This window comes from Moritella sp. JT01 (assembly GCF_001574435.1).
Lineage (GTDB): Bacteria > Pseudomonadota > Gammaproteobacteria > Enterobacterales > Moritellaceae > Moritella.
This window is the reverse complement of the sequence record NZ_LOCN01000009.1, coordinates 57672-108710: the sequence shown is the minus strand read 5'-3', so window position 1 is coordinate 108710 and position 51039 is coordinate 57672. Positions and strand designations below refer to the sequence as shown.

Sequence of the window (51039 nt, the reverse complement as noted above, 5' to 3'; positions counted from 1 at the left end):
TACCTAAGCAATTAAGTCGGCTCAATGAATTCTGTACTTCAACAATAAAACCGAAGTTCTATTGTTTATAAAACCAAATCTTTCGATTTAATTTAATGTTCACAATTACATTGATATAATATTTGGTCATTATATCTCTGCAAGTGCTCACACAGATTGCTTGAATAAATTGTTAAAGAGCATACTGAACGGCTGTTGCCGTGTCAGTGGGATGCATTATAGATAATAGGGTTCCATTGGCAAGTGATTTTATAAATTTCATTCCATTTTAAAGATAAACCTTAAAAACCGAACACAATTCAAACAAAACAAATTAAAAACAAGCAACAGTTCTCCTAGCCATGCTCTTTTCGACAAATTATTCACATCATGATCATGATTTAGCGTGTTACTTATTCAATTTTTATATTTTATTTGCCTATATTTATATTTTATTTGCCTATATAGGTAGGATTTACTTACTGGGTCAATTTAAACTATTATTTAATTTGTCTTTAATACGTGACCTAACTCTCTGGTTTAGGTAACATGCGCCCTTTTTACGGTTTTGGAGTTTGAATATACATGCCCTTCCAACTTGGTCAGCGCTGGATCAGCGATACGGAATCAGAATTAGGATTAGGAACAATAGTTGCCATAGAAGGCAGAATGTTAACGCTATTATTTCCTGCAAGTGGTGAGAACCGTTTATATGCTCGTAACGAAGCGCCGATCACTCGAGTCATGTTTAATGTCGGTGATCAGGTACTCTCTCATGAAGACTGGAGCTTAACCGTTACTGAAGTAACAGAAAGCTCAGGTATTATTACTTATATAGGTATTCATCAAGACACCGGTGAAGAAGTTTCCTTACGTGAAACATTCCTGAACAATTTTATCAAATTTAATAAGCCACAAGATCGCCTATTTGCAGGCCAAATTGATCGAATGGATCGATTTGTATTACGCCATCAAACATTACAGCATCAGTTTTCTCAACAACAATCTGCATTAAATGGCATTCAAGGTCCACGTGTCAGTCTGATCCCACATCAATTACATATTGCAACCGAAGTGGGTCAACGTCATGCTCCTCGAGTTTTACTTGCCGATGAAGTGGGTTTAGGTAAAACCATTGAAGCGGGTTTGATCATCCACCAACAACTGACAGCTGGCCTTGCCAATCGTGTGTTGATTCTAGTACCAGAAACATTACAACACCAATGGTTAGTGGAAATGATGCGTCGTTTCAATCTACACTTTAGTATCTTTGATGAAGAGCGTTGCATCGAATCGCTCGCTGAAGCAGATAACCCATTCGAAACTGAACAGTTGATCTTGTGTAGTCTGGACTTCTTACGCAAAAAACGTCGTCGTTTTGAACAAGCCGTGGGTGCCGATTGGGATTTATTGGTTGTTGATGAAGCCCATCACCTTAAATGGAGCGAAACAGAACCAAGTCGTGAATACCAAGTTGTCGAATCATTGGCACAAAAGTCGCCAGGCGTATTACTACTCACTGCAACGCCGGACCAACTTGGTCATGAAAGTCACTTTGCACGTTTACGTTTATTAGATCCAAACCGTTTCTATGATTATGCCGCATTCGTTGCTGAAGAAAATAGTTATTCTGTTATTGCACAAGCAGCACAAGAACTATTAGATTCACCAATCGTTTCCCCCGAAACAGCAGCATCATTAACTAAACTATTAAGTGAAGCTGATATATCAGACAAGCTGACTTTAATTCAAGCGTCACCAGATTCAGATGAAGCACAGCAGGCTAAACAATCAATCATCAGTCAATTATTGGATCGCCATGGCACAGGTCGTTTATTATTCCGTAATACACGCTCTGCAATCAAAGGTTTCCCGACTCGTCACTATCACCCAATTCCTTTAGCACTACCAGACCAATATAAAACGTCATTAAAAGTTGCACAAATGATGAATGGCTCAGCAAGTTATGCGGAAGCTGCGCGTCGTGGTCTATACCCAGAAGAAATCTTCTTAGAATTCGAAGGCAAAGACGCATCTTGGTGTAGTTTTGACCCACGTGTTGAATGGTTACAAAACTTCTTACTTGCCAATAAAAATGAAAAAGTATTAGTCATTGCAGCTAATGCCGACACAGCGATGTCAATCGAAGAGTCGCTGCGAGTAAGTGAAGGTATTCGTGGAACCGTATTCCATGAAGGTATGTCTATTATCGAGCGCGATAAAGCAGGCGCTTACTTCGCTCAAGAAGATGCTGGGGCACAAGTTCTACTTTGTTCTGAAATTGGTTCTGAAGGTCGTAACTTCCAATTTGCACAACACCTCGTATTATTTGATTTACCATTAAACCCAGATTTACTTGAGCAACGTATTGGTCGTTTAGATCGTATCGGTCAGAAAAATAATATCAGTATTCACGTTCCTTTCTTTACCAATACCGCACAGGATGTATTACAAAACTGGTATCAAAATGGCCTAAATGCGTTTGAGCATACTTGTCCTATCGGTGGCGATATTTTTGCAGAAGTAAAAGATGAATTACTGACTCAGCTAGCCGCAAAAGAAATTGATGTGGCTGCAACGGATGCATTGATCACTGATACACGCAGTCAATACGATGTATTAAAAGCAAAAATGGAAAGTGGTCGTGATCGTTTACTGGAACTAAATTCTAACGGTTTGGGTAAATCAGACGACATTATCGCGCAATTAAAAGCCAATGATGATAGCCCTACGCTACCTATTTTTGCGATACGCTTATTCGATGTTATTGGTATAAACCAAGAAGATCGTGGCGAAAATATGCTGGTATTAAAACCGACAGATCAAATGTTAGTACCAAGTTTGCCACATCTATCTGAAGACGGCATTACAGTTACCTTCGATCGTGAAACCGCATTATCGCGTGATGATGTACATTTCCTTACTTGGGAACACCCATTAATACGCGCATGCATTGAATTAATCATGACGTCTGACACGGGTTCAACGGCTGTTTCACTATTAAAAAATCCAGCCCTACCTGCTGGCACTATTTTACTAGAACTACTTTATGTAGTAGAAACCTCGGCACCGCCTTATTGTCAAATTAATCGTTTCTTACCGGCAACACCCATTCGTTTATTACTGGATAAAAACAGTAATAACTTAGCCCTAAAAGTAGACTTTGATAGTTTCAATCGTCAGCTTAATGCGATTAACCGCCATGTAGCAACAAAGCTAGTTTCGGCATCTCAAACGATTATTCACGACCTTATTGGTAAATCAACAGCTGTCGCTGAAGATCAAAAGCAAGCAATCACCAACGCGGCACTGGCAAAAATGCAGCAAAACATGAGTGTCGAGCTTGAACGTCTACAAGCATTACAAAAGATTAACCCTAATGTACGAGATGAAGAACTGGCGTTTATTGAAAAACAAACAGCAGAACTCACCACACACATTAATAATGCTCAGCTTAAACTAGATGCGGTACGCTTTATTGTCGTTACACCGAACTAAATAAAAGCACATTATAATGACGAGCAACAAAGGCGCTAATTTCGGTTAGCCCCTTTGTTATTACTTTTTATTATTAACAAACGGTAATTTAAAACTTACCTTTTAAATTCTTCACTATATTGTATATACCCTATGCCCGATTTTATTTATGCTCCGCCGCAACACCCTCGATTAGATATTATTTATCAAGACGATGCCATTATTGTATTAAATAAACCGAGTGGATTACTAAGCGTACCAGGGCGATTACCCGAACATACCGACAGCATTGCGAGTCGGGTGCAAGAATTATTTCCCGCTGCGACAATTGTGCACCGTTTAGACATGTGCACTTCCGGTGTGATCTTAATGGCATTGACTAAATCCGCTCAGAGCCACATCAGCAGACAATTTCAACAACGCTCAACCGCAAAGTATTACTATGCTCGTTTAGAGGGTATCCCAACTGCTGAGTCTGGCAGCATTGATTTACCATTGCGTTGTGATTGGCCAAATAGACCAAGGCAGCTTGTTGATTTCGAGGAGGGTAAACCAGCGCTGACGCATTGGCAGGTGATTGCAAAACAACAAGCACATGATGATAACAATCAACAAGCCAGCGCCACTGTATTACTCAAACCTGTGACCGGCCGCTCCCACCAACTACGTGTGCATATGTTAGCATTAGGCACTCCCATCTTGGGTGATGAGTTATATGCATCAACACAAGGTATTGCCAGTGCAGCGCATTTACAACTGCATGCCGCTATGTTAGAAATTGAACATCCCCTAACATCAGAAAAAATTACATTTAAGGTCAAACCACCTTTTCCAATTGATTAAGCACAACGAACTATGTAGGAATGATGAATGTTGAAGGCCCTGGTATTATTACTTTTATCCACTTTGTCGCTACAAATATATGCTGAAGAGAATAAAGACAAAAATGAGACGAATAAGCCGACAATCGCCTTCCCTATTTCTCAGCAACATATGTTTGATCAAGACTTAATTAAATACAGTAATGCAAGCGAAGTGGCTTGGTTAGGTGATAAAGAAAATAGATTTCTTACTTTATGGCTTGAACAAACGACAGCAGAAGTCACAGGTACAAGTTGGATTTTTGCCGATACCTATACTTCAGCCAATAACCCCAACATTATCCAAACTCTGCGCTATCAGCTCAGTGATAAAGGATTACATACCTATTCTATATCGCCATTAAGTCAAACCTTAACATCAGAGCAAGCCGAGCAACGTTTACAAGCACAATTACGCATCTTACAAGACAAGATAGTGAGTAAAAGTGGTAAGCGCCTACTTATCCTTCAGGGCGCTAATTGCCAGGCAATGATAAACGTACTAATAGAAAATAAAGATGTTTACGTCGATGCGATTGTATTACTCAGTGCACATAGCCCTACCCCAGCGTTAGCATCTCAATTAATTAACCAAATACACCAACTAAAAGCACCCATTTTAGATTTGTATGCGCAAACGGATAGCTTAGCGATAATTAATGAAGCAAAATTAAGACTGATAGCAGCAAAGCGTATTAACACAGGTAAGTACAGACAAACTGAAGTGATAGGTTTACAGGGTCAAGTAGAGACTCAGATCGCAACCAGCCAAATAATTTATGGCTGGTTGATTAAGCTCGGCTGGTATTAACGCATTTTTCTCGATTCTTTTACTACGTCATAAGCACCTTGGATATCTTGGGCTTTCTCTTTAGCAATAATCATCATTTCTTCTGGTAAACCTTTCGATACCAATTTATCCGGATGATGTTCATTCATTAATTTACGATAAGCACGCTTAATCACTTTGTCGTCATCCTCAGCACTCACACCTAATTGCTGATAGGCGTTAGTTAATGCTTCTTCACGGCTTACTTTACTGCCATGACGGTGGGAACGTAACTCCGCTTCCATCATGCGTAATAAATTATCCATGTCCTGAGTCGTCACACCCAAGATCGCACCAATACGATGAAGGATATCACGCTCTGCTTTTGATAATTCAAGATCGGCAAAAGCAGCCTGAATTTGTATCTCCAGGAACATTTTAACCAGATCTCGACGTAACACACTCACACGGCGAAAATCTCGAACCGTTTGCTCTAACGGAAAATCAGCTTCCTTACCTTGATTGAATGACACTTGAGCGGCACGACGCGTTTCACCCGTCAGTTTCATCCGGTCCATTAACTGCGTCGCGACATGAATTTCAGCTTCGGTAACGTGGCCGTCCGCTTTGGCCATGTGCCCCATCACCGAAAATGAGGTATGTAAGAAAATATCCTGACGCTTATGTGCCGCAGGTCTTGTATCAATACCAAGCCGAGGTCCAAATTGGCGTTTTAATATCGAACCAACCCAGATCATAAAAATCGCACCAAAGAATCCACCAAACTTAATACCAATCGCGGATAATAAAATGTAAAACAACATATTCATAAAAGTAGCTACCAAGCAAAAATGACATATATTTATATAAGAATTGTATTATGGCTGTTTAAAATGTAACAAATCAATCAATCTCATCATTTTTTTGAAAGTTTACGGGATAAAACCAGCCATTAAATGGTCTATCGCTGTAATATGGATTATTATATCCAACTATTTATTAATTTTAATGAAATTATCGATGACAAAATGGATTGTTAAAATGCGCCTTTTCACCTTATTTTCAACACTCAGCGGTGTCGTATTCTCAGCTAGCGCAGCTACAATTATCACCAATGAGGATGGTATTTCAACTATCGTTGATGACGTTACAGCTGCGTCAGAATTAGCTGAGTTAAACTGGTTTAAACAATGCTATCCTTATGTACCCGCGATAAAGCCACCGATTGAAGATACTAAAGCCGCGAACGAGATCCTGCTATTATCAGATAATGCTAAAGTGATCCAAGGTAACAAGGCTATTTTTACTGGTGATGTAAACTTTACTCAAGGTAATCGAGAATTATCCGCTGATGAAATTATTTTGTATCAGTTAACCAATATCTTAACCGCCGAAGGTAATGTTGTATTAGAAGACAGGGCGTCGACAATTAATGGTCGCTCATTGAAAGCAAACTTAGACACCAAAGATGCCGAGCTAACACAGGTAGATTATTTACTGCATGGTCAAGCCGCTAATGGTAAAGCTAAAAAGGTTTATGTTACTAATAGTGGTGACAATATTTTAATGCAGCGCTCGACTTATACCCAATGTCCCTATGGAGATAATAGCTGGGTGTTACGTGCATCCTCTATTGACATCGATAATATAGATGAGTCTGCTGAAGCTTATAACGCAACACTGTACTTTAAAGAAGTTCCCGTTTTCTATATGCCATATTTTACTTATCCAACGACAAATAAGCGTAGAACAGGTTTATTATCCCCATCATATAGTAATCCAATAGGTCCATTAGGAAATGGTCTTACCCTCTCTCAGCCATTCTATTGGAATATAGCGCCAAACTATGACATGACAATAACACCGACTTATATGGAGAAGCGTGGTGTCCAATTAACCACTGAATTTCGTTATTTAGTCTCTAAGCAAAGTGGTAATATTAATATTGAATATCTTGGTAATGATAAAAAAATCCAGGACGAAAATGAAAAAAGGACTGATGATAACAAAGAAAATACTAATCGCGTCCTCTACCATTGGGAGCAGAACGGTAATTTAGATGAACATTTAAACTTCAAAGCTAACTATACACAGGTCAGTGATAACGCCTATTTTTCTGACCTTGATACGTTAGTAGGTTCTCGAAGCAGCAATACACTACTTCGAACAGCAGCCTTTACTTACAATACCGATATGACGTCATCACAATTTGAAGTCCGTGATTTTCAAATTTTAAGTAAGGCGCTAACTCCACATAAAGTATTGCCGAAGATCTCTTTTACCGGTTACCAACAATTCGATAATAATCCGATTGAACTATCCGTTTATAGTGAAATAACGAATTTCACTCATCCTGATAATAAGATGTATAGCGGCATAAGAACCCACATAGAACCTGGAATTAGCTTCCCTTATAAACGTCCTGCGGGTTTCGCGGTTGCCGAGTTTAAACTACCAATGACTTACTACAATCAAACATTTAACAAGTCCGATAATGGCAAGTTTAAGGATGGCTACAAGGGTGAGTTAGAAGAAGAAGTACTTCGAATAATACCGACCACAAGGTTACACGCAGGTTTAAATTTTGAACGTTCTACATCTTGGTTTGATAATTCATTCACTCAAACTTTAGAGCCGCAAGTTCAATATGTCTATATCCCGTATAAAAACCAAGATAACATTGGTATTTACGATTCATCAATGATGCAACAAGATTTCCTCGGGTTATACCGCGATCGTATTTATAATGGTTTCGATCGTATTGCCGATACTAATCAATTTACAGTTGGTTTAACAAGTCGAGTATTCGATGAAATAGGCAGTGAACGATTCCGTTTTTCACTTGGCCAAATCGTTTACTTTGGTGATACTCGAGTTGGTTTATCTCCAAAGGAGAAGACGGATAAAAATAACACTGACGTGACGACATCAAGTATCGTAATGGAGACAGATGTTAAGATTAACGATAATTTATTCTTTAATAATAGTATTGAATATGCACTCGAAGATGATCTAGTACGTCGTGCGGATGCCGCGATTGAATACCACTTTGATCGTGGACAGCGCGTGCAATTCAATTACCGTTATATTGAAAATACCGCATCTATAATGACAAATCCAAATGGCGATGTGAAAATCAACCAAGTAGGTTCAAAATATATTTTACCAATCAATAATCAGTGGGACATGGGCGCAAGTTATTACTACGATGTTGAAAATAAAATAACCCAAGACGCTTTTATTGGTATTAAATATGAATCTTGCTGTTGGACAATTCGTCTTGATTATGGCTATCGCATGAAACGCAATAGTACTACCGGCGAAACAGAGTTTGATCGGGGCCCAACACTGATGTTCGAGCTAAAAGGTTTAGGCGGTCTTGCGAATGATATTAATAATATAGGTGGTGCAAGTTTATTTACATACGGTCAACCGTTTCAACTACGTAAATAAACGTGGTTTATAAACAAATTGATAAATACAACTTAGGCATGATAACGGCGGTAATGAACCCGCCGTTATCAGTCAAAAAGGGATTTACAGATTATGACGATTGCATTGAAAGCCTGACAAGGTATACTTCCGCTTACTTTTTCACCTCGGTCTTCAGCGAATTACACGATCCTCATACTTTCCCGTGGTAAAAATTGATAGTTTTCAGCCTACTGCTGTCTCAGTTATAGTCGATATTGAATAGGAATTCATAAAGTGATTAAAAAAGTAATTAAGACTCTATTATCTGGAGTCATAGTTGTAGCGAGCTGGCAAGCTCAGGCCGAGCTAACTAAGCTCGATGAAGTGATTGCGATTGTTAATGAAGAAGTTATTTTAGCGAGTGATGTCAACGCATTAACAAGCTCGGTAACAAAACGAGCAACAAAAGCTGGCCAAACCTTACCATCGGAAAAGGTACTGACCCAACAAGCGTTAGATAAACTCATCATTGATAGCCTGCAATTACAAATAGCAAAAAAAATGGGCATGCGTATTAGTAATGCTCAGCTCGATGATACGTTAAACAATATTGCGAAAGGTAATAACCAAACCGTTGAACAGCTGCGTGAAAGTATCCTTGCTGATGGTGGTAATTTTAACGACTATAAAGAAGAACTACGCATTCAGTTATTAACCAACGAAGTACAGCGTATGCAAATGCGTCGTCGGATCACCATTTCGGATCAAGACGTTGATAACCTACTTGCGATCATCAACGAACAGGGACAGAAAAATCTACAATATCGTGTAAGTCATATCATGCTACGTGTACCTAATGAAGCAGATAGCACGACGATGGAAGCATTACAAACTAAAATTACCGATATACAAACACAGCTAAATGCAGGCGAAGTATTCTCAAGTCTCGCTTTAGCCGTCTCTGCAGGTCCAAAAGCACTTGATGGTGGTGATTGGGGCTGGATGAATATCAATGAAATGCCGACACTATTCGCAGAAGCAGTGACCAATGCCAAAAAAGGGGACATCATCGGTCCTATCCGCAGTGGTGCGGGTTTACATATCATCAAAATTACCGATATGCGTGGCGTAGAAACTGTAATGACAAAAGAAGTCAATGCACGTCATATTCTGGTTAAACCATCCGTAATCTTAAGCGACGACAAAGCGAAATCATTATTAAATGATTATTTAGCCCGTATTAAATCAGGTGACGCGGACTTTGCTGAACTCGCTAAAGCCTATTCAGATGATACAGGCTCTGCTGTCAAAGGCGGTGAATTAGGCTGGGCAGATCCAAACATCTATGTACCCGCATTTAAATTAGCGCTAAAAAACTTGAAAAAAGGTGAAATAAGCCCTGCATTTCGTTCTAGCCATGGCTGGCATATAGTGCAACTACTTGATAGGCGTACACAAGATACGACAGATAAAGCAAATCGCCAAAAAGCATGGCAATTGTTGTATAATCGTCGTGCAGCCGAAGAAAGCCAAGCTTGGTTAAATGAATTAAAACAAGAAGCTTATATTCGTATTTTAGATAATGAATCGTAACAGGTGAAAATGTGACTCATCGTATAGCAATCACTCCAGGTGAGCCAGCTGGCATTGGCCCAGATCTAATACTGGAATTAGCGAAGCAAGACTGGCCAGTTGAACTGGTACTTTGCGCAGATCCAGAACTCATTTTATCTCGAGCAAAAATACTGGGTAAAACGATTGAATTAATCGACTATGATCCAAGTGTACCAGCACAACCACAACGTGCCGGTACGTTAACTATCGCACCAATGAAAATGGCGGTATCCGCGGAGCCCGGTAAGCTTGATGTAGCGAATGGCCGCTATGTATTGGATACTCTGCAATTTGCATGTGAAGGGAATATGTCTGCAGAATTTAGCGCTGTAGTCACAGGACCAGTTAATAAAGGCATTATTAATAAAGCAGGTGTGTCTTTTAGCGGCCACACTGAATTTTTTGCGCAGCAATCAGAAACCGCCGACGTGGTGATGCTGCTGGCAACAACGGGGCTACGTGTTGCGTTAGTAACCACACATATTCCACTAGCCTACGTTGCAAAAGCGATAACAGAAGAACGATTAAGTAATATTATTCGCATCCTGCACGCTGAAATGAAAAATAAGTTTGGTATTGAACGACCAAAAATTTATGTATGTGGACTCAATCCACATGCAGGTGAAGATGGACATCTAGGTCGCGAAGAGATTGAGATCATCTCTCCGACGTTAATGAAACTTCGCGATGAGGGTATGGATTTGACAGGTCCCCTCCCTGCAGATACCTTGTTCCAACCTAAGTATCTTGATGATGCTGACGTTGTATTAGCAATGTATCACGACCAAGGATTACCGGTATTAAAATCGGTTGGTTTTGGCAGCTCAGTAAATATTACCCTGGGCTTACCTTTTATCCGTACATCAGTTGATCACGGTACTGCAATTGAACTTGCAGGTACTGGAACAGCCGATGCCGGCAGTATGTTTACAGCAGTAAACCAAGCAATAGAAATGGTAGAGAAACACGCATGAACGACAAGGTCCATTTAGGTCACACCGCGAAAAAACGTTTTGGTCAAAACTTCTTACATGATGCCTATGTAATTGGTCAGATCGTTGCATCGATTAACCCGCAAAAAGGTGAAAACCTAATTGAAATTGGTCCCGGCTTAGGTGCCTTAACCGAGCCTGTAGCAGATTGTCTCGATAAGATGACAGTCGTAGAGCTGGATAGAGATCTTGCTGAACGCCTAGAGCAACACCCGGTATTATCTAAAAAGTTAGAAATTCACCAAGCAGATGCAATGCGTTTTGATTTTAAACAGTTAATCAAACCGAACATGAAAATGCGTATCTTTGGTAACTTACCTTACAATATTTCAACGCCACTCATGTTCCACTTATTTGAGTTCCATGAAGATATCCAAGATATGCACTTCATGTTACAGAAAGAAGTGGTACAACGTTTAGCCGCTAGCCATAACACTAAAAGTTACGGTCGCTTAACAGTAATGACGCAATACTACTGCAGAGTAACACCGGTACTTGAAGTCGGACCTGAAGCATTTAGACCAGCACCCAAAGTAGATTCAGCCGTTGTTCGTTTAGAACCACATACTGTATTACCGCACCCGGCGAAAAGCTTAAAAGTACTTAACCATGTCGTGAGAAATGCCTTTAACCAACGCCGTAAAACAATTCGTAATAGCCTGAAAAAGGTGATTTCGGTTGATGACATTGCAGCGCTAGGTATTAACGTTTCTCTACGTCCTGAAAACTTAACGCTTGAAAACTATGTTACGATCGCCAATTTCGTCACCGATAATCCAATGCAAACAGCGGATTAAGACGGTCGATATCAATGGTAAGTATCGCTGATTCATTCACTCTTACCATTGACACCGAATATGTCGAAGAAGTATCTGTACCAGCACAACACAGGTACTTCTTTACTTATACTATTACTTTAACCAATCCATTAAGCCAGTCTGTTAACTTATCAAATATCCAGCTATTACTCACTGACGGCGACGGCACAGTTTCCGAATTAAACAACCCATTTCAAGATAATGATTATCTTATCTCTTCACAACAAGATTTTTGCTATAGCAATGATATAATTACCCATTCTCCATTGAGTATCGTTCAGGGAAAGATAGAATTACAACTCAATGCCAGTGAATTAGTGGTGATTACTATCGAACCATTTCGTCTTGTCACACCAAATCTTTTACACTGATCAATTAAACGCGTTAACTCACATACTTCATCACGCTCAGCTAGAAAGGTAATTTATACATGGCAACTTATTTTGTTGGTGATATTCAAGGTTGTTTCGACGATCTGCAACATTTGTTACAGCAAGCTAATTTCGATCCACGCCAAGATAAACTTTGGTTAACAGGAGACCTTGTTGCCCGAGGCCCAAAATCATTAGAAACACTACGTTTTGTTAAACAGCTCGGCTCTGCTGCTGTCACCGTACTTGGTAATCATGATTTACATTTACTCGCCATTGACGCTGGGTTAGCGAAGCTAAACCCTAAGGATAAAACGCAGGCGATCTTTGCAGCAGAAGACAAAGATGAATTGCTATTATGGTTACGTCAGCAACCACTACTTGCATATCATGATGTCTTCAATATTATCATGGTGCATGCCGGTATCAGTCCACAATGGACCCAGCTACAAGCAAAACACTATGCAGAAGAGGTTAATGTACAATTGCGTGGCGATGACTACCTAGCATTACTCGCAAACATGTATGGTGCTCAACCTGATTATTGGCGAGAAGAGTTGCAAGGTTTCGATCGCTACCGCTTTATTATTAATGCCTTTACCCGGATGCGTTTTTGCGCACCAAATGGACAGTTAGAGTTTCACAACAAGCATTCACCTACGACAAATAATAATATACAGCATATTCCTTGGTATGAAGTCACGGGTTCACACCTTGAGGGCGCCCATGTTATTTTTGGTCATTGGGCTGCATTAGAAGGAAATTGCAGTCATAAAAATGCGACAACACTTGATACTGGCTGCGTATGGGGAAACAGCTTAACCATGTTACGCTGGGAAGATAAGGCAGTTTTTTCCGTTCCATGCCTCACACATGCAACATAATTGACTAGAATAAGATTAAATAATAAGCGGGTTATCACAGTGTTGCCCTAATGTTAAGTAATGACATAATTGTTCGTATATACTGCACCCTAATTTTAGCCAACCCACATCAATATTACCGCAAACCAGTATATTGACGTGGTTTGGTTGAGTTTAGCTATAAAAATAAAAAATAACGACTTTACAACTAAGGCTTATATACATGATTGAAAATAATTTCATTATTACAGCTACATTCCTTGTTTACCTTGCTGTTATGCTTGGTATCGGTGTGTATGCTTATCGACAAACCAAGAGTTCAACGGATTATTTTTTAGGTGGCCGTAATTTAGGTCCTTGGCCTGCGGCCCTATCTGCAGGTGCTTCAGACATGAGTGGCTGGTTGCTACTTGGCTTACCGGGTTATGCATATGCTGCTGGTATGGAAGCGATCTGGTTAGCAGGTGGTTTATTAATTGGTACTTGGCTTAACTGGCTGATCTGTGCGAAACGTTTACGTACCTACAGTATCGTAACTAAGTCAATTACCTTACCAGAATTCCTATCTCGTCGTTTTAAAGACAACTCAAAGGCAATTCAAATTTGTTCAGCATTCTTTATCCTAATGTTCTTCTTGTTCTATACAAGTGCAGGCTTAGTGGCAGGCGGTAAATTATTTGAAACAGTATTTGGTCTAGATTATCAACTCGCGGTCATTCTCGGCACACTGTGTGTGGTTTCTTATACGCTATTCGGTGGTTTCCTTGCTGTATCTTGGACTGATTTAGTTCAAGGTCTATTGATGGCAGCTGCACTATTAATCGTGCCTCTCAGCGCGATGGACGGTAGCTTTAGCGATCTAGCATCTGCCATGAACGACATTAATCCGGAACTACTAACAATATGGCAAAACAGCAAAGGTGAAGACCTGAGCGCAATTGCAATCATTTCATTAGTTGCTTGGGGCCTAGGTTATTTCGGTCAACCACATATTCTTGCGCGTTTCAAAGCAACACGTAGTAATAAAGACCTTGTTAAAGCACGTCATATTGCGGTTGTTTGGACTTCATTGTCTATGTTTGGTGCAATGTTAGTCGGTCTAGTGGGTCTGGTGTACACGAATACGAACAACATCACTATCGCTGACGCTGAAACGATCTTCATGTTATTAGTGAACAGCATCTTCCACCCTGTTGTTGCTGGTATTCTACTTGCTGCGATCTTAGCTGCAATCATGAGTACTGCGGATTCACAACTACTTGTATCATCATCAGCACTGGCTGAAGATTTCTACAAACAGTTAATTCGTCCACAAGCAACAAGTGAAGAGCTTGTTACTGTTGGTCGTTTTGGTGTGGTTGGTCTGTCTATCATTGCATTGTTACTTGCCCTTAACCCTGACAGTTCGGTACTTGGCTTAGTATCTTACGCATGGGCTGGTTTTGGTGCTGCATTTGGTCCAACACTGATTATCTCACTATACTGGCGTGGTATGACGCGTAACGGTGCGCTTGCGGGTATTATTATTGGTGCGGTTACAGTAGTCGTATGGAAACAATTAAGTGGCGGTATTTTTGACCTGTATGAGATCGTACCGGGTATCATCTTTGCTTCTCTCGCGATTGTTATCATTTCACTGATTGGTAAACAAGAAGACGAAAGTATCCACGCTCAATTCGACGAATTCGAGTCTAGCTTAGATACAATGGCGTAATAGCCACCAGCAATAGCTATAAAAAATGCCGCGCTATCACTAGCGCGGCATTTTATTTTCTGGTCTAGAGTAACTCGACTCACTAACGAATAACTATTTCACTCGTTCAAGTAAACTAAAGCGGTAATCATGCGGGTTTTTATCATCTGCCGCATAAGACTCATGTTCAATTTCTTGCCAATTATACTGCTCATAATCAGGGAACCAAGTATCCCCTTCTGTTGTTAGTTCAATATGCGTCAAATACAAACGATCAGCAGCGGCTAAGCATTGGTTGTAAATCGTTGCACCACCAATAATCATTAACTCTTCCACATCACCAGCTGCCACGACTGCATCATCTAGCGTAGCAACAACAGTAACGCCTTTCGGCTTATAATCTGTTTGTCGACTTAATACGATATTTAAACGACCCGGTAATGGACGACCAATTGATTCAAAGGTATTACGCCCCATCACGATAGGTTTACCTAACGTCGCGCGTTTAAATAGTTGTAGCTCAGCAGGTAAATGCCACGGCATCTTATTATCTAAACCAATCACGCGGTTATTTGCCAGTGCGGCAATCATAGAAACAATCACAACAACTCCTTAATCAAACAATAGGTTTGTTACGGTACACCAGCACAGGCGCGATCGCCAGACCAAAGCTTAAGCCAATTAAAATAAAAAGAGTCAGTAAACCATTTTCAACAACTTGTTGCTGTAATGTCATGCTATAACCTTGATGGTGTAACGTCATCAATCCTGTCATGGTTTTATAAGCATAAACCCCAGGGATCATTGGGATCACCGCAGCAACCGTCACCACAGGTCGGGGAATAACCACTTTTCGAGACCAAGGTACAGTCGCTAATCCCAGCAAGGTCGCTGCAATAAATGATGCCCATTCAATAGGTACATTTACATGTAATAATAGTGTGCGTACCGCATGAGCACTGGCAGCGAATAACACACACGCCAATAATGCTTGCTTGGGCACATTGAATAACAACGCAAAGCCAAAGGCAGCGATACCTGCAAAAACAGCATCATCTACCAGCATTAGCAATAATTCACTCATAACCAGCCTCCCAGTTGCGCGAGCTGCACAGCCAAGACAATACCGAGTGTAGAAGCAAGTGTTAACAAGGTCGCCGTCATCCATCTTGCCATCCCGATAGTCACGTGCCCTTTCACCATATCTGATACTGCATTAATTAATGGAAAGCCAGGGACAAGTTGTAACACACTGGTGATCATGACCAGTTCAGGTTTATTACCCCAACCAAAACCGCTGGCGAAGCTGCCAATAAAAGTAGCTGTGAATGCGGTAATAAAAAATACCGTGAGTAAATTATGATGTAACTGAGTTAACCATTGGCGAATGCACATCGCAATAAAGCTCGTTAACCACGTCGCAATAAATACAATGCAATCGCCACCAAATAAGTGACTGAAACAAGCACAAGATAATGCCACAAAACACGCGACTATGACTGAATTGTATTTCGGCACCGCTAAGTTATCTAAGCGTTGCTTTACCTGCTCGACGTCATAAATCTGCTTTTCTGCAAGAATACAAATACGTTGTACTCCACAGACAATCCCCATATCAATACCATGGGATTTCATGGTACGCGTTGTAGTAACACAGTGGTCGTTAGATCGAGAGGTAAGAATGATGGCTTTGGAGGTAAGTGCTATCTCAACACTGTCTAAACCGAACGCCATGCCAAGGCGCTCAGTGGTTTGTTCGATAAGCCGGCTTTCAGCGTTATACGCCTGTAATAATTGCCCCGCGTGGACGATCACACGGGTAATCGAAGCTTGCTCTTCATGGCTAATTTTTTTATTACTCGAACAGTCTTTATTCGTACTATGTTGACTCGTACTATGTTTATTCGTACAACGCTCACTATTGATCATGTCTTCATTACACTTTGGGTTCATGACAACATTTTAACACCTATCACTTATTAGATAGTTATCTATCATCCCAAAAGTAGAAACAAACAAAATCACATCACAATAGGATGCGAAAACGCAGCATGATTAATCACCGTACTTTCATAGCCATAAACATCACGGATATTATCAGTGGTCACCACCTGCTCGGCACTGCCATTGGCGCAGATATTTCCTTCTTTCAATAAGATGATCCGGTCAGCATACTTGGCCGCCAAATTAAGATCATGTAATACCGCAATAACCGCTACCCCTGTCTGCGCTAAATGCTTGGCACTCTTTAATAATTGATGTTGATAATTTATATCTAACGCGGCGGTTGGCTCATCCAATAATAATAGCTGCGGTTTGTTTTTATTACCGACCGCTAACTGCAACAGCACTCGTGCAAAATGCACACGCTGCTTCTCACCACCCGATAATGTCGGGTAAGCTCGGGTTCTTAAATGATCGATTTCTTGTTCAACTAAAATCGTATCCGTGAGGTTTTGTACTTTGGCTTGGCCACAATCAGCCTGTAAGCCGCCCATCAGCACCACATCTATCACTTGAAATGAGAAACTTAAGCTGGCGCTTTGTGGTAATACCGCTAGCGTCTTGGCTATCTCACTCCGATTAATATTGTTCCGCATTTCACCGTTTAAAAATATCGTCCCCGATGTGGGTTTCAATTCCCCGGTGATAGCTTTAAACAACGAACTTTTACCTGCTCCATTAGGACCTAAGACAGCCAAAAACTCCCCTTCATCTAACGTCAAATTAAGATCATTAAAAATGCATTTACCCGCAATACTATAATTCAACTGCTGGCAATGCAATACCGATTTGGTCACGTTTAACATCAGACTATATCCCTAATTTAGAACGTTGTTGGAGTAATAACATAATAAAGAAAGGACTACCTAATAACGCAGTAATAATACCAACAGGTACTTCACTTGGAGCCATGACAGTACGTGCTAAAATATCGGCAAGTAATAATAACAATGCCCCTAACATCGCCGATAATGGTAATAAACGCTGATGGTTTGGCCCCACTAACAAGCGAACTAGATGTGGAATAATCAGCCCAATAAACCCAATCATACCTGCGATTGATACTGCAACCCCGACTCCTATTGCACAGCAAAATATTAACCGACGTTTTATACGTACAATATCGATACCAAGGTGTACCGCTTCCGCATCTCCCAATAATAAAATATTCAATGCTTTCGCTGATGACATAAACACCACCAGCAAAAATACCAAAGTGATACTACTGATAGTAATATTGATCCAATTACTGCCCGCCATTGAGCCCATTTGCCACAAACTCAAATCACGCAGACTTTGATCATCGGCAATATACGTGAGCATGCCCATCCCCGCGCCAGCAATCGCACTGATTGCCACGCCCGCAAGTAACATCACCACCACAGAACTACCTTGGCTACTAGTCCCTAATTTGTAGACCAATAAACAAACCGCTAAAGCAAAAGTAAATGCAAAAAAAGACACCGTACTCAATTGTAACCAGTCAGGTAGATCAACCATCAAATCAGCAAAAATAACAATACCTAAACCCGCACCCAGCGCCGCACCACTGCTTACTCCAATAATACCAGGATCAGCTAACGGATTACGAAACACACCTTGCATCACCGCGCCAGTTAATCCCAATATACCGCCAATAGATAAACAGAGTAGTGTGCGAGGCAAGCGAATATGACTTACCACAATGGCGTTTTGAGTGCTTACTGGCGATTGCCAATTAACCCAATTAACCAATAATGCTTTGATACTATCAGCAAACGAGATCGCCATTGGTCCCACAGAAACAGATAACACCACCATAGAAGAAAGACAAAATAAAACAACACTCGGTAACAACAATGGCCAACGGCTATTAACAAACATATACGCCCCCTAATACTCTAATTCAAGCTCTAAATTAGCAGATAACTGAGGATATAACTTAACCTGTAACTGTTTTGCTTGTTCGATACTATTCAGTCCCAGACCACCGATTAGCGCACTGCCATCAATGACATAAATCGCTTTATTACGACCTGCAGGTGTTTGTGCTAATAATGGCATTGCCGCAATTATGGTATCGATATTTTGATACTTTTTCCAATGACGGCCACTGACTAAAATACTTTCTGGGGCCATCGTTAAGAGCGCTTCTGCTGATAATGCTTGGTAAGAATGAAGCGCTGCAGCAGGGTTAACTGCGCCCGCTAATGTCATCACCGAATGTGCAGTCGTATTACTACCCGCAGCAGTATAAGTGCCTTTATCATTCAACAGTAAGAACAACATTGTTTTCGCCGTTTTAATCTGTTGTTGATTTTTTTCTAGCTGGTGAATGTCACGTTTAAGCTTGGTAATTAATTGTTTAGCTTGTGACTTTCTATCTAATTTATCACCAAGTAAGACAATAGTATCAAGTAGGTTTGTCGTTGTTGTTTCTGTCGGTAACACCATCACTTCAACACCACTTTGTGCTAACAGATCGAGCGTTGATTGCGGGCCCATTTCACTACTTCCAATCAGCATATCTGGTGCTAATGATAATAATCCTTCTGCAGACAATTTACGATGATAACCAACTACAGGTAGTTTCGATACGGCCGGAAAACGACTAGTCAAATCGACAGCAACTAAATCATCTTGTTTATCCAAAGCAATTAATATCTCAGTAACACCCGCGCCAGCACTAATGATACGTTCCCCAGCTACACTACCGAATGACAATAATAAACAACAAACGCTAATCCAAACCTTATGCATCTTAATTCCAACCTAGTGTTAATATAATAGTTTTTATAGTTAAATAAAAATCGATATTTCATCTCAACGACAGTATTTAAATTTAACTAATATTTTCTCGACAGTGTAAATAACAAACCCCGATAATGCAAATGCGAATTGGTTGCATTATCATTACAACTATATTAATCTGCAACTATTACGTTAACGATAAGTCGTTTAAAAAGGCTAACCAGTATGCTAGAAAATACTACCCACAATGAAATTCGTCAGTTAATGTCTGACCAACCTCGATTAAGAAGCATTGAAATCGCGCTTGAACTTAATTGCAGTGAATTACAGGTGATCCAAGCATTACCAGAACAAGAAGTAAATATGCTGCCAGCAGAACAAGCACAACGCTTATTAACTGATATTGCAACTTGGGGCAAAGTAACTTGTATTATTGAAGTATCTGGTTTTGTATTTGAAGTAAAAGCGCCTTTCCCGAAAGGAAGAAATGCTTACGGTTATTACAATTTATCGCATGATAGTGACGGCTTACAAGGCCATTTAAAACTTGATAATGTATCTGCAATTGCCTTACTCACACGTAAGGTACGTGGTAAGTTAAGTTATTACGTGCAGTTTTTTGACCATCAGGGTAACAGCGTATTTAAGATTTACCTCGGTCGTAATAAAGACGGCGAAGTGAACCCAGAACAAATAGCACGTTTTCATGCACTATCAACACAAACAGTAAGCGACGAAACTATCGCTATCGTTACTAATTAAACATAAATAACGGACTCGAAGGTCATTATGATGAACAAACAAGAACGCTTAGAAAATCGCTTACAACCAAAAATTGCAGAATTCAGAGAAGAGCGTAAAACGTTAATTTTATCAACATTAAGCGCAGATGGATTTCCACATATCAGCTATGCACCATTCGTCCGTTTAGAGGATGGCTATTACATTTTAATCAGTGAGATTGCAGAGCATACGCAAAACTTATTGGTAAATCCAAACCTGTCATTCATGTTATTGGAAGATGAGCAAAATTCGAAACAAATTTTTGCTCGTCACCGTCTAACATATAAAGCAAATGCCGAAGTTATTGCCCGTGAAAGCGAATCTTGGTCACAAGCAATCCCAGCATTAGAAGCACGTTTTGGTGAAATCATTACGAACCTAAGTGGTTTAAGTGATTTCCGTCTATTCCGTATCGAACCAAAAACAGGTCGTTATGTGAAAGGCTTTGGTCAAGCTTATACCGTTAACGGTAATGACGATATTGACTTCGTACACCTAGAAAAAGGTCACCAGCAGGTTAAAGAAGAAGTTGAAGCTGAATAACCTGTTCAGCTAAGCTACAATAAAAGCAGATGAAATCAATTCATCTGCTTTTATTTGACGCGCTCAAATGCGACGATTCCGATCTCATAATGTACTGTCATTACACGCTATCACTCGCGAGTGACATGCCAATATAAGCCTTCTTGCGCTTCGTAGCCCTTACACACCCAAAGCCCGACCGCACACACCAGTTCTTCGCCATAATAGATTAATGGGATACGATCGCGTAGCCAAGGTGCTACCTGATATTCTTGATATAACTTTTTAATACTACGCGAGCCACTACGTCCAACAGGATGACACTTACCCTCACCGCGGAAACGAATGGTTACCTTTTCATGTGCGAGTGGAGCTTTCAAACAAATCGTGCTGGCATCTTCATCAATTACATTACCGATATCAACGCCACTCTTGTCTTGTATAGTATCTTGTATCGTGTCTTGTAAATGCAAGACGCCGATATTGTCAGGTAACACAATACGTTGAGATTTAGTATGTCCAAGCCCTATCACTACGTCTTTTAGCGCTGCGTATTTCTGCTGATTATAAAGGACTCCTTGATAACGACGAAACTCACCCGCCTGCCAGCTCAATTGTGGATTAGCATCATCAGCGGCATTCACTACTTCTAACCATACTTTATCTAAATGGTGGCGGCTTGGCATCGGTAACTGTTGACCAGCAAGCCAAAATCGAATGACATTGTTACGGCGAATTTTTGATAACTTATCTAATTCAACAATTTTTAACCCAGCTAAAGTATGTTCACAAGTAACCAGATCCATTTGCGCAATTTCATCCGCCAACGCTTGTTGCTCGGCACAGAGTTCAGCGCTGCGGTGGACAGCATGCGCGATACCCGGCCAACGCAGTTTTAAGCTGGGAATAATTTGATGTCGTAAGAAGTTACGATCAAAGCTCTGGTCATTATTGCTTTCATCTTCGATCCAAGATAATTGTGCTTGGCTGGCATAATCTACCAACATTTGTTGCGGATGAGTCAGTAAAGGACGGACTATTTGGCAATTTTCTTGTAATAAAAAAGGCATCTGCGCAGCCATCGCTGACAACCCCTTGACACCTGCACCACGCTTAAGCTGCAACAAAAATGTTTCAAGCTGATCATCAAGATGCTGTCCAAGTAATAATAATGATCCATTATTGAGATGTTTTGCTATCGCTTGATAACGGGCGGTGCGCGCTTGTGCTTCTAAACTTTCTCGACTGCCAACATTAAGCACGACCTTTTCAGCGATAAAGTTAATACCTAACGCCGCAGCAGTTTGCTGACAATGCGTTAACCAAGCATCCGCATTGTCACTTAAACCATGATGAACATGTACTGCAAGGTAATCATGCTGAGGATATAACTGCTGATAACGGGCAAGTAGATGTAATAACACATGAGAATCAAGACCACCGCTATAGGCAAGTACTATTTGCATAGGTACTGTCTGCATAGGTTTTGTCGTTAACGATTGTAACGAGTGCTGAAATGTTGAGAAGAGATCGACGTTAGTAACCACAGTTATCATCACAGTTAGAATAGACCAGCACAGTATATACCGAAAAGTTGTAGATATAAAAAAACCGCTAACAAAGCATCAGCGGTTTAATCAATATTATTTTATATCGTTATAACAATGTATCGTTATAGCCGCTTACATGCCAAATGACATTAGACGCTCATAACGTTGTTCTAACAATGTCTCATGCCCAAGCGGTGTAAGCTCAGCAAGATCCGCTTTAATACACTCTTTCAAGTTAGCAGCCATTAAAGCCATATCTCTATGTGCGCCACCGAGTGGTTCTGAGATAACGGTATTAATCAAATCTAAGCTCTTAAGTCGCTCTGCAGTGATACCCATTGCTTCAGCAGCTAAAGGTGCTTTATCAGCTGACTTCCATAAGATTGACGCACAACCTTCAGGAGAGATCACCGAATAAGTACTGTATTGCAGCATGTTCACACGATCACCAACACCAATCGCTAATGCACCACCCGAACCACCTTCACCAATCACAGTACAAACAACCGGAACTGTAAGCTCAGCCATTTCTTTTAAATTACGTGCAATCGCTTCACTTTGACCACGTTCTTCAGCGCCAACACCAGGGTAAGCACCAGGGGTATCAATAAAGGTAATGATAGGCATCTTGAATTTTTCTGCCATTTTCATTAAACGTAACGCTTTACGGTAACCTTCTGGACGCGGCATACCAAAGTTGCGTTTTAATTTTTCCTTGGTATCACGGCCTTTTTGCTGGCCAATGATCATTACCGGCATACCATCTAAACGGGCCGTACCACCAACAATTGCTTTATCATCAGCAAACGCGCGATCACCAGCAAGTTCATCAAAATCGGTAAATACATGCTCGATATAATCAAGAGTGTAAGGACGCTGTGGATGACGAGCCATCTTAGCGACATCCCAAGGTTTCAAATTACTGAATATTTTTGTTGTTAGTTCTGCATTCTTCTTTTCTAAACGAAAGATTTCATCTTGTAGATCAACATCATCAGTATTGTTAGTCACAAGTTTTAATTCATCGATTTGAGCCTGCAATTCTGCAATCGGCTGTTCAAAATCTAAAAAATTTATGGCCATGAGGCGCTGCTTCCTTATCTAATATTATTACTAATGGCTAATGACGACAATCTTATAACGTCAGCACTAATCAAATTCAAGATCAACATTTCCCGACCCTAACATCAGCTCTAATCCATATAAAAGCTCATCTGTGGGCGATACTCGCCATTCGACACCTAAAGTTAATTTAGCCCTCGCGTCGGCGCGTTGATAAACTATATTTATGGGACAAGTACCCGCACGATAAGGTTCAAGTGTGTCCATAAACTTACGCATAAACGTATCATTCATTTTTTCTGCATTTAACTGCAATGTGAGGCCACGCGCATAACGCTCTCGCGCAGCTTCAATATCCATAACTTCTCTGGCGGTCATCTTATACCCACCATTGAAATCGTCAAAGCTGACCTCTCCAGTAATCACTAAAATGCGATCTTTAGCTATATATTCCTCATAACGTTCAAACGCTTCTGAGAAGAACATCACACTTAGGCGGCCACTTTTATCATCAATCTCTAAGATCCCCATGCGGGTACCTTTTTTCGTCACTTTAACTTGTGCAGAAATAACTAAACCAACCGCGGTAACGACTTTGCCACGTTCGGTCGGTTTTACATCTTTCAATCGATTACTCGAATAACGCTTAACTTCTTTAATGTACTGATTAATTGGATGACCAGTAAGGTAAAGACCTAGCGTTTCTCGCTCTCCTTCTAACCACACTTTATCCGGCCACTCTGGTACATCAGCAAACTTGCTTTCAATTTCTGCTGGTTCAGTGGTTAAAATACCAAACAAGTCGCTTTGACCATGTAATTCAGCCATTGCATGCTGTGCTGCCGCTTTCATTGCTTCAGGTAATGTAGCATGCAAGGCGGCACGATGAGGACCTAATTTATCTAATGCTCCGGCGTAAATCAGCTTTTCCATAATACGTTTATTGATCTTTTTCAAATCAACACGATTACAGAAATCAAATAGATCGGAAAACTCACCACCACTTTCACGGGCCGCAATAATGGCATCAATAGGGCCTTCACCCACGCCTTTAATTGCACCAATACCATAAATAATGGTCTTGTCTTCATCGACATTAAACTTGAATAAACCTTTGTTCACATCAGGCGGTAACAACGTTAGTCCCATGCGTTCGACTTCATCGACTAAGGTCACCACTTTCTCGGTATTATCCATATCAGCTGACATTACAGCCGCCATGAAATAAGAAGGGTAATGGGTCTTCATCCACAGCGTTTGATACGATACTAATGCATAAGCCGCAGAATGCGATTTATTGAAACCGTAACCCGCGAATTTTTCTACCAGATCGAAGATCTTCATCGACAGGTCACCGTCGACACCATTATTTATCGCACCTTCTTTGAAAGTACCACGCTGTTTTTCCATCTCTTCTGGTTTTTTCTTACCCATGGCACGACGTAACATGTCGGCGCCACCGAGGGTATAACCAGATAAGACTTGGGCAATCTGCATGACTTGTTCTTGATACAAGATAATGCCGTAAGTCGGATCAAGAATCTCTTTCAACGATTCATGTTGATACTGGGCATCAGGGTAAGATACTTCTTCTCGACCATGTTTACGGTCAATAAAGTTATCTACCATGCCTGATTGCAATGGACCAGGACGGAACAAGGCCACCAGTGCGATCATATCTTCAAAGCTATCGGGTTTTAGACGACGGATCAGATCCTTCATACCACGTGATTCTAACTGGAATACCGCCGTCGTTTCTGAGCGCTGTAATAAGTCAAAACATCGTTGATCGGTAATATCAATCGACTCAATACGGATTTCTTTTTTACCTTGCTTCACGAGATGCGGATTCGCCATATCCAGTGCCCACTGAATAATGGTTAAGGTTCGTAGGCCCAAGAAATCGAATTTAACCAGCCCGGCTTCTTCCACGTCATTCTTATCAAACTGGGTAACCGGGTTATTACCTGAATCATCACAATACAGTGGTGCAAAATCAGTGATCACGGTAGGTGAGATAACAACACCACCGGCATGTTTACCGGCGTTACGCGTGACACCTTCCAAAATACGCGCCATATCGACCAGTGCACGTACTTCTTCATCACCTTGATACATCTCATCCAAACGCGGTTCAACATCCCACGCTTTGGCTAAGGTCATGCCCGGATCCCCGGGGATCAGCTTAGAAATACGATCAACAAAACCAAACGGATGACCCAGTACACGACCAACGTCACGAATAACCGCCTTTGCCGCCATCGTACCAAAAGTGATGATCTGACTTACTGCATCGCGGCCATACAATTCGGCAACGTGATCAATCACCTCATCACGACGATCCATACAGAAATCGACATCGAAATCGGGCATCGAGACACGTTCGGGATTCAAGAAACGTTCAAACAGTAATTCGTATTCAAGTGGATCAAGATCGGTAATCTTCAGTGCATAAGCCACTAATGAACCAGCACCGGACCCTCGACCAGGTCCAACTGGAATATTGTTATCCTTACTCCACTGGATGAACTCCATTACGATCAGGAAGTAACCTGGGAAACCCATGTCGTTAATTACTTTTAATTCAATCTCGAGGCGATCTTCATACGCCGGACGTTGACGCTCACGCTCTTCTGGATCGGGGAATAAGAAATCAAGACGTTCAACTAGCCCATTTTCAGATACTTTAACTAAGAAATCTGCTGTCGACAGTTCACCGGTTGGAAAGTTAGGCAGAAAGTATTCACCTAAGCGTACTGTCGCATTACAGCGCTTAGCAATTTCAACCGAGTTGGCTAATGCTTCAGGAATATCAGCAAATAACTCACACATTTCATCTTCACTGCGTAAGTATTGTTCTTTACTGTATAGCCTAGGGCGACGTTTATCTTCTAACGTATAACCATCATGAATCGACACCCTAATTTCATGAGCATCAAATTCATCTGTATGTAAGAACACCACATCATTGGTGGCAACAACAGGTAACTGATGCTTGGTGGCAAAATCAACAGCCATGTGCAGATAGGCTTCTTCATCCTGACGTCCGGTACGGATCAATTCAAGATAATAACTATCGGGAAAATGGGTTTGATAAAACTGTAAACACTGCTGTGCAAGTACATCATTCCCTTTTAATAGGGCTTTACCTATATCACCATTACGCGCGCCAGATAATAAGATGACGCCTTCGGCATGCTCAGCTAACCAAGCTTTATCAATAATCGCTCGACCATCAACATGACCACGGCTGTAAGCTTTAGAGATCAACACCGTGATGTTGTTATAACCTTTATTATCTTTGGCTAAGACGGTTAGCTTAAATTGCTCATCTGGGTATTCTTCACTTTGTACCCAAAAGTCAGCACCAAGAATGGGTTTAACCCCTGCCTTTTGCATCGCACCATAGAATTTGACCAATGCACACATATTGGTTTGATCGGTTAATGCGATCGCCGGCATATTGAGTTCTTGTAAACGGGGCGCTAGACGTTTCATACGTACTAAGCTATCCACCATCGAGAATTCAGAGTGTAAATGCAAGTGAATAAAACGAGGTTCTGCCATAATTAAGACTTTCTGCTAATTGAGAGTAGATAAAAATAAAATTAAAAACAATAACGGTAAAGTGGCGCGAAGCCACCAGACTTTATTTTAATAAACCTAACGCACGTTGCACAGGCTTAAAACTTTTACGGTATTCTTCTGTTGGTCCAAGTTCCGCTAACTTTTCCATGTGCGCTTTGGTTGGATAACCCTTATGTTGCGCAAAACCATATTCAGGGTAACGTTCATGCAATTCATCCATTTCAGCATCACGTACTACTTTTGCCAAGATCGACGCTGCACTTATTTCTGCCACGCGCAAATCGCCTTTCACAATGGCTTCTGCAGTCATCGGTAATGCAGGGCAACGGTTACCATCAATAAATACATGTTCTGGTTGCAGAGCAAGTCCAGCAACCGCTCGCTGCATTGCGACCATCGTTGCTTGTAAGATATTGAGTTCATCAATTTCACTTGGGCTGCAACGACCAATACTCCACGCTAATGCTTTTTCTTTAATCTCAGGAAAGAGCAATTGGCGCTTCTTATCACTTAATTTTTTTGAATCGGTTAGCCCCACAATAGGATTGTTAGGATCTAATATCACTGCAGCGGTGACAACATCACCAACTAATGGGCCACGACCTACTTCGTCAACACCAGCAACAAGTTTCCCCTTAGGGTAAATTACTTCATCATACATATTATTCACCTGTCTTTTCTAGCGTTGAACTATTTTTATCATTAATCAATTCAAGCACGGCATCCGCGGCTTGTTTATCCGCACCACAACGGATCTGTTTATGTAGCTCGGTAAAGTGTGCAATCAGTTTAGCATTGTCTGTTTCTAATAGTTTGGCCATTTCGTCAGCCAATATCTCGGGTTGACAGTCATCTTGTAAACGCTCGGCGACAATTTCTTTGTTTGCTAACAAGTTTGGTAATGACACAAACGGTGCTTTCATCAAGCGCACCATGATCTTATACGTTATCGGCTTAACACGATAACCAACCACCATCGCACGCTTCATCAACATGGTTTCGAGCGCAGCAGTGCCTGATGCCAATAATACGGCATCCGCAACAGTCATTGCTTCACGCGCATGGCCATCGAGCACGATAACCTCAAGTTCAGGTGCTATTTCTTGCTTAATCGCTAAAAACTGTTCTTTACGCTGCTCATTCACCATTGGCACAACGAACTCTAGATCACTGAATCGCTGTTTTAATAACACCGCAGTTTCTAAAAAGCTTGCTGACAGCAACCCGACCTCGCCCGCACGACTACCAGGTAAAATAGCCACGTAACGTTGCTTAGGATCGAGTTTTAATTGGGCAATAGCAGCCTGTTTATCTGCACCTTCCAATGGAATGGAATCGGCCATGGTATGCCCAATAAAACGGCAAGGTACATCATATTCATCATAAAATGCTTTTTCAAATGGCAGAAAGGCGAGCACCATATCCACGGCTTTTTTAATTTTGAAAACGCGTTTTTGACGCCATGCCCAAACTGAAGGACTGACATAATGTACGGTTTTTATACCGTTCGCTTTTAATTTTAATTCGATGGGAATATTAAAATCGGGCGCATCAACACCAATAAAGATATCGGGCGGATTTTGTTTAAAATGGGCAAGTATTTCTCGCTTAACTTTAAACAGCCGAGGGAGACGACCAAGTACTTCAACAAGACCAAATACAGATAACTCTTCCATTTCGAATAAGGTGTTAAAACCGAGCGCTTGCATGCGAGGTCCAGCAATACCCTCGAAAATGGCATCAGGATGACGAGATTTAATTTCTTTGATCAGGGCGGCAGCTAAAATATCGCCGGAGACTTCTCCGGCGATAATACCAATACGTAATGGTTTCGTTGTCATTGTAAGCTATCTATAAAGAATACGATTAACGAATAATACCACGTTCATTGGTTTTTAAAAATTCTGTAAATAAAGCAACGCTCGATTGTTCCTTTGCATTTGCTTCTAATGCCGTTAATGCTTCAGCAAGGGTATTGCCTTGACGGTATAATACACGGTAAGCATGCTTAACCGCTTTAATCGCGTCAGCATCAAAACCACGGCGCTTAAGGCCTTCAGAATTGATACCAAAAGGCTTAGCGTGATGACCCGATGCCATTACATACGGTGGAATATCTTTAATGATAACCGAGCCACCGGCAACAAAGGCATGAGAACCCACTTTACCAAATTGGTGGATCGCAGCATGACCACCAAAGATCACAAAGTCACCAATGTGTACGTGACCGGCTAATGTCGCGTTGTTAGCAAAAATACAGTTATCACCGATGATCACATCATGCGCAACATGCACATTCACCATAAACAAGCTATTGCTACCAATTTTGGTTAAACCTTGGTCTTGTACTGTTCCACGGTGAATGGTAACTCCTTCACGGAACACGTTATTATCACCGATCTCAAGACGCGTGTTTTCACCTGCGTATTTAAGATCTTGGCATTGTTCACCAATTGAACCAAATTGGAAAAAGCGATTGCCTTTACCAATTTTACAAGGTCCATTGATAACAACATGAGAAGCGATCACACAATCATCACCAATCTCAACGTTTTCGCCAATGGTAGTCCAAGGACCAATTTTTACATTGTTACCAATTTTTGCGCTTTCATGCACAATAACTGTTTTATGGATCACTATTTCGCCTCTCGTCTTGCGCACATGATCTCTGCGTCACAAACTACTTTGCCATCAACTTTTGCAATTGCAGTAAAGCGACCGATACCACGGCGTTCTTTAATTAATTCAATATGCAGATGTAATACATCACCCGGTATTACAGGCTTACGAAAACGCGCCTTATCAATACCAGCGAAATAATATAGTTCATTATCGCTAGGCCCCCCAGATGACTTATAACCAAGAAGACCAGATGCTTGCGCTAATGCTTCTAAAATTAATACACCAGGGAAAATAGGTTGTTTTGGGAAATGCCCCGTAAATTGTGGTTCATTTACCGATACATTTTTAACTGCATGTAACGATTTACCCGCTTCGAAATCGAGTACTCTATCAACAAGTAAAAATGGGTACCTATGTGGCAGTAATTCCATGATTTCTTGTATTTCAATTCTATTTAGTTGTTCACTCAAAATTTTATTCCTGTCACAACGAAAGCTTTATTCCGTTTTTCTAACTTGATTTTTCTAATTTAGATAAGCGTTTGTGCATATCATCAATTTTCATTACACGGGCAGTTTGACGACGCCATTCACGATTGGCTTGTGCTGGAATGCCTGATGAATAAAGACCCGCTTTATCAATCGGACGCATTACCATCGACATACCTGTGATATTAACATTATCGGTTATTTCCATATGACCATTGATAACACTACCACCACCAATCATGCATTGTTTACCTAGTTTTAAGCTTCCTGCTAACAGAGTACCGCCCGAGATAGCCGTATTTTCACCTATTTCAACATTATGACCGACTTGACATTGATTATCTAAAATCACGCCATCGGCAATAATGGTATTATCTAACGCGCCACGATCAATCGTTGTACACGCACCGATCTCAACACGGTTACCAATAATAACTCGACCCAATTGTGGGATCTTAATCCACTTACCAGCATCATTGGCATAACCGAAACCATCGGCACCAATCACAGCGCCACTTTGGAGCAAGCAATCACTGCCAATTTCGATGTCATGATAAATAGTAACATTTGCCCACAATTTAGTGCTCTGACCAATTCGGGTATTTTTACCAATAAAACAGCCCGCACCAATTATCACGTTATCCGCGAGTGATACGCCTGTTTCAATAACCGCGTTAGCACCAATAGCGACATTGTCACCTAATACCACATCATCAGCAATCACCGCACTCGGGGCAATATCTGTTGCTGGCGCAGGAGTGGTATCAAGTAACTGCGCAGCTAATGCAAAACCAACATACGGATTTTTCATTACTAATGCGTTGGTATTACACGCGGCAAGATCATCCGGTTTAAGAATCACAGCGGACGCCGCAACAGTAGCTAATTGAGCGCTGTATTTGCTATCACTTAAAAACGTGATACTACCTGACTGTGCATTTTGCATCGAATTAATTGCATTAATCTCGATGCTGCCATCGCCGTGTAGTTCAGCTTGAATTGCAGTTGCTATTTGTTGTAACGTCATTGCCATGTGAAACCTTTCTATATCTATAAAATTCTTATACTATTTTACTACATTTTTTGTGCAGTTAAATATAGTTACTTGCTTAATTCTTGAATTATTTTGTCAGAGATATCTAGTTTTGGATCGACAAATAGCGCAGCTTGTTTGGTGACCACAAGATCATAACCATCACGCTTAGACACAGTCTCAATTGCATTTTGTAATAATACTAACAATTTGTTATTTTCTTCTTGGCCACGACGCTGTTGATCTTCTTTAAACGCTCTACCTTTTAATTTCAGTTGCGCATCTAATTCTTCTAACTTACGGACCAGTTTCGTTTGCTCTTGTACGGTCATTAATGCCGCATCACGTTGACGCTTTTCATTTAATGATACTAACTCTTTTTGTAATTTATTCAGTTCGACAGCACGCGTTTGGAACTCTTCGTTTAAACGTTTACCAATCGCTTCACGTTGTGGTAATTGTTGTAGGATCTTACCTGCATCAACAACAGCATAACCTGCTGCACTTGCAGTAAATGATGCACCTAGAGCCAGTGCCAATGCCGTTGCTTTAATAAATTTTTTCATTTTAGTTCCTAGTGAAGTTTCGACTTAAAGCGTACTTTCAGTACTGAAAGTACGCATTTAATCAATATAAGTTAACTTAGAAAGTAGTACCAATATTAAAGGTAAATACTTCAGTTCTATCACCGTCATATTTTTTCAGTGGTGTTGCTAATGAAAATACTAACGGGCCCATTGGTGATAACCACTGCAAGCTGACGCCAGCAGAAGCACGCAATCGCATTGGGTCTGAATAGTCACCATAGTATTTACAACCGCCAAGACAAGTCTGCGATTCATATACTGATGCATCAAATTCAGTATCCCATACCGAACCGGCATCAACAAATACCGTTGTACGTACTAAGTTGGCATATTCTTCACTTAAGAATGGCGTAGGGAAAATCAGTTCCGCACTCGCGGTTGCTAATGCATTACCACCAATAGAAGAGTCTGTTGCTACATAACCTGAATTACCACTACCGGGTGCGCTAGAGTTCTGTAGGCCTTTTGGACTGATTGTATTACTGTTAAAGCCACGTACAGAATAGAAGCCACCTGCATAATAGTTTTGATAAAATGGTAACACATGATCATCGCCATTTGATGTCTGACCATAACCATTACCGTAAGCAACACGACCACGCATTAATACTGACCAGCGGTGGTTTGTTGATAGCGGTACATAATATTTGTTATCAAAACTCATTTTAAAATACTGTACATCCGAACCTGGCACAGTCATTGTAAAGTTAGCTTTTTGCTCCGACCCCGATGTCGCAAATACACCGCGGTTTAAGGTGCGACGACGCCAAGACGCTGACACATCAAAACCTTGGAATACCACAAAGCTACCATCCTGATCAATTTCATCTTTATAAATGTCCCAGAAAATATCAGTTTGTGCATAAGACGTTGTTTGCGAGATCTTATTCCACTCATAACCTAAACTAAAGCTTAAGGTATTATTTTCATTAACCGGGAAACCTAAGGTGCCAGAGATACCATAGGTACGGTTGTTATAATCAACAATATCCGCTTTTTTTGCTTCAAAATCGCTAACGTAAATTTTACCACCAAAACTCACGCCATCAACAGTGAAGTAAGGGTCGGTATAGCTTAAGCTCGCCTTTTTCGAGTAGTCATTAGTACTAACACTAATACCGGCCTTGTTACCCGTACCAAAGAAGTTATCCTGTTGAATACCCAAATTTAAACTTACGCCCGATTCATTACCATACCCAATAGCAGCGGTAAATGAACCGGCAGCCTGTTCTTTCACTTGCACATTAACATCAACCACATCCATTTCACCTGGTACACGTACCGTATTGGTGTTTACGGTTTCGAAGAAACCAAGCTGATTTAGACGGGTTTTAGAGCGGTCAATTAAACGATTAGATAACCAAGTACCTTCCATCTGACGCATTTCACGACGTAGTACTTCATCTTTAGTTACATCGTTACCCGCAAAGTTAATACGACGCACATAGATACGAGGACCCGGTTCAACGGCAATCGTTAGATTAACCGTATGGTCTTCATCATTGATTTCTGGGTAAGTTGATACTTTTGGATAAGCGTAACCAAAACGGCTTAAATAACGACTTAAACTTTCTTCCGTGGCAGTGACACTTGCACCACTGTATAGCTCGCCAGAATCAAGCGCTAATAAACCGCGTAATTCTTCTTCTTTATCGAGTAAATTACCTGTTAAACTGATATTACCGAGTTTATATTGCTCACCTTCATTCACTTTAAGGGTGATATAAATACCTTGCTTGTCCGGTGTCATGGATACTTGCGTTGATTCCGTCTTAAAACGAATATAACCATTATCCACATAGTGACTACGCAGTTTCTCTAAATCACCCGCCAGCAGTTGTTTTTGATACTGCTGGTCAGCCATAACGTTCCACCACGGCGTGTGATCACTCAGCTCAAACAGATTTTTTAGCTCTGCCGTTGAGTAGACTGTATTACCTAAGATATTAAGCTGTTTAATTTCTGCTGACTTGCCTTCAACAAAACTGAATTTAATATCAATACGGTTACGTGGTAACGGGGTAAGAATGGTATTAATTTTCGCACTGTAACGACCAGCACCATAATAAAATTCTTGTAGTCCCTGCTCTACTGAACGAATAATAGTACGATCGATAGGCTCACCGACACGAATACCAGATGAACTAAGACTTTCTTTTAACTGCTCTTCTGGAATGGCTTCATTACCAACAAACTCAATACTACTGATCGTGGGTAATTCAGTGACTTTAAAAACAAGCGTTGAACCGTCGCGGTACAATTCGATATCATCAAAATTACCTGATGCATATAATTTTTTCACCGCGAGAGCCGTATCACTAGGACTAATACTATCCCCTTCACGTAATGGAATATTCAACAATGCAGCACCTAATGTCACGCGCTGTAAGCCTTCGACTTGAATATCTTTAACAATGAAGCTACCAGCAGCGGCTATCGCTGTCGTACTTGTAAATAAGCAAGCACTTGAAAATAGTACGCCAGCTAAATATTTATTAATTATCATTCTGATTAAATAATCCCTAAATGCAATTCAATGATTTATAAACGAGCAAAATCATTAAATAAGGCAAGTCCCGTTAATAGCATAATTATGACTGAACCAACTTTGAAACCGACTTCTTGGATCTTTTCAGACACTGGTCGACCTGTGATAAGTTCAAATGTGTAATACAGCAAATGACCACCATCTAGTACAGGAAGTGGCATTAAATTCATTAAACCCAGATTAACACTAATCAAGGCGAGGAAACCCAAAAAGTAAACCAAACCATAGTCTGCACTCGCGCCAGCACTTTTAGCAATGGAAATCGGTCCACTTAAATTGTTCAGCGAAATATCACCTGTCACTAAACGGCCAATCATCTTAAACGTTAGCGCAGTAAGTTGCCAAGTACGCTCAACAGACTGTTGTACAGAATCTAGAATACCATATTGAATATCAACAAGATAATCTTCAGGATAACTCGCGACAACAGGTGCAACGCCTAAATAACCTTTTAATACCCCATCCGCACCGATTTTACCTTTTGGTATAACATTTAATTCTAGTTTCTGGCCATTTCGCAGTATGGTTACAGCTAACATTTGTTCAGGGCTGTTTTGAATTTTTTCAACCAACATTAACCAGTTATCAATAGGTTGTTGTGCGACTGCAATAATTTTATCACCGGCAAGCAGACCACCACGCTCACCCGCGCTACCTTTAATGACTTGCGCTAATTCTTGGCTCACAGCTGGTTGATAAGGCGTCAGACCAACGCTTTTTATCGGTGACTCACGCTCAGGATCAAATTTCCAATCCCGTAAATCTATTTGACGAGACACGGTGTAGTTAGTGTCCTCAAGATATAATTGAACAGCCATCGATGGTTCACCCATGTGCTCAATTATTTTAAGGCTTACATCATTCCAATCTTTTACTTCTTGACCGTCAATCGCGGTAATAATCGCTTTGTCAGTAACACCTGCTTGTGCCATAACCGAATGGGGAGCAACCTCACCAATCACAGGTTTCACACTCGGCACACCGATCATGAACATAAGCCAAAATGCAACAATGGCTAACGCAAAGTTTGCTAACGGCCCGGCGGCAACAATGGCGATTCTGGCTAATACAGGTTGACGATTAAATGATTGAGATTTTAATGCTTCAGGTACGTCATCAACACGTTCGTCAAGCATTTTAACGAAACCACCGAGCGGGATCATTGCAATAACATATTCAGTGCCGTCTTTACCCGTACGCATCCACAAAGTTTTACCAAAACCAATCGAAAAACGTAATACTTTAACGCCGCATCGACGTGCCACCCAGAAGTGACCAAACTCATGTATTGCAACCAAAATACCGAGGGCAACAATAAATGCACCTAAATTCCATAAAGACGATATCATTTTATTACTCTATTAATTGTTTGTTCTGCTGCAGCTCGAGCCATCTCATCAATATCAATCAAGGCATCAATATTGTTGGGTGCAGAGATAGTCATCGCGTCTAATACTGTCTCGTTTACACGCGCAATATCAGTGAAACTAATCTGCCCAGTTAAGAAGGCGTCTACCGCGATTTCATTCGCAGCATTTAACGTTGTTGTCGCCGCTTGACCTTGATGGCAAGCATCAATCGCTAATTTTAAGCAAGGGTAACGCGCATAATCAGGTTTTAAAAACGTTAACTCACCCATTTCGAAAAAGTCTAATGGTTTAACACCAGAAGGAACACGCTGTGGATAAGCCATTGCATGGGCAATTGGCGTACACATATCCGGTTCACCCATCTGTGCTAATACCGAACCATCGGTATATTGCACCATTGAATGGATCACCGACTGCGGATGAATAACCACTTGAATTTGTGCTTCATCGGCATTAAATAGCCATTTAGCTTCAATGTATTCGAGACCTTTATTCATCATGGTAGCAGAATCAACTGAGATCTTCTGTCCCATTGACCAATTAGGGTGTGCACAGGCTTGTGCTGGCGTGACGGCTGATAAATCAGCAATATCACTATAACGGAATGGGCCACCTGAACCGGTTAATAAGATCTTACTGATACCCTCAGCAACCAGATCACAAAAACCCAGATTAGTTTGTACTGCCGTTGGCATTGCTTGAAAAATAGCATTATGTTCACTATCAATTGGCAATAATTCAGCACCACTGGCTTTTACTTCTTCCATAAATAAAGCGCCAGACATCACTAACGCTTCTTTATTTGCTAGCAGTATCCGTTTACCCGCGCGAACAGCAGCCAAGGTTGGCATAAGACCAGCTGCGCCGACAATTGCAGCCATCACCATGTCTGCATCGTCAAGCGCAGCAACCTGACATAATGCATCCATTCCAGAAAGCACTTCCGTAGAGCAATTAAGTGATTTAAGTTGTTGCGCTAACTGACCGGCTGCAACGTCATTAAGCATAACAGCGTAGCAAGGTTTAAACTCTAAACATTGCGCCAGCATCTCAGTAACATTACTATTAGCGGTTAAAGCCTGTACCCGAAAGCGCTCAGGATTTTGACGAATAACTGCAAGGGTACTTTTACCAACCGAGCCGGTTGCACCCAGTATCGTTAATCCAATCACAATAACGCTCCCTTAAAGCCAAACTAAATAAATAACAGCAAATACCGGTAATGCAGCAGTTAAACTATCAATCCGATCAAGGATACCACCGTGACCAGGTAATAATGTACCACTGTCTTTTACACCCGCTTCACGTTTGAACATACTCTCGTTAAGATCACCTAATGTTGATGAAATTGACGTTACAAAGCACGTGAACAGAACTACGACAAGCTTAGTGCTATCAAGTTCCCCTGAAGGTGATACAGTCATCACAACGGCAGCAATTAACGCAATAATCATTGATACTGCAACGCCACCAAGAAAACCTTCACGGGTTTTACCTGGGCTAACTTTTGGTGCTAGTTTATTTTTACCGAATTTTTTACCGGTAAAGTAAGCACCCGAATCCGCGCCCCACACTAAGAACATAACGAGCATCACTAACCATGCACCTGACATCTGGTCATGCGCATAATCATAAGAGCGTAGTGCTAACATCGCCCAAAAAAAAGGCACTAGTGTAACGATACCAAACACCACTTTGACAAGTGTATTTTTAGTCCATATTTTAGCGCTATTTGGATACGTCAAAACTAATGCTGCACAAATTAACCACCACACAGCACCGACAGTTAAAATACCTTTGACTAATGGTACTAAAACAATTTCACCATTAGTCACTTCCCAGATATTACGAACATCAGGTGGAATAACTAATAATGATGCACCAAGAATAAGGGAATAGCCGACAATCAAGGCATTGGGTAATTTACTATTATTCTTATCAACCAATACAGCCCATTCTTTTGTTGCTAAGATAAAAACACCCGCAATTGCAAGCGCATACCATTGCAGGGGTAACAAAAAAATAGCGGCAAGCGCTAATGGCGCTAAGATTAACGCGGTCGTAATTCGTTGCTTAAGCAAAGTTGTTCTCCTATTAAAAGTACTCAGAATAAAATCTAAGTACTTACTTATATGTGTTTATTGCTGCTTTGTTAAAATAGCTCTGACTTGTTCGCCAGTACCGCCAAAACGACGTTCTCGGTTTACAAAGCTAAAAATGGCATCTTCAAAAGCGACATTGTCAAAATCAGGCCATAATATATCAGTGAAATACAATTCCGCGTAAGCCAATTGCCACAACAGAAAATTACTGATGCGGTGATCACCGCCAGTACGGATCATCAGATCAACGGCAGGTTGGTCAGCCATTTCGATGTGTTGACCTAGCATTTTATCATCGATTTGATCGAGACTAATTGCACCCATTTTAACGGCGGCAGCAATTTTCTTAGCGGCATGCGCAATATCCGATTGACCACCGTAGTTGGCTGCAATATTAAGGGTTAACTTGGTGTTATTCATGGTTAACGCTTGAGCTTCAGCGATCTTGGTTTGAATAGCAGGACTAAAAGCAGATATATCGCCGATGATGTTTAGGCGGATTTTATGTTTATGTAGCTTTTTAACTTCTCGAGTTAACACTGTCATGAATAATTTCATCAACATGCTAACTTCAGCTGCAGGTCGACGCCAATTCTCACTACTAAAAGCAAATAACGTGAGTGATTCAACCCCAATAGTTAATGCACTAGTCACAACTTGGCGAACAGACTTAACACCTTCATGGTGGCCCTTAATACGTATTTTTCCACGCTGCTCAGCCCAACGTCCATTGCCATCCATGATGATCGCAACATGCTTGGGTTTCGAGTCATTAACTAACGCTTCGAGTTCGCTGGTGTTTACCATTACAATTTCTATCCATCAAAAATTAAAACGCCGTATCGAAACACGGCGTCTTAAAAAGCGTAAAGTAAATTACACTTCCATTAAGTCTTTTTCTTTGTCTGATAATATAGTATCAACTTGCTTGATACAGGTATCAGTCATTTTTTGGATCTCATCTTGTGCACGGCGATCGTCATCTTCACCGATTTCTTTTTCTTTTAGTAGTGCTTTGATATCACCGTTGGCATCACGACGGATGTTACGGATAGCAACACGGCCTTGTTCAGCATCAGCACGTACAACTTTAATTAAGCTCTTACGACGTTCTTCAGTAAGTGCAGGTAATGGAATACGAATATTAGTACCAGCAGACTGTGGGTTAAGACCCAAATCAGACATCATGATTGCTTTTTCTACGGCTTTAACCATTGTTGCATCGAATACAGTAATGCTTAATGTACGTGAATCTTCAGTACCAACGTTACCGATTTGGTTAAGTGGTGTATTAGTTCCGTAGTAAGAAACGGTAATACCGTTTAGGATACTTGGGTGTGCACGGCCAGTTCGAACTTTAGATAGTTGACTTTTCAATGCGTCGATACTTTTGCCCATACGGGCCTGAGCGTCATCTTTAATTTCGTTGATCACAACGTCTTCCTTAAATTTGTCGAGCAATGGTCAGCATTGCTTTATCGATGAGAATTTACTTATTTAGTGTAAATCAATTCAATTTAGAGGTCTTGTTATAATCCCCCTAAATTTTAAACTATTGTATTTATTTACTGAATTTGAGATCCAGTTTTATTTCTTTGCTTGATTTGAAATCAATGTGCCTTCAGCTTCACCCATAATAACACGACGTAAAGCACCTGGCTTATTCATGTTAAATACACGCATCGGTAAATTATGGTCACGCGCCATGGTAAATGCAGATAAATCCATGATTTTAAGTTCTTTTTCTACAACTTCACGATAATCAAGAGTAGCGTAAAATTCAGCATCAGGGTTTTTCACTGGATCTTCAGAGTATACACCGTCAACTTTTGTTGCTTTTAATACAATGTCGGCTTCAATTTCAATACCACGTAAACAGGCAGCTGAATCCGTTGTACAGAATGGGTTACCTGTACCCGCCGAGAAAATAACGACTCGGCCAGTTTTTAATAAACTAATTGCTTCAGCCCAGTTATAGCTGTCACATACGCCACGTAATTCAATTGCAGACATTAAACGAGCATTCACATAAGCACGGTGAAGTGCATCACGCATTGCTAAGCCATTCATCACAGTCGCTAACATGCCCATGTGATCGCCCACTACACGGTTCATACCCGCTTCAGCCAGACCTGCACCACGGAATAGGTTTCCGCCACCAATAACCAAACCAACTTGAACACCTAACTCAACAATTTCTTTGATTTCTTGTGCCATGCGATCCAGAACTTTAGGGTCGATACCAAAATTCTCGTCTCCCATCAGCGCTTCACCGCTAAGCTTTAATAAAATACGACGATATGCAGGTTTCGGGTTGGTAGTCATAATGATCTCTTTATCCTAATTGTGGAAAAACCGCAGCCTGAGCCGCGGTCTGTATTAAATCTTAAGCAATAATGAAATTATGCTTTTTTCGCTGCTGCTACTGTAGCTGCAACTTCAGCGGCGAAATCATCTTCCGCTTTCTCGATACCTTCACCCACTTCGATGCGGATAAATGTTTCAACGTCTGCGCCTTCTTCTTTAAGAAGTTGACCAACAGTTTTTGACGGATCCATGATGAAAGCTTGACCAGTAAGGCTAACTTCACCAGTGAATTTCTTCATACGGCCAACAACCATTTTTTCAGCGATTTCTTGAGGCTTACCACTGTTTACAGCGATTTCAACTTGGATAGCGCGTTCTTTTTCAACTACAGATGCAGGCACATCTTCAGGTTTAACAAATTCAGGCTTAGCTGCTGCTACGTGCATAGCAATTTTCTTAGCTAATGCTTCATCGCCACCTTTAAGTACAGTAACAACACCGATAGTGCCGCCATGTATATAAGACGCCATGTTATCACCTTTAACTACAACTGAACGACGAACATTAATGTTCTCGCCAATTTTAGCAATTAGGTTAGCACGCGCTTCTTCAACTGTTAATTCAGCGTCAAATTTAGCGGCTAGTAGTGCTTCAGCCGTGTTAAATTCACCAGCGTGAGCAACCTCAACAACTTGGTTAGCAAATGCTAGGAAGCTTGCATCTTTTGCTACGAAATCTGTTTCTGAGTTGATTTCAACTAGAACAGCAACGCCGTTAGCAATTTTAGTTTTTACAACGCCTTCAGCAGCAATACGACCCGCTTTTTTAGCCGCTTTTACAGCGCCTGATTTACGCATGTTGTCGATTGCAAGTTCCATATCGCCTTCAGCTTCAACTAAAGCTTTTTTACAATCCATCATGCCTGCAGCTGTACGTTCGCGCAGTTCTTTAACCATTGCAGCAGTAATTGCCATGGGTAATTTCCTCAATTTCTTATACAAAAAAAAACAGGAGCCATACGGCTCCTGTTAACTAAATAGTGCACTTAGTTAATAAGAGCATCGATTAAATCGAAAAGCTTTATTATTTAGCTTCTTCGATGAAGTCGCTTTCAGCTTGTGCAGCGATGTCTTGATTACGGCCTTCGTTTACACTTGCAGCTACTGCGCCAGCGTAAAGTTTGATAGCACGGATCGCATCATCGTTACCAGGTACAACATAATCGATGTTGTCTGGGTTTGAGTTAGTATCAACGATAGCTACTACTGGGATACCTAGGTTGTTAGCTTCTTTAATAGCGATGTGCTCATGGTCAGCATCGATGATGAAAAGAACATCTGGTAAACCGCCCATAGTTTTAATACCACCAAGGCTTTTCTCTAGTTTGATCATTTCACGTGTGTTCATTAGAGCTTCTTTCTTAGTAAGTTGCTCGAATGTACCGTCTTGTGATTGTGCTTCTAGAGTAGTAAGACGTTTGATTGATTGACGAACTGTTTTCCAGTTAGTCAACATACCGCCTAACCAGCGATGATCAACGTAGAACTGGTCACATGAAAGTGCAGCTTCTTTGATTGTTTCGCCAGCAGCTTTTTTAGTACCAACAAAAAGAACTTTACCTTTTTTGTCTGCAACGTTCTTGATAAAACCAAGTGCCTCGTTGAACAGAGGAACAGTTTGCTCTAAGTTGATGATATGTACTTTACTACGAGCACCGAAGATGTATTGCTTCATCTTAGGGTTCCAGTAACGAGTTTGGTGACCGAAATGAACACCGGCTTGTAGCATATCGCGCATTGATACTGTAGACATTTTAAATTCCTTAAATTTGTATGGGGTTAGGCCTCCACACATCCCATTTTTTCGACCTTTATTTCTAACTAAAAGCGAGCAAAAGCAAGCGATTAACAAACAAAATAAAAGCACCCCGACAAATGTGACGATGTGTGTGTGATTTATATAAATTTATGTGTATGAGATTTAGCAAATAACCAGTTACTGACATTTACTAAATTCATTGCGCGCTTTATATCATATTTAGATAAATAGCACAAATTTTGTAGCGTTGTTTTTAAGGTTGATGTAGAGAGTAAATACACCGAACAACCTTTAATCTAGCGGGTTATTAAGATATTTACCGACATTAAATAAATTATTTTTTTATCCCTGAATACCTATAAATAGCAGACGCTTAAATAGAGTCCTTAATCCACAAAAAAAATTTAGGCTTCTTACTCTCATTAGCGTTACAATGATAGTTATAAAACAAAAAACCTATATATTGAAGAGTGAAAAATGAGCGTAATCATTAAAACTGAAGATCAAATCGAAAAAATGCGCGTTGCGGGTCGTTTAGCAGCACAAGTACTAGAAATGATAGAACCGTTTGTAGTTGCCGGGGTGACCACTCAGGAGTTAAATGATCGTTGCCATGAATTCACTTTAGCAAACGACGCATTATCTGCACCACTGTTCTACCCAAGCTATGATGAAAATGATGACACCGCATTTCCAAAATCGATCTGCACATCAATTAACAGCGTTGTTTGCCATGGTGTACCAAGTGATCGTCCATTAGTCGATGGCGACATTATTAACTTGGATATTACCGTGATCAAAGATGGCCTACATGGCGATACCTCAAAGATGTTTTTAATTGGAGAAGTATCACCACGTGATAAGCAATTATGCCGAATTTCACAAGAAGCGTTATACGAAGGTTTACGTCAAGTAAAACCGGGTACTCGTTTAAGCCGCATTGGCGAGATCATTGAGAAAAAAATCAAGTCTCACAATAAAGCCAATCCAACACGTAAATACTCAATCGTAGAAGAATATTGTGGTCACGGCATTGGTGAAAAATTCCATGAAGAGCCACAAGTATTACATTACAAATCACGCTTCAACGAAAGCAACCAAAACCTAGTCCTTAAAGAAGGCATGTGCTTCACGATTGAACCTATGATCAACGCGGGTAAAAAACACAATGAAGTAGCCGATGATCACTGGACAGTGTTAACCAAAGACAACAAAAACTCAGCGCAATGGGAACATACTATTGTTGTAACCAAAGACGGTTGTGAAATTATGACATTACGTGAAGAAGAAACTATCTCACGTATCTTAAAAAACTAAATAAAAACTAGTTTGAATATTAGATAATATGGAATCAGTGCCCTGCTGATTCCATCTCTCTATCGAACTCCAGGAAGGCGTCGCATGGATCCAACTCAATATGTCCCCGCATTACTCTCAGATGAAGAGTTAACACTGAGTCATTGTAAATCACACATGCAAGAATTTCAGGCATGGCTAGAACAACGCTTTTTTGATGGTGATGATATTATTGCGTTAGTCGCTTGCCGTGCAGAATACATGGATCAGTTACTCAATCGCCTTTGGCAAAAGTTTGGTTTGGAAAAACAGCCAGAACTTGCTTTGGTTGCCGTTGGTGGCTATGGACGTGGTGAATTACACCCTAAATCAGACATTGATTTACTCATTACAACAACCTTGCCATTAACCATAGAACAAGAACAAGCAATATCACTCTTCATTACTATGTTATGGGATTTACGCTTAGAGGTTGGCCACAGTGTTCGCACCATCGATGAATGTTTAGAACAAGGTTTAGCTGATATCACTATTGCGACTAATTTATTAGAATCGCGTTTGATCACCGGTTCTGAAGACACTTATGCACAGTTACAAGACATTATTGACCCTGAAACTTTTTGGCCAAGCCAAGACTTTTTCCAAGCCAAGCATGAAGAACAACTCGCTCGTCATCACCAATTTAAAGGTTCATCTTATAACTTAGAACCTGATCTAAAAAGCAGTCCCGGAGGCTTGCGCGATTTACAGACTATTCTGTGGATCACCCGTCGTCATTTTGGCTCAAGCAGTTTCTTCGAATTAACTAATCACGGGTTTTTAACCAAAGGTGAATACCACGAGCTTGAAGATTGCCAAAACTTCTTATGGCGAGTGCGATTTGCGCTGCACCTTGGTTTAAAACGCTGTGATAACCGCTTATTATTCGACAGACAAACCACAGTCGCCAAAGCACTCGGTTACCGCGGTGAAGGCAATCAAGCTGTCGAAACCATGATGAAACAGTTTTACCAGACTATCCGCCGAGTCACCGAGCTAAATGAAATGCTGTTGCAGCTATTTAATCAAGCGATCCTCGGACACGTGGGGATGGATGTGCGTAATATTACCGCAGACTTTCAACTGCGTGGTAGTTTAATTGATACCACCAGCACCGACCTATTTACGCGTCGCCCAAGCGCCATTATCGAATTATTTTATCATATTGCGGATAACGAACAGATTATCGGTATTTATGCGGGCACTATACGTGAATTACGTGATGCCAGACGTAAGCTCACGACCTGGTTAGAAGATATTCCCGAGTGTCGTGAACAGTTAATGCAATTATTTAAACATCCCAATGCTTGTGGTTTAGCTATCACATTAATGCACAAACATGGGGTTATTGCCGCCTATATTCCACAGTGGAGTCGCATCCTCGGACAAATGCAGTTTGATTTATTCCATAACTATACTGTGGATGAGCATACCCACCGTTTAGTGAAGATCATTAACTCTTACAAATGGGACAAGACCAAAGAAACCCATCCATTGTGCTGTGAGATATACCCACGTTTAGAAAAACCGGAATTATTGATCATTGCGGCCATTTTTCATGACATAGGGAAAGGCCAAAAAGGCAATCACTCTGAAATTGGGGCAATAGACGCACGCGCATTCTGTAAGAAGCATGGGATCAACAAGGCCGACCGAAAAATGGTCTCCCGATTGGTCAAATACCATCTATTAATGTCGGTAACCGCACAACGTCGTGATATTCACGATCCAGAGATAATTACCGAGTTTGCCCGAACCATTGGTGATCAAGAACACCTTAACTACCTTTACTGCCTCACCGTTGCCGATATTTGTGCCACCAATGACAGTCTGTGGAATAACTGGAAAGGTTCACTGCTACGTGAATTATATTTCTTAACTCAGCAAGCATTACGCCGTGGTTTAGAAAATCCGCTCGATGCAAAATTCAGAATTAGAAATAATAAAGATACTGCGTTGGCCTTCTTGGAAAATAGCCGTTTTAGCTCCGAACAGATCCAAGCATTGTGGAGCACATTTCGTTCCGAGTATTTTTTACGTAATGATCCAAGCCAGATTTGTTGGCATACGACAGGTATTCTCAATCATGAAGATCCGACTCAACCACTAGTACTGATCAGTCAAAATAGTACCCGCGGTGGTAATGAAGTGTTTATCTATGCCAAAGACAATAAGCATTTGTTCGCTTCAGCTGTATCTACATTAGGGAATAAAAACTTAAACATTCATGATGCGAAAATCACCTCAAGCCGTAATGGTTATGTACTCGATAGTTTCGTGATCTTGGATCAAACCGGTGATACCCTCGCCCCTGATCGTGTTTATGCATTGCAAGCAGCATTAGAGGCGGTGTTAAAGACGGGTAAAGCGCCGATATTAAGAAAACAGCGTATCCCACGACAAATTAAACAGTTCTCAGTAAAAACCAAAGTAACCTTTTTAGCAACCAAGAAAAAGCGTACCTTTGTCGAGATAATCACCTTAGATACACCAGGATTACTTGCCCGGATCAGTGCTATTTTGAGCTCAGAAAATATTGTGCTGCATAATGCCAAAATTTCAACTATTGGTGAACGCGCAGAAGATTTCTTCATTATTTCGGGTAATAACAATCAACCGCTATCACCAGAACAGCAAGCGGAGTTACGTCATAATTTGATTACCGAATTGGCTGATAACTAATTGCTCTGAAAATAACAATCGCAATAATCTTTGAAACAACGAAGACAAATGTGATAGAACTAACGGTAATATTGTAATAAATAGAAAAAATACTCAGATCCGGCGTGATGTATGAATATCATGCCCTTATTCTAAATGGAGATTTCTCAGCTATGACCACTTTTTCACTCGCTTTCGGTAGTGCTACTAAAAATACTGCAGGTAAAATTATCGAAGCTTTTTTCCCTAATCCTCTGCTAAACCCAAGTGACAAACTGGTTGCCGACATTAGTGAAATCGTTAATTACTCAGGTCAAAATCAAGTCATTGAAATAACGCCAGCACATGCAGCGCAACTTGCAACGGTATTTGCAGCAAATGATGATGCCGCGAATACGAAATTTGCAACTGCCGCAGCGAACAGCAAACAACCGCTTGTGCTTGTTGTACTTGCTACTGATGAAAAACCCGCATCTGTTGCAGAAGGTTATCTAAAGCTACAATTGATTTCACATCGCCTAGTTAAGCCACATGGCACAGTACTTGACGGTATCTTTGGTCTATTGCATAACATCGCATGGACTAACCAAGGCCCTATCGATTTACCTGAGCTTGCAGAGCGTCAAATTGAAGCACGTCTTGCAGGTGAAGTGTTGACCGTAAGCTGTGTTGATAAATTCCCTAAAATGACAGATTACGTGGTACCAACAGGTGTGCGTATTGCTCATACAGCGCGTGTGCGTTTAGGTGCTCACGTAGGTGAAGGCACAACTATCATGCATGAAGGTTTTGTTAACTTTAATGCGGGAACAGAAGGTGTAAGCATGGTTGAAGGTCGCATCTCTGCAGGTGTGATGGTGGGTAACGGTTCTGACATCGGTGGTGGCGCATCTATCATGGGTACATTAAGTGGCGGTGGCCAATTAGTGATCTCTATGGGTGAGAACTGCTTACTGGGTGCTAACGCCGGTTTAGGTATTCCACTGGGTAACCGCTGTACCATTGAATCAGGCCTATACATTACCGCAGGTTCTAAAGTTCAAATATTAGATGCGGGCAACCAAGCCGTTGAAGTTGTTAAAGCGCGTGACTTAGCCGGTAAAGATGACTTGTTATTCCGTCGTAATTCAATCACAGGTACGATTGAATGTTTAACTAACAAATCAGCGGTTGAACTAAACGCAGAACTACACTCAAACAACTAACAGCTGGCTGACCCGGCATTAGCCGGGTTTTACTCGAACGACTCAGGCTTATGTTTCCACAATAAAGGTGGATACTCTGCCGTTCAATTCACTCGCCTGAGTATTGAGCTGCTGTGATTGCAACAGGTTTTGATTAGCGCCTAAAACAAGAATATCCGTCACATCTTTAATTGAAACGATATTCTGTGATATTTCCCCTGTAACCTGAGTTTGCTCTTCAGCAGCGGTTGCAATCTGGGTAGCCATATCACTAATCAATACAACAGATTGATTAATTTCTTCTAATGCATGAGCCGCCTGATCGGCATCTTCTACAGAACAGATAGCCAATTTCGAGCTACTGTCCATAAGACCGACCGCCCTTGCAGTCGTTAATTGTAAAGTATCAATCGTTGCTTTAATTTCCTCTGTAGATGAATGCGTTCGCTGTGACAGTACCCGAACTTCATCCGCCACAACAGCAAAACCACGCCCCTGTTCACCAGCTCGAGCAGCTTCAATTGCCGCATTTAATGCCAATAGATTAGTTTGTTGTGCGATGCCCTGAATTGTAGCAAGTATGGTTGATATTTCCTGCGCATGCAGGCTTAAATCACCAATCACTTTAGACGCTTCAGAAACTTCACTGGCTAAATTATTGATCGAATGTTTTGAGTTTAGTACCAGCTGGCGGCCTTCGTTGGTACTGCCAGTAGAATCTTGTGCCGCCCTTGCAGTCTGTTCTGCATGCGAAGCAATTTCTAAAGTTGCAGAGGCCATTTCAGTCACTGCCGTTGCCACCATATCAATCTCTTGTTGTTGATGATTAAGCTCTCTCACCGATTGGTTTGCTTGTCGTTCGCTCTCTATGGATTCCGTTGTCAACGTTTCCGATTGAGTACGAATATGCTGAATTAATTGCTGCTGGCTACTCACAAATAAATTAAAACTATTGGCTAAATTCCCCACTTCATCGTTAGCCTGGACCTCAATGCGCTGAGTAAGATCGCCCCCACCTTGTGCAATCAAAGCTAACGCATCAGATACTCTAAGTAGAGGTTGAAATAAAATATTACACAAGAAATTGAATAAAAAAGTACAAATAACAACAACAAGTATTGTTGCGATAACTTGATTCCAAATAGCAGAATAAAGAGGCGCTACCGATGAATTGTAATCAACAACTATAATAATGAACAGATCACTATTTGTAATTGGCGCGGCATAAACAATATTTTCTTTGCCGTTTACCGTGATTTTTTCAACATGGGGGTCACGTAGAATCTGTTGGATAGCGACAAAATCCAGACCTAATGAGGAGATTTTTTTATTTAATAAACTGATGTCCTGATGGGCAAAAATGGCTCCTTGATTATTACTAATAAGCATATAGCCATCGCCAGGTAATACAACTTGTTCCATGTTTTGTAAAATATCATTAATTTCAACATCTGCCCCAATAACGACTGATTGGCCTTGTAGTTGCTGTAAATACCCTAAAGAGACAACATTTGCTCCCGTTGCCGCCGCAACCGTTGGATTATCCATAAACACTTTTGAAGGCGTCGCTTTGGCGTTAATGTACCAACCCCATTTTCTCGGGTCATTATTACCTGCCGGTAGCGTCACACCGTTTGCGTTCTTTTGGCTACCATCGGGAAACGCTGCGAATACATTGTCAAATCCACCTGACACTGCCATTTGTTGTAAATGCTTCTCAAGCGATTCAGGTGCTATATCATTAGATAATGAGCTTAAAATTGTACCCTTAGATTCAATCCAGTCAGCTACATATTGATTATATGATGTGAAAGATCCTTTTAGTCGTTCTTCTATTTCGACATCTAAACGTTGCATCGAAGACCAAAAAGAAACAGCAGCAACCAGTACGCCTCCTAGTATGATCGCGAGACTAGCTGATAGTGCTAGTTTATTTTTGAGTGACATATTCTTTAACATGAAACACCTCTTAATGGATAATGCGTTATGCCCAGCTCCGTCTCAGAGTCGGATATGACCGTGACATTCAAGGATGATAAAATACACTACGGAGGGAATACGGAGTCCTCAGAGCAAAAAAATGGCATCATTATTGATGCCATTCTCGTTTCAGCAGCCTCAAAAAGACCGTATGTTTAGTTATAGCGTATTGATATGGTCTTCCATATCAGTACGTAGGTTATCAGACTTAGTACCAAAGATTGCTTGGATACCAGAGCCGACCACAACCACTGCACGGGCGCCTAAGGCTTTTAGTTTCTCTTGGTCTACTTTATCGACATCATTAACACTTATACGTAAACGTGTGATACATGCGTCTAAATTAGTGATGTTGTCTTTACCACCGAATGCCGCAACTAATTCACCCGCCATTTCATCTGTAGATACCGCAACCACTGCAACCTCATCGTCATCCTCGCGACCTGGTGTTTTCAAGTCCAGCATACGGATCACTGTACGGAATACGATATAATAAATAATCGCATAAATAACGCCTAGACCTACTAACAACAGCATTTTTTCAGCGTGCGGAGCTTGTACTACAAAATCAATAAAACCGTTCGAGAAGGTATGACCGTGAACAATTCCCAAAGAGTTCGTTAATACATACGCAAGGCCTGCAAGTAAAGCATGGATTGCATAAAGTACAGGTGCAATAAATAAGAATGCAAATTCAATTGGTTCAGTAATACCCGTTAAGAATGACGTCAACGCAGCAGATGCCATAATACCCATGACTTTAGCGCGATTTTCAGGTTTCGCAGAATGCGCAATCGCAATCGCCGCAGCTGGCAAACCAAACATTTTAAATAAATAACCACCAGCAAGTTGACCGAAACCATTACCTGCAGCACGTGTTGCATCATCAGCAGTCAGGAAGCATGTCATAATACCATGAACAACTTCACCAGCGTTGTTAGTACAAGTACCCGCTTCGTAGAAGAACGGTACATTCCAAATATGGTGCAAGCCAAATGGGATTAATGCACGTTCAACAACACCGTAGATACCAAACGCCAATGTAGGATTTTGATGCGCAGCCCAGTCTGAGAAAGTGCTGATCACCCCGCCAATTGGTGGCCAAACAACAGAAAGTAACGCACCAAGCGCTATGGCACAGAAACCGGTAATGATTGGCACTGCACGCTTACCAGCAAAGAAGCCCAAGTATTCAGGCAATTGGATCCGATAGAAACGGTTAAATGCCCAGCCCGCTAAGCCACCAACAAAGATACCACCAAGTACGCCAGTGTTAATACTTTCGACGCCCATCACTGTCGACATTACGTTTAACGTGGCGGTCATGATACCGTAACCAACAATAGCAGAAAGACCTGCAACACCATCATTTTTGGTAAAACCTAAGGCGACACCAACGGCAAACAGCAACGCCATCTGACCAAATACCGAACCACCAGCTTGTTCCATTAATTGTGAAACAACTTCAGGTAAAAAACTAAAGTTGGCCGCACCAACACCTAATAAAATACCTGCCACCGGTAACACCGATACAGGTAACATTAATGACTTACCTACTTTCTGTAGATTTGCAAACGCGTTACTCATCTCTCACTCCTAATAGTGAACAAACTAAATAGTACTGCAACAGCGAGCTGATACAGTTGAAATTTGTTGAGGATGCATGGTTAGCCTCCTTGGTTGCGTTAACTATAGCCTGCCAAAAACAATAGTCATAACAATTACCGGATCGGCAGTTTAGATTTGAATAGCCACTCACAATGGTACAAAACGGTACAATTGGGTGTACTTTTTAATGACGGCGTCAGTACATAAACAACCAAGATGATTGCATAGACGGTTTTTGTTTTAGGAAGTGCGCTGCAAAGCAGCTATTTAGCCTAAAACACAGTAAAAGTATGGGTGTTGGCGTATT

Annotated in this window: 43 protein-coding genes; 16 read left to right on the top strand and 27 right to left on the bottom strand. The window is 41.0% G+C overall.

Annotation, left to right across the window (positions count from 1 at the left end; all coding sequences use genetic code 11):
- The first annotated feature begins 564 nt into the window (after positions 1-564).
- The 3 genes from rapA (at position 565) to AKG98_RS10825 (ending at position 5127) form a co-directional block, all read left to right on the top strand.
- Positions 565-3477: an RNA polymerase-associated protein RapA gene (rapA, locus tag AKG98_RS10835; protein WP_067045590.1), complete on the top strand. Its 2913-nt coding sequence runs from the start codon at positions 565-567 to the stop codon at positions 3475-3477.
- 132 nt (positions 3478-3609) lie between these two features.
- Positions 3610-4299, top strand: a complete 690-nt coding sequence (locus tag AKG98_RS10830; protein ID WP_067045588.1) for a pseudouridine synthase — start codon at positions 3610-3612, stop codon at positions 4297-4299.
- A gap of 27 nt (positions 4300-4326) precedes the next feature.
- Positions 4327-5127, top strand: a complete 801-nt coding sequence (locus AKG98_RS10825) for a DUF3530 family protein (protein WP_067045586.1) — start codon at positions 4327-4329, stop codon at positions 5125-5127.
- Here the strand turns inward: AKG98_RS10825 and djlA are convergent.
- Positions 5124-5915: a co-chaperone DjlA gene (gene djlA, locus AKG98_RS10820; protein WP_067045584.1), complete on the bottom strand. Its 792-nt coding sequence runs from the start codon at positions 5913-5915 to the stop codon at positions 5124-5126. The genes AKG98_RS10825 and djlA overlap by 4 nt on opposite strands.
- 190 nt (positions 5916-6105) lie before the next feature.
- Here djlA and lptD point away from each other — a divergent pair, with 190 nt between their 5' ends.
- The 7 genes from lptD to putP all read left to right on the top strand — a co-directional run bounded on the left by lptD (position 6106) and on the right by putP (position 14871).
- Positions 6106-8538: an LPS assembly protein LptD gene (gene lptD, locus AKG98_RS10815; RefSeq protein WP_228140275.1), complete on the top strand. Its 2433-nt coding sequence runs from the start codon at positions 6106-6108 to the stop codon at positions 8536-8538.
- A gap of 255 nt (positions 8539-8793) precedes the next feature.
- The gene (gene surA / locus AKG98_RS10810) at positions 8794-10092 is read left to right on the top strand and encodes a peptidylprolyl isomerase SurA (protein WP_067045581.1); all 1299 of its coding nucleotides are present in this window, start codon (positions 8794-8796) and stop codon (positions 10090-10092) included.
- Between the two features lie 11 nt (positions 10093-10103).
- Entirely contained in the window at positions 10104-11087 is a 984-nt protein-coding gene (gene pdxA / locus AKG98_RS10805; RefSeq protein ID WP_067045579.1) for a 4-hydroxythreonine-4-phosphate dehydrogenase PdxA, read from the top strand.
- Positions 11084-11902, top strand: a complete 819-nt coding sequence (gene rsmA / locus AKG98_RS10800) for a 16S rRNA (adenine(1518)-N(6)/adenine(1519)-N(6))-dimethyltransferase RsmA (protein WP_067045577.1) — start codon at positions 11084-11086, stop codon at positions 11900-11902. Before pdxA ends, rsmA begins: the two co-directional genes overlap by 4 nt.
- Positions 11903-11916: 14 nt before the next feature.
- Positions 11917-12294 carry an ApaG domain gene (locus AKG98_RS10795; protein WP_067045576.1) on the top strand — a complete coding sequence of 126 codons (378 nt, stop codon included), beginning with the start codon at positions 11917-11919 and terminating at the stop codon, positions 12292-12294.
- A 59-nt stretch (positions 12295-12353) separates the two neighbouring features.
- On the top strand, positions 12354-13178 hold the full coding sequence (locus tag AKG98_RS10790) for a symmetrical bis(5'-nucleosyl)-tetraphosphatase (protein WP_067045574.1): 825 nt from the start codon (positions 12354-12356) through the stop codon (positions 13176-13178).
- A gap of 202 nt (positions 13179-13380) precedes the next feature.
- Entirely contained in the window at positions 13381-14871 is a 1491-nt protein-coding gene (gene putP / locus AKG98_RS10785) for a sodium/proline symporter PutP (protein ID WP_067045572.1), read from the top strand.
- Between the two features lie 93 nt (positions 14872-14964).
- On the opposite strand, the gene folA is transcribed toward putP, so the two are convergent.
- From folA to AKG98_RS10755, 6 genes are all read right to left on the bottom strand, one after another.
- Positions 14965-15453, bottom strand: a complete 489-nt coding sequence (folA, locus tag AKG98_RS10780; RefSeq protein ID WP_067045570.1) for a type 3 dihydrofolate reductase — start codon at positions 15451-15453, stop codon at positions 14965-14967.
- 13 nt (positions 15454-15466) lie between these two features.
- A complete protein-coding gene (locus tag AKG98_RS10775; protein WP_067045568.1) occupies positions 15467-15934 on the bottom strand; it encodes a threonine/serine exporter family protein in 468 nt (155 codons plus the stop codon).
- Positions 15931-16803 (bottom strand): threonine/serine exporter ThrE family protein, encoded by an 873-nt coding sequence (locus tag AKG98_RS10770; protein WP_067045566.1) that lies wholly within the window; start codon positions 16801-16803, stop codon positions 15931-15933. The genes AKG98_RS10775 and AKG98_RS10770 overlap by 4 nt, the downstream gene beginning before the upstream one ends.
- 68 nt (positions 16804-16871) lie before the next feature.
- Positions 16872-17660 carry a heme ABC transporter ATP-binding protein gene (locus AKG98_RS10765; protein WP_067045564.1) on the bottom strand — a complete coding sequence of 263 codons (789 nt, stop codon included), beginning with the start codon at positions 17658-17660 and terminating at the stop codon, positions 16872-16874.
- 4 nt (positions 17661-17664) lie between these two features.
- Positions 17665-18717, bottom strand: a complete 1053-nt coding sequence (locus tag AKG98_RS10760; RefSeq protein ID WP_067045561.1) for an iron ABC transporter permease — start codon at positions 18715-18717, stop codon at positions 17665-17667.
- A gap of 9 nt (positions 18718-18726) precedes the next feature.
- A complete protein-coding gene (locus tag AKG98_RS10755; protein WP_067045558.1) occupies positions 18727-19593 on the bottom strand; it encodes a hemin ABC transporter substrate-binding protein in 867 nt (288 codons plus the stop codon).
- A gap of 216 nt (positions 19594-19809) precedes the next feature.
- Here AKG98_RS10755 and hutX point away from each other — a divergent pair, with 216 nt between their 5' ends.
- Positions 19810-20346 carry a heme utilization cystosolic carrier protein HutX gene (hutX, locus tag AKG98_RS10750; protein ID WP_067045553.1) on the top strand — a complete coding sequence of 179 codons (537 nt, stop codon included), beginning with the start codon at positions 19810-19812 and terminating at the stop codon, positions 20344-20346.
- 27 nt (positions 20347-20373) lie between these two features.
- The gene (gene hutZ / locus AKG98_RS10745) at positions 20374-20910 is read left to right on the top strand and encodes a heme utilization protein HutZ (protein ID WP_228140274.1); all 537 of its coding nucleotides are present in this window, start codon (positions 20374-20376) and stop codon (positions 20908-20910) included.
- A gap of 110 nt (positions 20911-21020) precedes the next feature.
- Here hutZ and tilS read toward each other — a convergent pair whose 3' ends face one another.
- The 18 genes from tilS to rpsB all read right to left on the bottom strand — a co-directional run bounded on the left by tilS (position 21021) and on the right by rpsB (position 41958).
- A complete protein-coding gene (gene tilS, locus AKG98_RS10740; RefSeq protein ID WP_228140273.1) occupies positions 21021-22370 on the bottom strand; it encodes a tRNA lysidine(34) synthetase TilS in 1350 nt (449 codons plus the stop codon).
- Between the two features lie 201 nt (positions 22371-22571).
- Complete coding sequence (gene accA / locus AKG98_RS10735) at positions 22572-23522, bottom strand: acetyl-CoA carboxylase carboxyl transferase subunit alpha (RefSeq protein WP_067045544.1); 951 nt, start codon at positions 23520-23522, stop codon at positions 22572-22574.
- Positions 23523-23588: 66 nt separating this feature from the next.
- Positions 23589-27068: a DNA polymerase III subunit alpha gene (dnaE, locus tag AKG98_RS10730; RefSeq protein ID WP_067045541.1), complete on the bottom strand. Its 3480-nt coding sequence runs from the start codon at positions 27066-27068 to the stop codon at positions 23589-23591.
- 82 nt (positions 27069-27150) lie between these two features.
- Complete coding sequence (rnhB, locus tag AKG98_RS10725) at positions 27151-27750, bottom strand: ribonuclease HII (RefSeq protein WP_067045539.1); 600 nt, start codon at positions 27748-27750, stop codon at positions 27151-27153.
- 1 nt (position 27751) lies between these two features.
- Complete coding sequence (gene lpxB / locus AKG98_RS10720; RefSeq protein WP_067045536.1) at positions 27752-28930, bottom strand: lipid-A-disaccharide synthase; 1179 nt, start codon at positions 28928-28930, stop codon at positions 27752-27754.
- Positions 28931-28955: 25 nt separating this feature from the next.
- Positions 28956-29726 (bottom strand): acyl-ACP--UDP-N-acetylglucosamine O-acyltransferase, encoded by a 771-nt coding sequence (gene lpxA / locus AKG98_RS10715; protein WP_067045533.1) that lies wholly within the window; start codon positions 29724-29726, stop codon positions 28956-28958.
- Positions 29726-30181: a 3-hydroxyacyl-ACP dehydratase FabZ gene (gene fabZ, locus AKG98_RS10710; protein ID WP_067045531.1), complete on the bottom strand. Its 456-nt coding sequence runs from the start codon at positions 30179-30181 to the stop codon at positions 29726-29728. The genes lpxA and fabZ overlap by 1 nt, the downstream gene beginning before the upstream one ends.
- Before the next feature lie 40 nt (positions 30182-30221).
- Entirely contained in the window at positions 30222-31232 is a 1011-nt protein-coding gene (gene lpxD / locus AKG98_RS10705) for a UDP-3-O-(3-hydroxymyristoyl)glucosamine N-acyltransferase (RefSeq protein ID WP_067045528.1), read from the bottom strand.
- Positions 31233-31300: 68 nt separating this feature from the next.
- Positions 31301-31798 carry an OmpH family outer membrane protein gene (locus tag AKG98_RS10700; protein WP_067045525.1) on the bottom strand — a complete coding sequence of 166 codons (498 nt, stop codon included), beginning with the start codon at positions 31796-31798 and terminating at the stop codon, positions 31301-31303.
- Between the two features lie 76 nt (positions 31799-31874).
- On the bottom strand, positions 31875-34325 hold the full coding sequence (gene bamA, locus AKG98_RS10695; RefSeq protein WP_067045521.1) for an outer membrane protein assembly factor BamA: 2451 nt from the start codon (positions 34323-34325) through the stop codon (positions 31875-31877).
- Positions 34326-34360: 35 nt separating this feature from the next.
- On the bottom strand, positions 34361-35716 hold the full coding sequence (gene rseP, locus AKG98_RS10690) for a sigma E protease regulator RseP (protein WP_067045517.1): 1356 nt from the start codon (positions 35714-35716) through the stop codon (positions 34361-34363).
- Positions 35713-36909, bottom strand: a complete 1197-nt coding sequence (gene ispC, locus AKG98_RS10685; protein ID WP_067045514.1) for a 1-deoxy-D-xylulose-5-phosphate reductoisomerase — start codon at positions 36907-36909, stop codon at positions 35713-35715. The genes rseP and ispC overlap by 4 nt, the downstream gene beginning before the upstream one ends.
- A gap of 12 nt (positions 36910-36921) precedes the next feature.
- Positions 36922-37818 carry a CDP-archaeol synthase gene (locus AKG98_RS10680; RefSeq protein ID WP_067045511.1) on the bottom strand — a complete coding sequence of 299 codons (897 nt, stop codon included), beginning with the start codon at positions 37816-37818 and terminating at the stop codon, positions 36922-36924.
- Between the two features lie 57 nt (positions 37819-37875).
- Positions 37876-38646: a polyprenyl diphosphate synthase gene (gene uppS / locus AKG98_RS10675; protein WP_067045508.1), complete on the bottom strand. Its 771-nt coding sequence runs from the start codon at positions 38644-38646 to the stop codon at positions 37876-37878.
- Positions 38647-38715: 69 nt separating this feature from the next.
- Complete coding sequence (frr, locus tag AKG98_RS10670) at positions 38716-39273, bottom strand: ribosome recycling factor (RefSeq protein ID WP_067045506.1); 558 nt, start codon at positions 39271-39273, stop codon at positions 38716-38718.
- A gap of 153 nt (positions 39274-39426) precedes the next feature.
- Positions 39427-40164, bottom strand: a complete 738-nt coding sequence (pyrH, locus tag AKG98_RS10665; RefSeq protein ID WP_067045503.1) for a UMP kinase — start codon at positions 40162-40164, stop codon at positions 39427-39429.
- 77 nt (positions 40165-40241) lie between these two features.
- Positions 40242-41120 (bottom strand): translation elongation factor Ts, encoded by an 879-nt coding sequence (gene tsf / locus AKG98_RS10660; RefSeq protein ID WP_067045500.1) that lies wholly within the window; start codon positions 41118-41120, stop codon positions 40242-40244.
- A 109-nt stretch (positions 41121-41229) separates the two neighbouring features.
- The gene (gene rpsB / locus AKG98_RS10655) at positions 41230-41958 is read right to left on the bottom strand and encodes a 30S ribosomal protein S2 (protein WP_067045497.1); all 729 of its coding nucleotides are present in this window, start codon (positions 41956-41958) and stop codon (positions 41230-41232) included.
- 483 nt (positions 41959-42441) lie between these two features.
- Here rpsB and map point away from each other — a divergent pair, with 483 nt between their 5' ends.
- The 3 genes from map to dapD all read left to right on the top strand — a co-directional run bounded on the left by map (position 42442) and on the right by dapD (position 47165).
- Positions 42442-43281, top strand: a complete 840-nt coding sequence (map, locus tag AKG98_RS10650; protein WP_067045494.1) for a type I methionyl aminopeptidase — start codon at positions 42442-42444, stop codon at positions 43279-43281.
- An 84-nt stretch (positions 43282-43365) separates the two neighbouring features.
- Positions 43366-45981: a bifunctional uridylyltransferase/uridylyl-removing protein GlnD gene (glnD, locus tag AKG98_RS10645; RefSeq protein WP_067045491.1), complete on the top strand. Its 2616-nt coding sequence runs from the start codon at positions 43366-43368 to the stop codon at positions 45979-45981.
- A 152-nt stretch (positions 45982-46133) separates the two neighbouring features.
- Positions 46134-47165, top strand: a complete 1032-nt coding sequence (gene dapD / locus AKG98_RS10640; RefSeq protein WP_067045488.1) for a 2,3,4,5-tetrahydropyridine-2,6-dicarboxylate N-succinyltransferase — start codon at positions 46134-46136, stop codon at positions 47163-47165.
- Between the two features lie 48 nt (positions 47166-47213).
- On the opposite strand, the gene AKG98_RS10635 is transcribed toward dapD, so the two are convergent.
- On the bottom strand, positions 47214-49103 hold the full coding sequence (locus tag AKG98_RS10635; RefSeq protein ID WP_067045485.1) for a methyl-accepting chemotaxis protein: 1890 nt from the start codon (positions 49101-49103) through the stop codon (positions 47214-47216).
- A 27-nt stretch (positions 49104-49130) separates the two neighbouring features.
- Between AKG98_RS10635 and AKG98_RS22240 the strand changes: the two genes are divergently transcribed.
- A complete protein-coding gene (locus tag AKG98_RS22240) occupies positions 49131-49283 on the top strand; it encodes a hypothetical protein (RefSeq protein ID WP_157534115.1) in 153 nt (50 codons plus the stop codon).
- Here AKG98_RS22240 and ptsG read toward each other — a convergent pair whose 3' ends face one another.
- Positions 49284-50711 carry a PTS glucose transporter subunit IIBC gene (ptsG, locus tag AKG98_RS10630; RefSeq protein ID WP_067045482.1) on the bottom strand — a complete coding sequence of 476 codons (1428 nt, stop codon included), beginning with the start codon at positions 50709-50711 and terminating at the stop codon, positions 49284-49286. It abuts the gene before it with no gap.
- Positions 50712-51039 lie beyond the last annotated feature (328 nt).

Bases quoted from the DNA above. Each gene is read 5' to 3' on its own strand.
- AKG98_RS22240 (WP_157534115.1), top strand. From the start codon at position 49,131: ATGCCCAGCTCCGTCTCAGAGTCGGATATGACCGTGACATTCAAGGAT.
- AKG98_RS10770 (WP_067045566.1), bottom strand. From the start codon at position 16,803: ATGAACCCAAAGTGTAATGAAGACATGATCAATAGTGAGCGTTGTACG.
- accA (WP_067045544.1), bottom strand. From the start codon at position 23,522: ATGGCCATAAATTTTTTAGATTTTGAACAGCCGATTGCAGAATTGCAG.
- AKG98_RS10795 (WP_067045576.1), top strand. From the start codon at position 11,917: ATGGTAAGTATCGCTGATTCATTCACTCTTACCATTGACACCGAATAT.
- pyrH (WP_067045503.1), bottom strand. From the start codon at position 40,164: ATGACTACCAACCCGAAACCTGCATATCGTCGTATTTTATTAAAGCTT.
- map (WP_067045494.1), top strand. From the start codon at position 42,442: ATGAGCGTAATCATTAAAACTGAAGATCAAATCGAAAAAATGCGCGTT.
- AKG98_RS10700 (WP_067045525.1), bottom strand. From the start codon at position 31,798: ATGAAAAAATTTATTAAAGCAACGGCATTGGCACTGGCTCTAGGTGCA.
- AKG98_RS10790 (WP_067045574.1), top strand. From the start codon at position 12,354: ATGGCAACTTATTTTGTTGGTGATATTCAAGGTTGTTTCGACGATCTG.
- AKG98_RS10760 (WP_067045561.1), bottom strand. From the start codon at position 18,717: ATGTTTGTTAATAGCCGTTGGCCATTGTTGTTACCGAGTGTTGTTTTA.
- hutX (WP_067045553.1), top strand. From the start codon at position 19,810: ATGCTAGAAAATACTACCCACAATGAAATTCGTCAGTTAATGTCTGAC.
- AKG98_RS10825 (WP_067045586.1), top strand. From the start codon at position 4,327: ATGTTGAAGGCCCTGGTATTATTACTTTTATCCACTTTGTCGCTACAA.
- rpsB (WP_067045497.1), bottom strand. From the start codon at position 41,958: ATGTCTACAGTATCAATGCGCGATATGCTACAAGCCGGTGTTCATTTC.
- tilS (WP_228140273.1), bottom strand. From the start codon at position 22,370: ATGCAGACAGTACCTATGCAAATAGTACTTGCCTATAGCGGTGGTCTT.
- lpxB (WP_067045536.1), bottom strand. From the start codon at position 28,930: ATGACAACGAAACCATTACGTATTGGTATTATCGCCGGAGAAGTCTCC.
- ptsG (WP_067045482.1), bottom strand. From the start codon at position 50,711: ATGAGTAACGCGTTTGCAAATCTACAGAAAGTAGGTAAGTCATTAATG.
- lpxD (WP_067045528.1), bottom strand. From the start codon at position 31,232: ATGGCAATGACGTTACAACAAATAGCAACTGCAATTCAAGCTGAACTA.
- AKG98_RS10635 (WP_067045485.1), bottom strand. From the start codon at position 49,103: ATGTTAAAGAATATGTCACTCAAAAATAAACTAGCACTATCAGCTAGT.
- putP (WP_067045572.1), top strand. From the start codon at position 13,381: ATGATTGAAAATAATTTCATTATTACAGCTACATTCCTTGTTTACCTT.
- AKG98_RS10755 (WP_067045558.1), bottom strand. From the start codon at position 19,593: ATGCATAAGGTTTGGATTAGCGTTTGTTGTTTATTATTGTCATTCGGT.
- AKG98_RS10765 (WP_067045564.1), bottom strand. From the start codon at position 17,660: ATGTTAAACGTGACCAAATCGGTATTGCATTGCCAGCAGTTGAATTAT.
- dapD (WP_067045488.1), top strand. From the start codon at position 46,134: ATGACCACTTTTTCACTCGCTTTCGGTAGTGCTACTAAAAATACTGCA.
- tsf (WP_067045500.1), bottom strand. From the start codon at position 41,120: ATGGCAATTACTGCTGCAATGGTTAAAGAACTGCGCGAACGTACAGCT.
- bamA (WP_067045521.1), bottom strand. From the start codon at position 34,325: ATGATAATTAATAAATATTTAGCTGGCGTACTATTTTCAAGTGCTTGC.
- rapA (WP_067045590.1), top strand. From the start codon at position 565: ATGCCCTTCCAACTTGGTCAGCGCTGGATCAGCGATACGGAATCAGAA.
- glnD (WP_067045491.1), top strand. From the start codon at position 43,366: ATGGATCCAACTCAATATGTCCCCGCATTACTCTCAGATGAAGAGTTA.
- hutZ (WP_228140274.1), top strand. From the start codon at position 20,374: ATGATGAACAAACAAGAACGCTTAGAAAATCGCTTACAACCAAAAATT.
- AKG98_RS10830 (WP_067045588.1), top strand. From the start codon at position 3,610: ATGCCCGATTTTATTTATGCTCCGCCGCAACACCCTCGATTAGATATT.
- lptD (WP_228140275.1), top strand. From the start codon at position 6,106: ATGACAAAATGGATTGTTAAAATGCGCCTTTTCACCTTATTTTCAACA.
- dnaE (WP_067045541.1), bottom strand. From the start codon at position 27,068: ATGGCAGAACCTCGTTTTATTCACTTGCATTTACACTCTGAATTCTCG.
- uppS (WP_067045508.1), bottom strand. From the start codon at position 38,646: ATGGTAAACACCAGCGAACTCGAAGCGTTAGTTAATGACTCGAAACCC.
- djlA (WP_067045584.1), bottom strand. From the start codon at position 5,915: ATGAATATGTTGTTTTACATTTTATTATCCGCGATTGGTATTAAGTTT.
- rseP (WP_067045517.1), bottom strand. From the start codon at position 35,716: ATGATATCGTCTTTATGGAATTTAGGTGCATTTATTGTTGCCCTCGGT.
- AKG98_RS10775 (WP_067045568.1), bottom strand. From the start codon at position 15,934: ATGAGTGAATTATTGCTAATGCTGGTAGATGATGCTGTTTTTGCAGGT.
- rnhB (WP_067045539.1), bottom strand. From the start codon at position 27,750: ATGTATGATGAAGTAATTTACCCTAAGGGGAAACTTGTTGCTGGTGTT.
- rsmA (WP_067045577.1), top strand. From the start codon at position 11,084: ATGAACGACAAGGTCCATTTAGGTCACACCGCGAAAAAACGTTTTGGT.